Annotated in this window: 39 protein-coding genes; 25 read left to right on the plus strand and 14 right to left on the minus strand. The window is 70.5% G+C overall.

Translation table 11 applies throughout. The features are described 5' to 3' along the window. From GWK61_RS19230 to GWK61_RS19245, 4 genes are all read left to right on the plus strand, one after another. Positions 1 to 1,368, plus strand: a 1,368-nt coding sequence (locus GWK61_RS19230; RefSeq protein ID WP_228562564.1) for an ABC transporter permease subunit, incomplete at its 5' end; no start/stop codon positions are given. After that, a complete protein-coding gene (locus GWK61_RS19235) occupies positions 1,365 to 2,252 on the plus strand; it encodes a carbohydrate ABC transporter permease (RefSeq protein WP_194909939.1) in 888 nt (295 codons plus the stop codon). The genes GWK61_RS19230 and GWK61_RS19235, both read left to right, overlap by 4 nt. Before the next feature lie 40 nt (positions 2,253 to 2,292). Then, positions 2,293 to 3,378 carry an ABC transporter ATP-binding protein gene (locus GWK61_RS19240; RefSeq protein ID WP_194909941.1) on the plus strand — a complete coding sequence of 362 codons (1,086 nt, stop codon included), beginning with the start codon at positions 2,293 to 2,295 and terminating at the stop codon, positions 3,376 to 3,378. 123 nt (positions 3,379 to 3,501) lie between these two features. Further along, entirely contained in the window at positions 3,502 to 4,446 is a 945-nt protein-coding gene (locus tag GWK61_RS19245; protein ID WP_194909942.1) for a hypothetical protein, read from the plus strand. Positions 4,447 to 4,570: 124 nt separating this feature from the next. Here the strand turns inward: GWK61_RS19245 and GWK61_RS19250 are convergent, their stop codons facing one another. The 3 genes from GWK61_RS19250 to GWK61_RS19260 form a co-directional block, all read right to left on the minus strand. Beyond that, positions 4,571 to 5,278, minus strand: coding sequence for an HAD family hydrolase (locus GWK61_RS19250; protein ID WP_194909944.1), 708 nt, complete (start codon positions 5,276 to 5,278; stop codon positions 4,571 to 4,573). Positions 5,279 to 5,491: 213 nt separating this feature from the next. Next, the gene (locus GWK61_RS19255; RefSeq protein WP_194909946.1) at positions 5,492 to 7,390 is read right to left on the minus strand and encodes a glycoside hydrolase family 15 protein; all 1,899 of its coding nucleotides are present in this window, start codon (positions 7,388 to 7,390) and stop codon (positions 5,492 to 5,494) included. A gap of 98 nt (positions 7,391 to 7,488) precedes the next feature. Continuing rightward, the gene (locus tag GWK61_RS19260) at positions 7,489 to 8,742 is read right to left on the minus strand and encodes a L,D-transpeptidase (RefSeq protein WP_194909948.1); all 1,254 of its coding nucleotides are present in this window, start codon (positions 8,740 to 8,742) and stop codon (positions 7,489 to 7,491) included. A 166-nt stretch (positions 8,743 to 8,908) separates the two neighbouring features. Between GWK61_RS19260 and GWK61_RS19265 the strand changes: the two genes are divergently transcribed. The 8 genes from GWK61_RS19265 (at position 8,909) to GWK61_RS19300 (ending at position 19,523) form a co-directional block, all read left to right on the plus strand. Then, on the plus strand, positions 8,909 to 10,342 hold the full coding sequence (locus GWK61_RS19265) for a GlnX family signal transduction membrane protein (RefSeq protein WP_194909950.1): 1,434 nt from the start codon (positions 8,909 to 8,911) through the stop codon (positions 10,340 to 10,342). 10 nt (positions 10,343 to 10,352) lie between these two features. Further along, positions 10,353 to 11,444, plus strand: coding sequence for a glutamate ABC transporter substrate-binding protein (locus tag GWK61_RS19270; RefSeq protein ID WP_194909952.1), 1,092 nt, complete (start codon positions 10,353 to 10,355; stop codon positions 11,442 to 11,444). A 60-nt stretch (positions 11,445 to 11,504) separates the two neighbouring features. Beyond that, the gene (locus tag GWK61_RS19275; RefSeq protein ID WP_194909954.1) at positions 11,505 to 12,740 is read left to right on the plus strand and encodes a hypothetical protein; all 1,236 of its coding nucleotides are present in this window, start codon (positions 11,505 to 11,507) and stop codon (positions 12,738 to 12,740) included. Positions 12,741 to 12,850: 110 nt separating this feature from the next. Beyond that, the gene (locus GWK61_RS59615; RefSeq protein WP_194909961.1) at positions 12,851 to 15,145 is read left to right on the plus strand and encodes a serine/threonine-protein kinase; all 2,295 of its coding nucleotides are present in this window, start codon (positions 12,851 to 12,853) and stop codon (positions 15,143 to 15,145) included. Continuing rightward, entirely contained in the window at positions 15,142 to 16,374 is a 1,233-nt protein-coding gene (locus tag GWK61_RS19285; protein ID WP_194909963.1) for a PP2C family protein-serine/threonine phosphatase, read from the plus strand. The genes GWK61_RS59615 and GWK61_RS19285 overlap by 4 nt, the downstream gene beginning before the upstream one ends. After that, positions 16,371 to 17,708 carry a vWA domain-containing protein gene (locus tag GWK61_RS19290; protein WP_194909964.1) on the plus strand — a complete coding sequence of 446 codons (1,338 nt, stop codon included), beginning with the start codon at positions 16,371 to 16,373 and terminating at the stop codon, positions 17,706 to 17,708. Before GWK61_RS19285 ends, GWK61_RS19290 begins: the two co-directional genes overlap by 4 nt. 84 nt (positions 17,709 to 17,792) lie before the next feature. Continuing rightward, a complete protein-coding gene (locus GWK61_RS19295) occupies positions 17,793 to 18,842 on the plus strand; it encodes an FHA domain-containing protein (protein ID WP_194909966.1) in 1,050 nt (349 codons plus the stop codon). A gap of 123 nt (positions 18,843 to 18,965) precedes the next feature. Further along, entirely contained in the window at positions 18,966 to 19,523 is a 558-nt protein-coding gene (locus GWK61_RS19300) for a COG4315 family predicted lipoprotein (RefSeq protein WP_194909969.1), read from the plus strand. A 194-nt stretch (positions 19,524 to 19,717) separates the two neighbouring features. Here GWK61_RS19300 and GWK61_RS19305 read toward each other — a convergent pair whose 3' ends face one another. From GWK61_RS19305 to GWK61_RS19315, 3 genes are all read right to left on the minus strand, one after another. Continuing rightward, positions 19,718 to 21,625 (minus strand): phosphodiester glycosidase family protein, encoded by a 1,908-nt coding sequence (locus GWK61_RS19305; protein WP_194909980.1) that lies wholly within the window; start codon positions 21,623 to 21,625, stop codon positions 19,718 to 19,720. Between the two features lie 150 nt (positions 21,626 to 21,775). Then, positions 21,776 to 22,684: a GlxA family transcriptional regulator gene (locus tag GWK61_RS19310; RefSeq protein ID WP_194910010.1), complete on the minus strand. Its 909-nt coding sequence runs from the start codon at positions 22,682 to 22,684 to the stop codon at positions 21,776 to 21,778. Positions 22,685 to 22,688: 4 nt separating this feature from the next. Beyond that, positions 22,689 to 23,315, minus strand: coding sequence for an isochorismatase family protein (locus GWK61_RS19315; protein ID WP_194909982.1), 627 nt, complete (start codon positions 23,313 to 23,315; stop codon positions 22,689 to 22,691). 323 nt (positions 23,316 to 23,638) lie between these two features. Here GWK61_RS19315 and GWK61_RS19320 point away from each other — a divergent pair, with 323 nt between their 5' ends. The 5 genes from GWK61_RS19320 to GWK61_RS56600 all read left to right on the plus strand — a co-directional run bounded on the left by GWK61_RS19320 (position 23,639) and on the right by GWK61_RS56600 (position 27,265). Then, a complete protein-coding gene (locus tag GWK61_RS19320) occupies positions 23,639 to 24,925 on the plus strand; it encodes an extracellular solute-binding protein (protein ID WP_194909984.1) in 1,287 nt (428 codons plus the stop codon). A gap of 22 nt (positions 24,926 to 24,947) precedes the next feature. Next, positions 24,948 to 25,886, plus strand: a complete 939-nt coding sequence (locus GWK61_RS19325) for a carbohydrate ABC transporter permease (protein WP_194909986.1) — start codon at positions 24,948 to 24,950, stop codon at positions 25,884 to 25,886. Beyond that, positions 25,883 to 26,776: a carbohydrate ABC transporter permease gene (locus GWK61_RS19330; protein ID WP_194909988.1), complete on the plus strand. Its 894-nt coding sequence runs from the start codon at positions 25,883 to 25,885 to the stop codon at positions 26,774 to 26,776. Before GWK61_RS19325 ends, GWK61_RS19330 begins: the two co-directional genes overlap by 4 nt. A gap of 136 nt (positions 26,777 to 26,912) precedes the next feature. After that, complete coding sequence (locus GWK61_RS56595) at positions 26,913 to 27,107, plus strand: hypothetical protein (RefSeq protein ID WP_228562565.1); 195 nt, start codon at positions 26,913 to 26,915, stop codon at positions 27,105 to 27,107. After that, positions 27,104 to 27,265 (plus strand): zinc-binding dehydrogenase, encoded by a 162-nt coding sequence (locus GWK61_RS56600; protein WP_323747641.1) that lies wholly within the window; start codon positions 27,104 to 27,106, stop codon positions 27,263 to 27,265. The genes GWK61_RS56595 and GWK61_RS56600 overlap by 4 nt, the downstream gene beginning before the upstream one ends. Positions 27,266 to 27,974: 709 nt before the next feature. Here the strand turns inward: GWK61_RS56600 and GWK61_RS19340 are convergent. From GWK61_RS19340 to GWK61_RS19355, 4 genes are all read right to left on the minus strand, one after another. Beyond that, the gene (locus GWK61_RS19340) at positions 27,975 to 28,955 is read right to left on the minus strand and encodes an acyl-ACP desaturase (RefSeq protein ID WP_228562566.1); all 981 of its coding nucleotides are present in this window, start codon (positions 28,953 to 28,955) and stop codon (positions 27,975 to 27,977) included. Positions 28,956 to 29,148: 193 nt separating this feature from the next. After that, positions 29,149 to 30,771: an acyl-CoA synthetase gene (locus GWK61_RS19345; protein WP_194909990.1), complete on the minus strand. Its 1,623-nt coding sequence runs from the start codon at positions 30,769 to 30,771 to the stop codon at positions 29,149 to 29,151. 13 nt (positions 30,772 to 30,784) lie between these two features. After that, positions 30,785 to 31,906, minus strand: a complete 1,122-nt coding sequence (locus GWK61_RS19350) for an acyl-CoA dehydrogenase family protein (RefSeq protein WP_194909992.1) — start codon at positions 31,904 to 31,906, stop codon at positions 30,785 to 30,787. Between the two features lie 9 nt (positions 31,907 to 31,915). Continuing rightward, the gene (locus tag GWK61_RS19355) at positions 31,916 to 33,106 is read right to left on the minus strand and encodes an acyl-CoA dehydrogenase family protein (protein ID WP_194909993.1); all 1,191 of its coding nucleotides are present in this window, start codon (positions 33,104 to 33,106) and stop codon (positions 31,916 to 31,918) included. Positions 33,107 to 33,304: 198 nt separating this feature from the next. Between GWK61_RS19355 and GWK61_RS19360 the strand changes: the two genes are divergently transcribed. After that, positions 33,305 to 33,859: a DUF5336 domain-containing protein gene (locus GWK61_RS19360; RefSeq protein WP_194909994.1), complete on the plus strand. Its 555-nt coding sequence runs from the start codon at positions 33,305 to 33,307 to the stop codon at positions 33,857 to 33,859. 15 nt (positions 33,860 to 33,874) lie between these two features. On the opposite strand, the gene GWK61_RS19365 is transcribed toward GWK61_RS19360, so the two are convergent. Next, on the minus strand, positions 33,875 to 34,330 hold the full coding sequence (locus GWK61_RS19365) for a pyridoxamine 5'-phosphate oxidase family protein (RefSeq protein ID WP_194909995.1): 456 nt from the start codon (positions 34,328 to 34,330) through the stop codon (positions 33,875 to 33,877). A gap of 27 nt (positions 34,331 to 34,357) precedes the next feature. Here GWK61_RS19365 and GWK61_RS19370 point away from each other — a divergent pair, with 27 nt between their 5' ends. Continuing rightward, positions 34,358 to 35,335, plus strand: a complete 978-nt coding sequence (locus GWK61_RS19370; RefSeq protein ID WP_194909996.1) for an oxygenase MpaB family protein — start codon at positions 34,358 to 34,360, stop codon at positions 35,333 to 35,335. Positions 35,336 to 35,418: 83 nt separating this feature from the next. On the opposite strand, the gene GWK61_RS19375 is transcribed toward GWK61_RS19370, so the two are convergent. Further along, the gene (locus GWK61_RS19375; RefSeq protein ID WP_194909997.1) at positions 35,419 to 36,423 is read right to left on the minus strand and encodes a sigma-70 family RNA polymerase sigma factor; all 1,005 of its coding nucleotides are present in this window, start codon (positions 36,421 to 36,423) and stop codon (positions 35,419 to 35,421) included. 142 nt (positions 36,424 to 36,565) lie between these two features. Between GWK61_RS19375 and GWK61_RS19380 the strand changes: the two genes are divergently transcribed. Next, positions 36,566 to 37,288 carry an SDR family NAD(P)-dependent oxidoreductase gene (locus tag GWK61_RS19380; protein WP_194909998.1) on the plus strand — a complete coding sequence of 241 codons (723 nt, stop codon included), beginning with the start codon at positions 36,566 to 36,568 and terminating at the stop codon, positions 37,286 to 37,288. Between the two features lie 170 nt (positions 37,289 to 37,458). On the opposite strand, the gene GWK61_RS19385 is transcribed toward GWK61_RS19380, so the two are convergent. Together GWK61_RS19385 and GWK61_RS19390 are read right to left on the minus strand one after the other, a co-directional pair. Beyond that, entirely contained in the window at positions 37,459 to 38,343 is an 885-nt protein-coding gene (locus GWK61_RS19385) for a TIGR03619 family F420-dependent LLM class oxidoreductase (protein WP_194909999.1), read from the minus strand. Positions 38,344 to 38,499: 156 nt separating this feature from the next. Further along, a complete protein-coding gene (locus tag GWK61_RS19390) occupies positions 38,500 to 40,104 on the minus strand; it encodes a Rieske 2Fe-2S domain-containing protein (protein WP_194910000.1) in 1,605 nt (534 codons plus the stop codon). 105 nt (positions 40,105 to 40,209) lie between these two features. Here GWK61_RS19390 and GWK61_RS19395 point away from each other — a divergent pair, with 105 nt between their 5' ends. The 5 genes from GWK61_RS19395 to GWK61_RS19415 all read left to right on the plus strand — a co-directional run. Then, positions 40,210 to 41,283: an LLM class F420-dependent oxidoreductase gene (locus tag GWK61_RS19395; protein WP_194910001.1), complete on the plus strand. Its 1,074-nt coding sequence runs from the start codon at positions 40,210 to 40,212 to the stop codon at positions 41,281 to 41,283. Positions 41,284 to 41,408: 125 nt separating this feature from the next. Continuing rightward, positions 41,409 to 42,965, plus strand: coding sequence for an acyl-CoA carboxylase subunit beta (locus tag GWK61_RS19400; RefSeq protein WP_228562568.1), 1,557 nt, complete (start codon positions 41,409 to 41,411; stop codon positions 42,963 to 42,965). Positions 42,966 to 42,979: 14 nt separating this feature from the next. Further along, positions 42,980 to 44,137: an acyl-CoA dehydrogenase family protein gene (locus GWK61_RS19405; protein WP_194910003.1), complete on the plus strand. Its 1,158-nt coding sequence runs from the start codon at positions 42,980 to 42,982 to the stop codon at positions 44,135 to 44,137. Positions 44,138 to 44,410: 273 nt separating this feature from the next. Next, complete coding sequence (locus GWK61_RS19410; RefSeq protein WP_194910005.1) at positions 44,411 to 45,538, plus strand: FAD-dependent monooxygenase; 1,128 nt, start codon at positions 44,411 to 44,413, stop codon at positions 45,536 to 45,538. A 162-nt stretch (positions 45,539 to 45,700) separates the two neighbouring features. Next, on the plus strand, positions 45,701 to 46,662 hold a 962-nt coding region (locus tag GWK61_RS19415; protein ID WP_194910006.1), incomplete at its 3' end, for an AfsR/SARP family transcriptional regulator.

Below are 46,662 nucleotides of genomic sequence, written 5' to 3' on the forward strand. Positions count from 1 at the left end.
CCCCAGAACCCCTCCCACCCGGGGCCGCGCACGCCGCACCCCCTGGCCGGCCACGGTCGCAGCCCTCTGCGAATCCCGGTCCGAGTCCGCTTCGGCTTCCTGATCCCGGCCGCGATCGTGCTGGCCGCGATCATCATCTGGCCGGCCGTCGACTCGGTCTGGCTGAGCCTGCACAACGCCGACGGCTCCAAGTGGGTCGGGCTGCACAACTACCACACGCTGTTCACCGACTCCGCGACGCTCACCGCGCTGAAGAACAACGTCATCTGGGTGGTCTGCGCACCGACCGTGGCCTGCGCGCTGGGCCTGATGTTCGCCCTGATGGCCGAGAAGATCCGCTGGTCGACCGCGTTCAAGGCGGTCATCTTCATGCCGATGGCGATCTCGTTCCTGGCGGCCGGCGTGATCTTCGAGCTGGTCTACCAGCAGGACCCGAACCAGGGCGTGGCCAACGCCGTGGCGGTGGGCGTGCACGACACCTTCGCGCCGTCCTCGAAGTACCCCGGCGCGCACCCGCGGCCGACTTCCGCCAAGCCGGGCACGGCCGGGTCGTTCACCTCGGTGCAGACCTTCCAGGCCGGCACCGTCGCGCCGCTGCCGCTGGTCGGGATCCAGGCCGCGGGCCTGCCGGGCAAGGCGGCGCAGGCCGCGGCGCCCGCCGCCGAGCCGGCCCCGGACCAGATCGAGGGCACCGTCTGGCTGGACCTCATCTACGGCGGCGGCGGGACGCCGAACCACATCGACGCCGGGAAGAAGGGCATGCCCGGGGTCTCGGTCAAGGCGGTCGACGCCGCGACCGGGAAGACCGCCGGATCGGCCTCGGCCCACAACGACGGCACCTTCACCATCAAGGGCCTGAAACCCGGCGGCACCTATCGGCTGGAGCTGCCGGGCAGCAACTTCGCGGAGCCGTATCGAGGGATCCAGTGGCTGGGCCCGTCTCTGGTGACACCGGCGATCATCGCCTCGTATCTGTGGATCTGGGCCGGGTTCGCGATGGTGTTGATCGCCGCCGGACTGGCCTCGATACCCCGGGAGCTGCAGGAAGCCGCACGGGTCGACGGAGCCAACGACAGACAGGTGTTCTGGCGCATCACGGTGCCGCTGCTGGCGCCGGTGCTGTTGGTGGTGATGGTCACCCAGATCATCAATGTCCTGAAAGTCTTCGACCTGGTCTACGTCATCGCGCCGGGCTCCACGCTGCCCAACGCGAACGTGCTCGCCGTGCAGATGTGGAACGTGTCCTTCGGCGGCGGTGCGGACCAGGGTCTGGGCAGCGCGATCGGGGTGTTCCTGTACGTGCTGGTGCTGCCGGCCATGTACTTCAACATCCGTCGGCTGCGTAACGAGAGGAAGGAGGGGCGATGAGCGTCACGCGTCCCGTCGCAGTGCCCGGCCAGGTCCCGGTCGGCACCCGCATCGCCAAGCGCCTCAGCGGCGGTGCGGTGTACCTCATCGTGCTGGCCGTCGGCGTCGTCTGGCTGATCCCGACGCTGGGGCTGTTCATCAGCTCCCTGCGCAAGGCCTCCGACATCAGCAGCAGCGGCTGGTGGACGGTGTTCACGCACCCGGCGCAGATCACCTTCAAGGACTACACGAACCTGTTCGCCAACAAGGGCATCATCCAGTCGCTGTGGAACACGGTGATGATCACCGTGCCGGCCACGGTGCTGGTGGTGTTCCTCGGCGCGCTGGCCGCGTACGCCTTCGCCTGGATCGACTTCCGCGGCCGGGACTGGCTGTTCGTGGTGGTGGTGGGGCTGATGGTGGTGCCGATCCAGGTGGCGCTGCTGCCGGTGGCCGCGCTGTACCGCAACCTCCACCTGTTCGGCACGATCCTCGGCGTGGTGATGTTCCACGTCGGGTTCGGCCTGCCGTTCGCCATCTACCTCCTGCGCAACTTCTTCGCGGCGATCCCGCGCGAGCTGCTGGAGGCCACCCGCATGGAGGGCGGCAGCGAGTGGACGATCTTCCGCAAGGTGATCGTGCCGCTGGGCCTGCCGGCCATCGCCTCGCTGGCCATCTTCCAGTTCCTGTGGGTGTGGAACGACCTGCTGGTGGCGCTGGTCTTCTCGAACGCGAAGACGCAGCCGCTGACCGTGGCGCTGCAGTCCAACATGCGCCAGTTCGGCAGCAACATCGACATCCTGGCGCCGGGCGCGTTCCTGTCGCTGTCGGTACCGCTCGTCGTGTTCTTCGCTTTCCAGAGATACTTCGTCCAAGGACTCATGGCCGGCTCGGTCAAGGGCTAGCGACACCAGGCGACGAAAGAAAATAGGAGAGCGCGCGACCGTGGCGGACGTCCGTTTCCTCGACGCCACGAGGGTGTTCCACGGGGCGTGGCGGCCCGCCGTCGACGGCGTCAGCATGGACGTCCGCGACGGCGAGCTCCTCGTCCTCACCGGCCCCTCCGGCAGCGGCAAGAGCACTCTGCTGCGCATGCTCGCGGGGCTGGAGCCGATGGACCGCGGCAGCGTGCTGATCGGTGGCAAGGACATCGGGCGCACCGCGCCGGACAAGCGCGGCGTCTCGATGATCTTCCAGGGCTTCGCGCTGTTCCCGAACCAGACCATCCGCGAGAACATCGCGCTGCCGCTGACGATGCGCAAGAACTCGGTGAAGTCGGCGGCGGCGCGGGTGCAGCAGGTCGCGGAGCTCTGCGGCGTCGCGGACCACCTGAACAGCAAACCGGACTCGGTGGGCTACGACGTCCGCCAGCGCACGACCATGGCCCGCGCGATCGTCCGCCGTCCGGACGTGGTCTGCCTGGACGAGCCGCTGGCCGGATCGGGCGTCCCGCTGATGATGCGCGGCCGGTCGCCGATCGCGGCCTTGCAGCGCGAGCTGGGGATCACCACGCTGTACGCGACGTGCAGCTCGGTGGACGCCTGGTCGATCGCGGACCGGATCGCGGTCCTGGACAGCGGCCGGGTGCAGCAGGTGGGCACGCCGACGGAGGTCTTCAGCAGGCCGGCGACCATCGCAGTGGCCCAGTTCCTCGGCGAGCCGGGCATGAACCTGGTGACGGCGGTCGCCGCCGACGGCGTGGCGCGGCTCGGCGGCCTCGCGGTGGGGCTGAGCTCGGCGCAGGCCTCGGCGCTGACCGGCAGCCGGGTGGTGATCGGGATCCGGCCGGAGGACCTGTCGATCGGGGCCGAGGCGGACGGTGTCCGCGCGACCGCGGTGCTGGTCCGGGACACCGGCCGCGACTACCTCGTGACGGCTCGGACGGTGGTCGACGGCGAGGAGAGCGATCTCGTGATCCGGCACGGCGGAGGACCGGTGCCGGCGAAGGGCGAGAGCGTGGTTCTCGGGGTGCGGTCCGGGGCGGCGCTGCACTTGTTCGATGCGGGGAGCGGGGCTCGGTTGCCGGATTGAGGGGGCGCGCGAGGGCCGGTAGTTGTCGGCTCGGTGGGCCGACTCAACAGATAAGCGCCCTGTCTTGATCACCGTTCGGTAACACCCGCAACGCCGCACGAACCGCAGCCCGTTCTAACCTGCGTGACCGCACCCCGCCTCCTGCTTCGTCGGGCCGTGTACCAGCGCGGCATGCTCGGGGCGGCGGTGGCGGTGGTGCGAGCCGTCCCATTGCTGTGGTCGGTGCCGATCACGGCGGCCCGGCGGCGGCGCGGGACGCTGTCCTTCGTCGCCGCCGCGCTGGCCGGACGCCGGGTCCGGGTGCCGGCCGCGCCGCTGGCGGGTCTGGTGGTGGCCACCGCCGCTGCGACGTTCGCCGCGCGCGTCGAGGCGATCCCCGATCCCGCGACGATCGTGCTCGACCACGGCGCCGAGGTGTCGCTGCCGGCCGGGATCGCCGCCGAGGCCGCCGCCGCGGATCTGCCGACCGCGTCGGTGATCGCCGGTGAATACGGGCCCGGATACGTCGTGCTGCCCGCCGACCGGATGGGCGCCAAGGCGCTGCAGCCGGACGCGGTGTGGATCACCGGACACCCGGATGTCAAAGCCCTGTGTTCGTCGCCCGGGGTCCGGCCCTCCTTCCCGTTCGGCTCCTACGCGCAGGTTTCGGCCGCCGGATACGCCGACGGCCGCACCTCCGCCGCGCACGCCGTGCTGCGCATGGCCGAGCTGCTGACGGTCGGATTCGGTGTGCTGTGCCTCGTGCAGACGACGGCCGGGAGCCGGAGGGCGGCCCATGACAGTGCTCTGCTGCTTCGAGTCCTAGGTCTTTCTGAAACAGGGGGCCGGCTGCTGGGTCCCGCCGTTACGCTGCCGCTGTCGATCCTGGCGGCCGCCGGGGGTCTGGCGACCGGGGCGGCGCTCGCGCCGCTGCTCGGCGACCAGGTTCCGGGCGCGCCGAACGACGGGTGGCTGGTACCCGTCATCGGCGTGGTCGCCCTGTGCGTGGTCGGCGGGGTCGGGCTGGAGGCCGCACCGCGGCCCCGGCAACAGGTCTCGGTGCGCCTGCGGGCTGCCGAGTTCGAATGACAGATCTTCCGGGGGGAAGGAGCAGCGATGCTGCGGCTGTGAGACAGAGCCTTGCGATGATTCTTCGATGACGGCCGGGCCCCGGCGCCGCGATCGGCGTGGATCGCGGCGCCAGGGCCCGGGGTCAGACTTCGTCGGCGAGCATCCCCGGCAGTTGGTCCAGGCCGGTGAGATAGAAGTCCGTCTTGGCCACCAGATCGGGGTCGTCCCCGTGGACGGTGCCCCAGGGGCCGCGGCGGATGAAGGCGGTGCGCAGTCCCGCGCCCCAGGCCGGGCGCAGGTCGTTGTCGAGGCGGTCGCCGACGTACAGGACGCTTCCGGCGCCGCGCAGCGGGCCGCGTCCCTCGGCGCGCGAGACGGTGTCGCAGACTTCGACGACCTTGGCGAAGAACGCGGGATCGGGTTTCTCCAGGTCGCCCCACATGCCGGAGGTGGTCACCAGGTGCACCGGCAGGTCGAGCGACTCCAGGATGCGGTGGGACGCCGTGGTCTGGTTCGCGGCTATCAGGACCAGATAGCCGGCCTCCTTCAGGGCGGCCAGGGTGGGGCGCGCGTCCGGGTACAGATCGCGCTCGCCGTAGCCCTCGGGGCGGCCCGCGAGGGTCCGCGCCCGGCGCTCGGCGGCGAGGTCGAAGCCCGGCCGGAAGTACTCGAAGGCCTCCAGGTGCGGCCGGCCCGCGGCGATGACGGCGCCGAAGACGGCCGAGAAGGTGTGGCGCGGGACGCCCAGCCAGTCGGCCCAGTTGTGGTACTCGATGCTCTCGTCCACGAGCGTCTCCCCGACGTCGAAGACGACCGCGTCGATGGTGCGTGACATGCCCGGGATGTGCATGCTCAGGCTTCCTCTCACGGGACGCTGCGTCAGCGTCAGACAGCTCCCCATTCCAAGCAGTGCCCGAGGGACGGCGATGGCAGTGACGATCGCGATTGTAGAGAAAGTCTTTGAGTTAGGTGGCTCCGCTATCGGAAAGTCATGCCAACGGGTTACGGCGTAGGGGTGGCGTGAACGGGTTTCCGGGGACCGGATGCCCGTGCTTCGCCGGGCCTAACGTGCCGCGACGGCATCGGCGGCGCCGGCACGATCGACACCGACCCGGTCGGCCGCCGCGCGATCGGCGGCGGCGTCCAGGGCGGCGTCCAGAGCCAGCGCCACCCAGATCACCCCGAGATGCGTGAACGCCTGCGGGTAGTTCCCCAACTGCTGGCCGTCCGGCGTCAGCTCCTCGGCGAACAGGCCGGTGGGCCCGGCGTGGTCGAGGAAGTCCTGGAACAGCTTCTGCGCCTGCTCGACCGCGCCGCTGCGGGCCAGTGCCGTGTAGTAGAGCATCGTGCACAGGTCGAAGCTCGCCTCGTCGCCCTCCATGCCGTCGCTGAACTCGCCGAGGTGGTAGCGGTGGCACAGGCCGTCGTGGACCAGGCCGCGCTCGATCGCGGACAGCGTGGTGCGCCAGCGCTCGTCGTCGGCGGACGTGAAGCCGACGACCGGCATGAACAGGATCGAGGCGTCCAGCGCGCCGTCGCCGTAGCTCTGCACGTAAGCCTGCTGAGTCTCGTCCCAGCCCCGGGTGCGGATCTCGCCGGCGATCGAGTGCGCCATCACGGCCCACATGCCGGCGTTCTCATGCGTCGGCGCGATGCGCAGGCCGTACTCGAAGGCGGCCCAGCACATCAGCCGGCTGTAGGTGAAGTCGCGCCGGCCGCCGCGGGTCTCCCAGATGCCCTCGTCCGGCCGGGCCCAGTGCTCGACCAGCCAGTCCAGCAGCTTGCCGACCGCGGCCTGCCCCTCGGGGCCGTGCAGGTGGTCGGTGTCGGCCAGCGAGTAGAGGAGCTCGCCGTAGATGTCGAGCTGGAGCTGCTCGACCGCGCCGTTGCCGATGCGGACCGGCGAGGAGCCGCGGTAGCCCTCCCAGTGCGGCAGCTCCTCCTCGACGAGGTCCGTGGTGCCGTCCACGCGGTACATGATGTCCAGCGGTTCGCCCAGCGGGTTCGGGCCCTCGGCCAGGCGGTCGGTGACCCAGCGCGCGAAGGCCTCGGCCTCTTCCTGGAAACCGAGGTCGGACAGTGCGCGGGCGGAGAAGGAGCCGTCGCGGACCCAGGTGTAGCGGTAGTCCCAGTTGCGCGCGCCGCCGATCTCCTCCGGCAGCGCGGTCGTGGCCGCCGCCAGGAAGGCGCCGGTCGGCGCGTACGTCAGCAGCTTGAGGGTGATCGCCGAGCGGTGCACGGTGTCGGCCCAGCGGCCGCGGTAGGTGCTGCGCGCGAGCCAGCCGTGCCAGAAGATGAGCGCCTCCTCCAGGGCGCGCTCCACATCGGCCGCGACGTCGGGCTGCCAGTCGTCCGGCTCGTCGAGGTCGGTGGCCAGTACGAACGCCGCGGCCTCGCCGGGGCCGAGCAGGACCTCGGCGACCGCGGCGCCGGAGTCGTCGGCGAGGGCCAGCGGCGCCGACGACAGCAGGCTCACCGTGCGGTCCAGGCTGGAGAAGACCACGGCCTGCGTGGCGCCGCGCTGCAGCAGCCGGACCCGGTCGCCGACGGAGCGCGCGTAGTCGAAGCGCGGCAGGCAGTTCACGGAGAACTGGACGTCCCCGGCCACCGCGCGCACGATCCGGTACAGGACCGTCTCGGCCGGGGTCTGCGCGTCCCGGGCCTCGTCCGGCACCATGAAGTCGACGACCTCGCCGACGCTGCCGTCGGCGGTCTCGAACCGCGTCACCAGCACCGCGCTGCGCGGCACGTAGGACTGGCTCGACGTCGCGCCCTCGACCCAGATCCGGAACGCCCCGCCCCGCTCGCGGTCCAGCACCGCGCCGAACACGCTCGGCGCGTCGAACCGTCCCGGACAGAACCAGTCCACGGTGCCGTCGCCGGCCACCAGCGCGCAAGTCCGCAGGTCACCGATCAGACCGTGGTCGTCGATCGCGGGGTAGGGGAGCGTGGTCGAGGTCATGCGCAGACCCTACATTCCCGCGCGCCCCGCCTTGGACACGTTCCACGGCGGGGCTCGGAGCGGTGGTTTTCAGGGCAGGGACCGCAGTGCCGGCGAGCTCAGTGCGGCAGCGCGCTCCCGGCGATCCACTGGCTCCAGCTCAGGTTCCAGTCGCCGAAGCCGTTGTCGGCACGCACGGTGTCCTTGGAGTTCACGACCGTCACCGGGTCGCCGGGGATCACCTGGGTGAAGAACCACTGCGCGTCCGAGGTCGACATGCCGATGCAGCCGTGGCTGCCGTTGACGTTGCCGAACTTGCCGACGTTCCAGGGCGCGGCGTGCACGAACGTCCCCGAGGGCGTCAGCCGCACGTCCCAGTACACGTCCGGGATGTCGTACGCGTTCACCCCGAAGATGCCGACGGTCGAGGAGTTCATGCTGATGTCCTGGTCCTTCTCCAGGACCACCATCGTGCCGTTCCAGGTCTCGAAGCCGGGCTTGCCGGAGCTGGTGAGCAGCGTCGTGGTCTTGCCGCCGGTGGTCACCGTCATCCGATGCGTGTTGGCGTCCATCGTCGCGGTCAGGGCCCGGCCGACGGTGAAGGTGACGTCCCGGTTCTGCCTGCCGTACAGGCTGCCGCTCTTCACGCCGTCCAGGCGCATGTGCAGCGTCACCTTGGTCCCCGGCGCCCAGTACCACGGCGGGCGGTAGTCCACGCGCTGCGAGCCGAACCAGTGCCAGGAGCCTGCGACCGGCGGGCTGGTGGTCACCGTCAGCTGCTTCTCCACCGCGGCCCGGTCTGTGATCGGCTTGTCGAACGTTATGGACACCGGCTGCGCGATGCCGTACGTCGTGTTGGGGTCCGGTGTGTAAGTGCCCGCATAGGTGTTGTCCGGGGTGCCGGTCGTGAACTGCGAGGTCGTGGTCTGCTGCTTGCCGTCCTCGCCGACCGCGACCGCGGTGACCTTGTAGGTGTGGCCGATCCCGACCGGGTTCGCCGACGTCCACGAGGCGCCCGAGGAGTCCAGGGTGCCGTCCACGGCGTTGCCGCCGGACAGCTGCGCGGTGACCGACGTCAGCTTCCCGTTGGCAACACTCACCGAGATCTGCGACGAGGGGTCCACGTCGGAGGAGTTCGCCGCGGGTTTGATCACCACGAGTGCCGGGGAGGTGTTGGCCGGGGCCGAGCTCGACGGGGCGCTCGACCCAGAGCTCTGTGACGGGCTACTGCCCGAAGCCGCTGATGACGAGGGCGACGATCCGTTCGCCACCGGAGCCACCGTCGCCGTCTTCGCCGAGTTCCCGCCCCCGCCACAAGCGGCGGTCAGCCCTGCGACGGCCACCGCGACGGCCAGCTTGTGCAGTCTGCGCATAATCGCCTCCCGTGCTCGATCCTATAACTGGCTGATACCAATGGCACCGCAGCCTGCTGGTGAACCGTTAGGTTTTCCTTAACCGGAGCAGATGCACAGGAGAAGGCAAAGCAGGGGCTCGTCGGGCGGGCTCGAAACACGCTACAGATCCAAAGGGGGCTCCTGGATGACGATCGCCACACCTCATGCGCCGACCCAGGTCCTGGCCACACAGGCGGGCCCGGCACCGGCCGGGCCGGGCGGGCCGAACGGGCCGAACGGACCGGCCAAGACGGCGGGGCAGCGCACGGATCGCAGACTGGGGCGGATCCGCACCGCGCTGGCCGCCGGGGCGCTGGTGTTCGGTGCGGTCGGGATCATCGGGGTCCAGGTGCGCGCCGACGGGGCCGACGACGCCAAGTCGCACAGCGGCGTCATGATCCAGCAGGCTGAAGTGCTCTACCACAGCCTCTCGGACGCCGACGCCACCTCGACCACCATGTACCTGCACGTCGGCGAGGCGCCGGTCGACTTGCTGAACACGTACAACACGGACCTGCAGAAGGCGCAGGGCGCGCTGCTGACGGCGACCGCCGAGGCCGGCGGCGACACCGCGGCGATGAAGGCGCTCAACGAGATCGCCACGCAGCTGCCGCAGTACGTCAAGCTGAACGCCACCGCGGCGGCGAACAACCTGCTCGGCTACCCGGTCGGATTCCGGTACCTGCTTCAGGCCTCGAACCTGATGCAGGGCACCGCCGGCCCGGCGGGCAGCCCGCCGACCGGGATCCTGCCGTGGGCCCAGGCGCTCACCGACACCGAGGCGAAGAACCTGGCCTCGGCGGAGAGCACGGCCACGCAGTTCCCGGTACTGATGATCGCGGCCGGCGTCCTGATGCTGGCGGCTCTCGTGCTGGTGCAGACGCGCGAGTCGCGGCGGACGAACCGGCTGTTCAACGTCGGCCTGCTCGGCGCCACGGCCGCGCTGGTGGTGTCCTTCGCCTGGGCCGGGGTCGACATGACGGTGCAGAACAGCCATGAGAACGACGCCAGGACCCGCGGCTCGGATCAGGTGAGCGCGCTGGCCACGGCCCGCATCCTGTCCCTGCAGGCGCGCACCGACGAGATGCTGACGCTGGTCGGCCGGGGCACCGCGGACGACAAGGAGACCGACTACGCGGGCGTGACCGCCGCGGACGGCTCGCACGTCCCGGGCACCGAGGAGGCGCTGGCCACCGAGCTGCAGAACGCCTCCCGGCTCGCGACCGACGAGGACGGCCGGAAGCTGGCGGGCCTCGCGGCGTCCGACGAGAGCGCCTGGCACACCCAGCACCAGGCCCTGCGGGCCTCGGACGCGCAGAACCAGTACCAGAAGGCGGTGGACTCTGCGCTGGGCCAGCACGACTTCGTCGCGCCGAAGCCCAGCGCCGCGGCGTCGTTCACCGCGCTCCAGGGCGACCTGGACCAGGCCATCAAGCACGCCGAGGCCTCCTTCCAGGCCGAGGCCTCCGACGGCGCGGGCGCGCTGGCCGGACTGGAGATCGGGCTCGGGGTACTGGCTTTGGCGATGGCGGCGGCGGTGGTCCGGGGGCTGGGCCGCCGGATCGCGGAATACCACTGAGGGGGCGGGGATGACCGGGACGGACGGAAAGCGGACCATCAGGGTCCGGACATGGGCGGCCGCGGCGGCCGTCGCGGCGGTCGGACTCACGGCCGCGTGCAGCACTTCGTCGAGCAAGGGTGCCTCGGGCAGCGTCATGGTGCCCCGGGCCGGGCAGGGCATCGGCCCGGGCGGCGTCCCCAGCGCCGCGCCGTTCACGCCGAAGCCCTGCGGGCCGGAGGCCACCGCCGCGACCGTGAACCCGCTGCCGGGCCCGAACGACCAGGTGGCGCCGGGCGGCACCCTGGACAAGATCCGCAAGCGCGGGTTCCTGATCGCCGGCATCGACCTGAACACCGAGCTGTTCGGCTACGACCCGAAGCACGACAACAACCCTCAGGGCTTCGACGTCGACATCGCCCGGGCGATGGCGCGCGCCATCTTCGGCTCCGACGGCCACATCCAGTTCCGCGTGGTCACCCTCGGGGACCCCAAGACCGGTGAGTACGCGCAGCTGCACGCCGGCAACGTCGACCTGGTCGTGCAGACCACGACGATCACCTGCGCGCGGATGCAGAGCCCGACGCCGATGAACTTCTCCAACCCCTACTACACCGCGGAGCTGAAGCTCCTGATGCCGCTCGGCGACGACGGCAAGGCCCAGTCCGCGTCCCTGGCCGGCCTGAAGGGTGTCAAGACCGCCGACGGCTCCCAGGTGAAGGTGTGCGCGACGCTCAAGTCCACGTCGGCGGCCCAGATCGAGCAGGTGCTGGGCAAGGCGGGTACTTTCGCCGCCCCGAACGCCCTGGACTGCCTCGCAGACCTGCAACAAGGTCTGGTCGGCGCGATCTACACCGACGACGCCCTCCTGCGGGGCATGGAGAGCCAGGATCCACACGTCAAGATGACCACCGCTCCGCCCGAGGAAGAACAGCCATACGGCATCGTCACGAACCATCCGGACAGCGGCACGAACGATCTGACCCCGTTCGTGAACGCCGCCCTGGCGAACCTGATCCAGGACTCCGGTCCGAACGGCTGGCGCTCACTGTTTGCAAATGATTTGGGTTCCCATCCCACATCCCTCCCGCAGATTCCCCAGCACTATCCTCTGGGTAGCTGAGCTGATGGGACGGGCAGGGGATTCCAGTCAGACGGGCATGGGGGGAGCAAGAGCACGACCGTGACGACCATGTGGACCCGGCAGGCGATCGACGCCGCGATCGACCGCCGCGCCCAGGAGCGCTCGGGGGTGTCGGCGGGCCTGCTGGAACTGGACGACCACCCGGGCCGGCGGCTGCTGGACGGCGCCCAGCTGACCGGCGCCACGGCGCAGGCCTGGGCGCAGGCCTCGGCCGAGCTGGCCGGGCTGTGGACCGTGTTCGAGGCGTACCAGCAGGTGCTGGACCGGGTCGTGTTGATGCGCGGCGGCCCCAAGACCCGGCTGGGCGACCGGGAGCTGGCGGCCATGGCCGATCTGCTCACCGGCCGCTCGGTGGCCCTGCCCCGGCAGGCCGTGCCGTTCGAGCGGCGCGGGCTGCTGGATCCGGCCAGCACCCAGGACCTGCTCACCCTGGACGAGGCCGTGGAGTCCATGACCCGGACCTACGACCTGGTCAAGAAGGTCGCGGTCGACGCCGAGAACGCGTGGAACCGGCTGCTGGAGCCGCTGGACGAGCTCCAGGCCAAGGCCCGCGCCGCGCGCGCCGCCGCCGACCGGGTGGGAGTCAGCGCCGATCCGGTCTTCCACCGGCTGGCCGGGATCGAGGCCCAGACCTCGGACCTGCGGCGCCGGGCGCTGTCCGACCCGCTCGGCACCGCGGCCGGCGGCGGGGCCGCCACCCCGGCCCGGGTGGCGCGCCTGCTCGCCGACCTGGCCGGCGTGCAGACCGAACTGGAGCAGGCGCTGGCCGCCCGCGAGGAGTTCGACCAGCGGCTGGCCGGGGTGCAGGACGTCATCGTGCTGATCGCCCGGGCCGAGGCCGAGGCCGAACGGATCCGCGGCGAGGTGCGGGAGAAGATCGCCAGGGCGAAGCTGCCGCCGGCCTCGGAGGCTGCCGAGCACCTGCGCACCAAGGTCGCCGACCTCCAGCGGGAACGTTCCGGACAGTCCTGGACGTTGCTCGGCCGGAACCTGTCGGCACTGGAGAAGAACAGCCGCGTGATCCTGGAGAACGCGCAGAAGCGGGTCGGGCAGATCCGGGCTCCGCTGGACCGCCGGGACGAACTGCGGGGGCTGCTGGAGGCCTACCGGGCGCGCGCCGCCCGGCACGGGATCTCCGAGAGCCCGGCGCTGGCCGCCGCGCACGCGCTGGCGCGGGACCTGCTGTGGTCCGCGCCGTGCGACCTGGCCGGTGCCGAGGCCGCGGTCCGCCACTACCAGGCAGCGGTCGGCGCCGCGCTGCCGAGCATGTCATAGGTCTGGTGTCCACTGATGACGAGAGCTGATCGGGCTGAGGCGGGGGACCAGGCCCACCGAGGATTCACACAGGGCTCCACAAGGGTTTTACAGGGGAGAGGGAAAGACCAGTGACCGCCTGTCTTGAGCCGGGCTGCGACGGGACCATCGACGCCGACGGCTACTGCGACACCTGCGGCACCGCCGCCGCTCCGGCGGCGGCGCAGCAGGGCACGCCGCGCGTCGGAGCCGGACACGCCTCGACGCGCACCGCGACCGCGACGTCCTCGCGCACCAGCGCCACGCGCTCCACCGGCACCTCGGCCTCCAGCCGCAACTCCACCTCGGTGTCCAGCCGCACCCGCGGCTCCCGGGGCGGCAGCACCGGCCGGTCGCGCCGCGGCAACCTGGGCGCCGGGCTGATCGAGGTGCCGCCGGTCCCGTCCAAGGACCCGATGACCGAGATCATGGTCAACCCGCAGGTGCCGGAGGGGAAGCGGTACTGCTCCAACTGCTCGGCGCCGGTCGGCCGGGGCCGGGACGGGAACCCGGGCCGCACCGAGGGCTTCTGCCGCAAGTGCCGGACCGCGTTCTCCTTCGAGCCCAAGCTGAAGGCCGGCGACAAGGTCGGGCAGTACGCGGTGCTCGGCTGCATCGCGCACGGCGGCCTGGGCTGGATCTACCTGGCCAAGGACGAGAACGTCTCGGAGCGCTGGGTGGTGCTCAAGGGCCTGCTGGACTCCGGGGACGCCGACGCGATGGCCGCCGCGGCCGCCGAGCGCCGGTTCCTGGCCGAGGTGAACCACCCCTCGATCGTGCAGATCCTGAACTTCGTGCAGCACCCGGACGCCGTCACCGGCGCGCCGGTCGGGTACATCGTCATGGAGTACGTCGGCGGCAGCTCGCTGAAGCAGATCCGCTCCGACTACCGCGACCCGGCCGGGCAGACCGGCCCGCTGCCGGTGGCGCAGGCCATCGCCTACGCGATCGAGATCCTGCCGGCCTTCGGCTACCTGCACAGCCTGGGCCTGGTCTACAACGACTTCAAGCCGGACAACATCATCCAGTCCGAGGAGCAGCTCAAGCTCATCGACATGGGCGGCGTGATCCGGATGGACGACGAGGACTCCGCGATCTACGGCACCAAGGGGTACCAGGCCCCGGAGATCGCCGACGAGGGGCCGTCGGTCGAGTCCGACCTGTACACCGTCGGCCGCACCCTGGCCGTGCTGACCAGCCTGGACTCCCGGGCCTACCAGACCACCTATCTGGACGGCCTGCCCGCGCCGAGCGACGTGCCGCTGTTCGCCCGGCACGAGTCGTTCTACAAGCTGCTGCAGCGGGCCACGGACCGGGACCCGGAGATGCGGTTCGGGTCCGCCTACCAGATGGCCCAGCAGCTGACCGCGGTGCTGCGTGAGGTGCTGTCGCTGGAGGAGGACAAGCCGCACCCCGGCGCCTCGGTGATGTTCGGACCCGAGGTGCGGGTGCCGAGCACCACCGCGGAGATCCCGGGGGTGCTCGAGGTGGTGCGGGCGCTGCCGGTCCCGCTGGTGGACCGCGACGACCCCGGTGCGCAGTTCCTGGTCGGTCTGGGCGCCGCGGACCTGGTCGAGCAGCGCTTCGCCCTGGAGAACTCACCGCTGCTGGCCGACTCCCAGGAGATCCAGCTGCGGCTGGTGCTGGTGGCCACGGCCGCGGTCGACTTCAGCACGGCGATCCGGCTCCTGGACGAGTTCGAGAACGCCAACGGCGGCGACTGGCGCACCTTCTGGTACCGCGGCCTGATCCTGCTGGCCTCCGGCATGCTCGCCGACGCCGCGCGGATGTTCACCGCGGTCTACGACGCGCTGCCCGGCGAGCCGGCGCCGAAGCTGGCGCTGGCTGCCTGCGCGGAGCACCTGAACGACTCCGCGACCGCGAGCCGCTACTACGACATGGTCTGGCGCACCGACCCCGGGTACGTCAGCGCCGCGTTCGGTCTGGCCCGCGCGCTGCTGCGCACCGGGCAGCGGGACGCGGCGGTGCGTGCCTTCGGCGCCGTGCCGCAGACCTCGACCCACCACACCGCCGCCGCCGAGGCCGCGCTGCGGGCCCTGCTGGTGGACCGCGACCGGGACCTGTCCGGCGCCGACCTGGCCGACATCGACGCCCGCTACGCGTGGCTGGCCACCCGGCTGGACTCCGAGCACGCGAACTGGCTGGCGCTGGACGTGTTCACCACCGCGGGCGCGCGGCTGACCGTGCAGAAGCCGAACGACCTGCGCCCCGGCCAGAAGCTGATCGACCGCGAGGTCGACGAGCGCTCGCTGCGCCTGGGCATGGAGCACGTCTACCGCTCGCTGGCCCGGCTGTCCACCGACCGCGGCAAGCGGATCGAGCTGGTCGACCAGGCCAACGCGGTGCGGCCCAGGACCCTGATATGACCGTCGAGACCACTGGGGCCGCCGGGGCCGCCGTGATCACCATGACCGCCGAGGCCGGACAGGAGGCGGATCATCAGATGCCGCTACAGCTGACGTGTCCGAACTGCGGGGCCACCGACCTGGTGATGGAGCAGGGCGCCCGGTTCTGCGAGGCCTGCGGCTACGGGGTCGACGAGCCGGTCACCGGCGAGGAGGAGCCCTCGGAGTTCCAGGATCCCAAGCCGTGCGTGTCCTGCGGCGGCACCGAGATCGACGCCGAGGGCTACTGCACCGACTGCGGGGACCTGCAGCCGCGCCGGCGCGACCGGATGGAGGTGAACCTCGGCGTGGTGGCCGGGATCAGCGACCGGGGCCTGCGCCACCACCGCAACGAGGACTCGATGGCGCTGCGCCCGGCGGTCGGGCTGGACGGCCGGAACCTGGTCGTCGCCGTGGTCTGCGACGGGGTGTCCACCTCGGAGCGGCCCGACGAGGCCTCGGCCGCGGCCGTCGCGGCGGCGGCGAAGCTGCTGCTGACCGCGATCGCGGCCGGGACCCCGGAGCCGGTCGCCGAGCGCGTGCCGGAACCTGCGCCGGCGCACGTCGATCCGGTCGAGACCGCGGTGATGCAGCTCCAGCCCGAGATCGAGACGGAGCCCGACGGCGTCGCCGGCGCCGCCGGGGCGGCCGGCGCACCGGTCGCCATCGGCCCCGCCGACCTGGGCCTGATCTCCCGGCACGCGGTCGCCGACGCCGACCGCGCGGTCTCCGACCTGGCCCGCGACGCCGACCACGGCAACCCGCCGGCCTGCACCTACGTCTCGGCGATCGTCGGCGAGGAGGTCACCGTGGCCTGGCTCGGCGACAGCCGGGCCTACTGGCTCGACGAGCGCGGCACCTCCCGCGCGCTGACCCGGGACGACGCCGCCGAGGGCTCGCACGCCATCGAGGCCTGGCTCGGCGCCGACTCCGGCGCCCCCGAACCGCACCTGGCGCGCTTCACCCCGGACGGCCCCGGCGTCGTCCTGGTGTGCAGCGACGGCCTGTGGAACTACGTGGAGAAGGCCGCGGACCTGGCCGCCCTCGCCCTGCCCGCAGCCCTGACGGACCCGTTCGACGCGGCCGCCCGGCTCGTCCGGAAGGCCCTCGACTCCGGGGGCCACGACAACATCACCGCCGTGCTCGTCCCCTATCCCGTTCAGGCGCCCGCGGAGGGTGCCGGCCAGACAGGAGCAAGTCAGCAGCCATGAGCCAGTACCCAGACTTCGCTTTCGAGATCAACCAGAACGAGTACCTGGCCGCCGGGGTGCGCGAGGTGCACGCGGTGGTGACGCTCACCGCGACCGCCGCGGTCGGCGGCGCGCCGGGCCCGGCGGCGGGCGGCGTCCCGGCTTCGATCGCCAGGGGCTCGAACAACGACAACGTCGAGGTCATCATCATCGACTGCTCGGGGTCCATGGACTACCCGCGCACCAAGATGATGGCCGCCAAGGAGGCCACCAAGGTCGCCATCGACACCCTGACCGACGGCGCCTTCTTCGCGGTGGTCGCCGGCACCGAGGGCGCGCGCGTGGTGTACCCGACCGGCGGGCAGCTGCTGCGGGCCGACTACCAGAGCCGCGCGGCGGCCAAGGAGGCCGTCGGGCGCCTGCACGCCAACGGCGGCACCGCGATGGGCCGCTGGCTGGCCCAGGCCGGCCGGATCTTCGACACCCACCCGCACGCGATCAAGCACGCGATCCTGCTCACCGACGGCAAGGACGAGTCGGAGACCCCGGCCGACCTGGCGCGCGCGATCCAGGCGAGCATCGGTAACTTCACCGCCGACTGCCGCGGCATCGGCGAGGACTGGGAGCCCAAGGAGCTGCGCAAGATCGCCGAGGCGCTGCTGGGCACCGTGGGCATCGTCCGCGACCCGGCCCGGCTGGCCGAGGACTTCCGCGAGATGACCGTGAACTCCATGGGCAAGGAGGTCGCCGACGTCGCGCTGCGGCTGTGGGCCCCCAAGGGCGCCGCGATCCGCTACGTCAAGCAGGTCAGCCCGAACCTGGCCGACCTGACGGGGATGCGCGTGCCCGGCGACAACCCGCTGACCGGCGACTACCCGACCGGCGCCTGGGGCGCGGAGAACCGCGAGTACCACATCTGCGTCGAGGTCGAGCCGGGCAACATCGGCCAGGAGAAGCTGGCCGGCCGGGTGCAGCTGGTGGCCAAGGACGCCGGCGGCGCCACGATGCTGGGCGAGGGCAAGATCCGCGCGGTGTGGACCGAGGACACCGACCTGTCCACGCGCATCAACGGCCGGGTCGCGCACTACACCGGCCAGGCCGAGATGGCCGCGGCCATCCAGGAGGGCCTGGACGCCCAGGCCGCCGGCGACCTGGACACCGCCACCGCGCGCCTGGGCCGGGCCATGGACCTGGCGGTGGAGTCCGGGCACGAGGACACCGTCAAGATGCTGCGCAAGGTCACCGAGGTCGACCCGGCCACCTCCAAGGTGCGGGCCAAGGCCAAGGTGGACAAGGGCGACGCGATGGAGCTCGACGTGGTCTCCACGAAGACCGTGCGGGCCAAGCGGAACTGACACCTGCGGGGGGTAGGCAATGAGCATGGCGAGGGTGCGGAATCCGCGGCGGGCTGCCGCGGCCGGCGTTGAGGCGGGTGGACGATGATGGCCACGTGTCCGGACGGACACCAGTCGGTCGCGACCGACTACTGCGACGAGTGCGGCCTGTCGATGGGCGCGCCGCTGGCGGCGCCCGGGAACTCGGCCCCGGCCGGCGGGCCGGCGGGCCACGGCTCGCCGTCCGCGCCGTCCTACGGCGCGGCCGGCGAGCCGTGCCCGAAGTGCCTGATGCCCCGGCAGGACGGCGACACGTTCTGCGAGGGCTGCGGGTTCCCGTTCGACGAGGAACAGAACAGCGACACGATCGACGAGCCAGAGCTGGACATCGAGGCCGAGCTGCGCAAGGCCGAGAAGGCCCAGCGGGCGGCCGAGGAGGCGGCTCGCGAGGCGGCGGCGCGGACCGGCGGGCAGGGTGGGCAGGGCGGCCAGATCGGCCAGATCGGTCAGGGTGGCCCGAGCGGCCCGGTCGTGCAGGGCTTCGCGAACGGCGTGAATCAGGGCACGCTGACCGATCCGGGCAGCGGCAGCGGGCGGACCGGTTCGACCGGACAGGTCGGTCAGGGTAGCCAAGGCGGCCAGAACGGTCAGGGCAGCCAGGGCGGCCCGGCGAATCAGGGCTCGCAGGTCGGTCCGGACTCCGATCCGCTGGCCCAGACCGTCACCTCCGACCCGGGCGGCGCCGTGACCGCGGTCCAGTGGATCGCCATCGCCAGCGCCGACCGCGCGTACTACGACGCGGTGGTCGCCGAGGGCGAGATCGACGCCAACGCCTACCCGTTCCCGCCGTACTGCCCGGACCGCCAGTTCGAGCTCAAGGGCGACACGGTGCGCATCGGCCGCTCGGGCAAGCGCGGGAACGTCGACATCGACCTCACCGGCCCGCCCACCGACCCCGGCGTCTCGCACCTGCACGCGGTGTTCCAGCACCGCCCCGACGGCGGCTGGCAGGTGGTGGACCTGGGGTCGATGAACGGCACGGTGCTCAACGACGACACCGCCCCGATCCCGGCGAACCAGGCCTTCCCGGTCGAGGCCGGGTATCGCATCCATGTCGGGGTGTGGACGACGCTGACGCTGATCCAGCTCGCCTGACAGCTCGCCTGACAGCGGCGCCCGCGACGAGCGGGAGGGAACCCGGCCGAACCGCGACGGCCCCCGGTACGTGCCATCAGTGGAGGTCAAAGGCCTCCGCGGAGCCGAAAGGTGGCACGAAAGATGTCCAAGCCGGGATTCCCTCCCACCGCCCGGGTCGCCGGGGCCCTGTCGGCGGTGGCGCTGCTCGCGCTGGCGGCGGCCTGTTCCTCCTCCTCGGGAAAGAGCAGCAGTCCGTCGTCGAGCACCTCCGGCACCTCCGGCACCACGGTGAACAGCGGTTCTGCCGCAGTCAACGGGACGCAGACCACGGTGCTCACCGCACCGGACGGCCACACGCTCTACTACTTCACCCCGGACACCGCCGGCGGCAAGCCGACGTGCACCGGCGGTTGCGCCGCGACCTGGCCGGCGCTGACCGCGGCCAGTCCGACCGAGGCCACCACCGCTAAGGGCACGCTGACCGTGGTGAGCGGCCAGGTGGTCTACAACGGTCACCCGCTGTACGAGTTCACCGGTGACAGCGCCGCCGGACAGGCGAACGGCGAGGGCAGCGGCGGCACGTGGTACGCCGCCACCCCCGCCCTGGCGACCGGGGCCGGCCCGGGCACCGCGATGCCGTCCAGCCCGTCCGGTCCCGCCACTTCCGGTGGCAGTGGCGGCGGCGGTTACCACTACTGAGCTGTCAGTGTGCTGTCGGTGCTGTCACTTGTCGCGCTTACGGACGGTGTCCACCCACAGTGCGGCCCCTCCGGCCCCCGCGAGCACGATCAGGATGATGCCGAAAACGGTCCCGTTCATGAAAAACAGCGCTCCCCTCTCGCTACCCGAACCACGGTAGCGAGAGGGGAGTCAGAGAGCGAGCGAGCTTTCGGTTAACGACTGTATACGGCCACGAAATCGCGTTCCTCGGTGGAGAAATAGCGCTGCCCGGTCCGGGCGAACTCCAGCAGTTTCGTCGAGGTCGGATTCCCCGTGCTGTTCGGGTTCGCGGCGTAGGTCATGTAGGACACCCACTCCTGGTTGATGTCCAGCTCCATGCCGCGCACCGCGCCGGCCCGCTGCAACAGCTCGGCGAGCGTGCGCACGGACAGGGCCGGGCCGATCGCGTAGACCACGTTGCCGTCGGCGGTGACGCCGATCCCGGAGCGCCACACGAAGTAGGCGTTCTTCACCGTCACGCCCCACAGCTTCTTGTCGTCGCTGTCCACGCTCGGGTTGACCTGGCCGTTGTCCACCAGCAGCTGCAGGTTCTGCCGGACGCCGACCACGTTCGGGTCCATCTGCAGGCCGGGGCCGGAGTTCCAGGACCCGACGTTCATCGTGCCGTCCTTGTAGAACACCTCGGAGGCCTGGCCGGGCACCAGCGTGCCGAAGGTCTTGCCGTTGAGGTAGAAGCCGCCGTGCGCGTCGTTCGGGTTCATCAGGAACGCGCCGTTCCAGGTCGCGATCAGGTTCTTGAGCTGGTCGCCGGCCAGGTGGTCGGTCTGGTTGTAGCCGGCCGTGCCGGGCTGCTGGGAGCCGGGGTGCAGGACGAAGCTGGCGTGCTTCTGGTCCATCCACGACACCGCCGACAGGTACTCCAGGTGCTGGGGGTCCGAGCGCAGCTTCGCGGTCTGGATCACCGGGACGCCGTTGACCACGACCGCGGGGGACCAGTCGCCCTCGCCGGGCGCCGGGTTCGGCACGAACGGCTTCATCGGGGGCAGCACGTGCTCGTTCTTGGCCAGCGTCGGCGTCGCCGAGGGCGGGGCCAGATCGGCCAGCTGCTGCGGGGACAGCGTGCCGCCGGTCTTGGGCTTGTTGTTCTGGTACTGCTGGTTCTCCATCCAGGTCACGGCCCAGCCCATGGCGTGCCCGCGGGCCCACTCGGCCACCCGCGCCTGGTTGCTCATGTTGCCCGGGGCGCTCAGCGCGCCGTAGAGCGAGTAGCTGGTCATGAACGCGAACACGGCCAGCACCGCCGCGATGCTGCGGAAGACTATCTTTCGGCGGCGGCGCTGGGCCGGGGAGAGCCGGTCCTTGCGGCGGCTGCCCGCACGGCGGCGGCCGCGGCCGCCGTGCTCGGCGTCCAGGGCGTCCAGGGCGTCCGGGCCGTCCGGGCCGTGGTGCTCGGGATCCTCGCCGCCGTCGTAGCCGGCGAAGCCCTCCTGGAAGCTGGAGGAGAACTCGTCCTGGTCCGGGCCCTGGGAGTAGCCGTTGGCCTGCGGTCGCGGGCCAGGGACTCCGGCCGGCCGCAGATCCTCAGGGTTTTGAGGGACCCGGCGCCGAGTGCCGCGCGGGACGTGGGTTTCCTCGGCGGTCCGCATCTCCTGCGTCGCGCGGTCCACGCGCTGGAAGCTCGGGCTCTGCTGGTAGCTCGGCGGCTGCTGCGCGTAGCCGGCCTGCGGACGCCCCGCCTGGGGCGGATAGCCGGACTGCTGGTAGCCGCCCTGCTGGTAGTCCTGGCGCGGCTGCTGGCTCGGATCGCGGGGGTCACGCGGGGCGCGGGGATCGCGCTGCTGACTCGGGTCGCGCGGATCGCGCTGCTGACCGGCTCGCGGATCACGGCCCTGCGGGCGCTGTGGGTACTGGGGAGCTTGAGGGGCCTGAGGAGCCTGAGGGTTGGAGTGGTCGTCCCACGGCGTCCGCGGCTCCGCTGCGGGCCCCTGGCGCGGGTCCTGCGGGGGCCGGGGCCGCGGTACATCACGGCTGCGGGGCGGTCCCTGCGGCCGGTCCGGCCGCGGAGGAACCCCGCGTCCCGGATAGCCGTCGCCGGTCCTTCCCGTCGGTGCCGGTGTCATCCACGATCCTCTCAGTCCGGTCCCCGATCCAGCCTCAGAGTATGGCCATTCATTGATGGGTACCGCCAGCTTGCCAACTTTTCCCTGCGCTCCTCAGACGCGTAGCAACCCCGGGGCGGTTGCGGAGCAAGAGGGCGAAAGAGACGTGGCCTACATCACTCGCGAACGGAGCCGGCGCAGCATCCGGGCATCGGCGAAACCGACCGCGCGGGCCGCCGCTTCCACCGTCGCCCCATGTCCGATCAGGTGTTCGGCCCGTTCCACGCGCAGGGTTTGCTGGTAACGCAGCGGCGTCATCCCGGTGCTCTCGACGAACTGCCGGGTCAGCGTGCGCTCGCTGACACCGCCGGCGCGGGCCAGATCGACCAGGCGCAAAGGTTCGGCAAAATCCGTGTCGATCCGGTCCTGCGCGCGGTGCACCGCGTCGCGCAGATGCCAGCGGTGCCGCAGCATCGCACTGTCCTGAGACTCCTCGCCGGAGCGCCGCGCGTAGACCACCATGTCCCGGGCGACGCGCGCCGCCGCGGCCGGGCCGTGCCGCTCGGCGACCAGGTGCAGCGCGAGGTCGATGCCGCTGGCGATGCCGGCGGAGGTCACCACCCGGTCGTCGGCGACGTAGACCACGTCGCGCTCGACGCGGGCCCGGGGGTAGCGCGCGGCGAGTTCGTCCTGCAGATCGTGGTGCGTGGTGCAGCGCCGGTCGGTCAGCAGCCCGGCCTGGCCCAGCACGTCGGCCCCGGAGCACACGCTGGCCACGGTGCCGCCGGCGCGGTGGTGCTCGACCAGCCGGGCCAGCAGCTCGCGGCCCGGGCGCGGGCTGCCCTTGAGCGTGGGCGAGCGCCAGCCCGGGACCAGCACGAGGTCCTCCGGGCCGGCGCCGGGCCAGTCGGTCTCGGCGCGCAGCCGGACGCCCTGCGCGCTCACGATGTCTTCCTGCTCGGCGTAGTACCGCAGCTCGTACGGGAAACCGAGATCATCGGCGGTGGAGAACACCTGGGCCGGACCGGACAGGTCCAGCAGGTGCAGGCGCGGGATGAGCAGGAAGACGACCTTCACAATCCGGTCAGCCTACCCGGCCGGCCGCCAGGGCGCCCGCGCCGACGACCCCGACGACCTCGTCGACCGTCGCGACGGTCGCGAAGCGGTTGGCGAGGGCGAAGACGGTGCGCTCCACGACCGCCGCGGCCGGCAGCGTGCGCGGGTCGGCCAGCAGCTGCTCGGGGCTCAGGTCCTCCGGCGCGTCCGGGTGCGGGATCGGGTTGGTCGCGCATCCGTCGACCACGAACGTCACCCGGTAGCCCAGGTCGGAGCCCAGGCGCGCGGTGGTCTCGCAGCACTGCTCGGTGCGGATGCCGCAGATCGCCAGCTCGCCGACGCCCTGCTCGGTGAGCAGCTGCTGCAGGTTGGTGGTGGTGAACGCGTTGTGCGAGGTCTTGCGGATCTGGGGCTCGCCGGCGGCCGGCGCGCGCAGGCCGTCGAGGTAGCGGACGTGGCCGGACTCCGGGTCGAAGACGCCGCCGCTGCCGGGCTCCTGGTGCAGGACCCAGACGACGAGGTCGCCGTTCTCGCGGGCGTGGTCGACCAGGCGGTTGACGTCGTCCGCGATGTCGGGGTTGTCGATGAGCGCCCACAGGGGGCGGGAACGGAAGGACTCCTGGACGTCGATCACGATGAGGGCTCGCTGTGTCATGTCCTCTACGATCGCCGTCCGGCCGGTCGTGCGGCAGACCTGTTCCGGCCCGGATGCGGAACGATCCGGTCAGGGCGGCCGGAGCGGCCGGGATCCTGATCAACATCTGCGGCTCAACAGTGGTTCATCGTGAAGTCGCTTTCAAGGCCTTGATTACGCCCGATTTGATCACGGTTTGTGGGCATTTTGAGGTGACGGTTCGATAACTGGTCTATACCTGAGGGCCGTCTGGTCTATACCGCTGGGCCAAACGTGATTAGCGTGTCCCAGCGTCACGACCTGTAGTCCCCAACCCTCACCCTTCCTACAAAGGTGGATCCCAGGTGAAGCGTCTCGCCACTCTCGCCGCGACCGGTCTGGTCGCGTCTCTCGCCCTGTCGGCGTGCTCGTCCAGCAAGTCCTCGTCGTCCGGCTCGAACACCGGCAGCTCCTCCAAGCCGGTCACCATCACGCTGCTCGCGCCGAACTACGGCAGCACCCCGACCGACGACACCAAGCTGTACTGGCAGAACATCATCAACGCCTTCCAGGCCAAGTACCCGAACGTCAAGGTCGACCTGCAGATGGCGACCTGGGACAACCTGGCCACCAAGCTGACCACGGCGGTCCAGAACAACGACGCCCCGGACCTGTTCGAGGGTGGCGGCTACGCCGACGTCGCGGCGCAGGGCCTGCTGTACAAGGCCTCGGACATCGTCTCCACACAGACCGTGTCGAACCTGATCCCGCACGTGGCCCAGCTCGGCCAGACCAAGGGCCAGGACGGCAACTCGGCCCAGTACGGCATCCCGTTCACCACCTCGACCCGTGCGCTGTTCTACAACACCGCGCTGTTCCAGCAGGCCGGCATCACCTCGCCGCCGCAGACCTGGGCCGACGTGGCCGCCGACGCCGCGAAGATCAAGGGGATCGGCAAGACCGGCTTCGGCCTGCCGCTGGGCTCGGAGGAGGCGCAGGCCGAGACCTACCTGTGGTTCCTGGGCAACGGCGGCGCCTACAAGGACGCCTCGGGCGCGTGGGCGATCAACTCCCCGCAGAACGTGCAGACCTTCCAGTGGCTGACCGACAACCTGGTCAAGCCCGGTCTGACCGAGTCGGACCCGGCCACCAAGTCCCGCACCGACCTGTGGAAGGACTTCGCGGCCGGCAACACGGGCATGATCAACGGCTCCCCGTCGCTGCTCCCGATCCTCAAGGAGGGGACCATCGGCAGCAACTGGAAGGCCGCCGCGATCCCCGGCAAGTCCGGCCCGGTCTCCTCCCCGCTCGGCGTCGCCGACTTCATCGAGGCCTTCAACACGCACCCGGACCACAAGACGGCGATCGGCCAGTTCCTGGACTTCGCGTTGCAGAAGCAGTACCAGGAGCAGTTCGACAACGAGTACGACCTGCTCCCGGCCACCCAGGACGCGGCGACCGACCTGTCGACGCAGAACCCGGCCCTGAAGCCGTTCATCGACGCGCTGCCCTCGGCCGCCTGGTACCCGAGCTCGGACCCGAACTGGGACCCGGCCTCGCAGAAGGTCAAGGACATCGTCGGCAAGGCCGTGACCTCCGACCCGAAGGGCGTCCTGGACCAGATCCAGGCCGTCGCGACGGCGAAGAACTAAGGCAGTACGGGACGTCCCAGCGATGACGACGCACACAGAGCGGGGCCGGCCAGCCCGGTCCCGCCCCTCCTCCGCCAGGTCGGTCCTCTCCGGCCTGGCCCCGCTGGCCTGGATCGGCCCGGCGATCGCGCTGATCGCCTTCGCCGTGCTGTGGCCGGTGGTGAAGATGGTCCAGTCCTCGACCACCCACTGGTCGCGCTACGGCGTGAACCTGGGCTCCAACGGGACGGACAACTACAACAAGCTGTTCAAGGAACAGGACCTGAACGGTGTGCTGGAGCGCACCGGGATCTGGGTGGTGGTGGTCGTCACCGCCACGATGGTGATCTCGCTGGGTGTCGCGCAGCTGTTCAACAAGAAGTTCCCGGGACGCACCGTCGCGCGCTGGGCACTGATCGCGCCGTGGGCCGCCTCGGTGATGATGACCTCGATCATCTTCAAGTGGATGCTGTACCCCGGCTACGGGTTCATCAACATCATCCTGAACGACCTGGGCCTGGTGGACCGCAACAGCGCCACCGCCGACTGGCTGGGGCACTCCACCTCCGGGTTCATCTGGGAGATGGCGGTCGCGGTCTTCGTGTCGATCCCGTTCGCCAGCTACACGGTGATCGCCGGCCTGCAGACCGTCCCGGCCGAGGTCTACGAGGCGGCCAAGGTCGACGGCGCGTCCAAGGTGCGCACGTATTTCTCGGTCACGCTGCCGCTGCTGCGGCCGGCGCTGCTGGTGGCCACGGTCATCAACGTGATGAACGTGTTCAACAGCTTCCCGATCATCTGGGAGATGACGCACGGCGGACCGGGCTACGACACCGCGACGACCACGGTCTTCATGTGGATCCTGAAGCGCCAGAACATCGGCGAGTCCGCGGCCCTGTCGGTGGTGAACTTCGCGCTGGTGATCGTGATCGTCTTCGCCTTCCTGAAGGTGAGCAAGTGGAACAGTGAGGTCGACGCATGACCGCAGTCACGACCTCGTCTGCGACCACCCGCGCCGACCGCGTGCCGGGCGCGCCGAAGCCGCCGCGCGGCCTGCCCGGCGTGCGGAAGATCGCGCTGATCGGCGGCGCGTACCTGATCGCGCTGATCTTCATCACCCCCTACATCGAGATGTTCCTGACCGCGCTGCGGCCGGTCAACGAGACCTCCGACCCGACGATCATCCCCAAGCACCTGCAGTGGTCGAACTTCACCACGGTGTTCTCCGGGACCTCCAGCTTCGGCACCAACATGCGCATCACCCTGGAGGTCGCCTTCGGCGCGACCCTGCTGGTGCTGCTCGTGGCGCTGCCGGCGGCGTACTACACGGCCCGCAAGAAGTTCCGCGGCCGCAAGACGTTCCTGCTGCTGGTGCTGGTCACGCAGATGTTCCAGCCCACCGCGATGGTGGTCGGCATCTACGGCGAGATGCGCGACCTGGGCGGGATCAACTCGGTCTGGGCGCTGGTGGTCGTGGACGCGGGCTTCAACCTGGCGTTCGCGGTGTGGATCCTGTCGGCCTACTTCGCGGCCATCCCGGTCGAACTGGAGCAGGCCGCGATGATCGACGGGGCCACGCGCTTCGGGGCGTTCCGGCGGGTGACGATCCCGCTGGCGATGCCGGGGATCGTCACGGCGCTGATCTTCACGTTCATCGCGGCGTGGAACGAGTTCATCGTGGCCCTGACACTGACGACGAGTCCGGACAAGGCCCCGTTCTCGGTGGCGGTCGACAACTACATCGGGCAGTACACCGTCGACTACGGACACCTGTTCGCGAGCACGTTGATCGCGACGATCCCGGTGATCGTGCTGTTCGGACTCATCGAGCGCAGGGTCGTCGACGGTCTGACCGCGGGGTCGATCAAGTAGCGGCTTCCGACTCCGCTTTCCGCTTTGCGGCGGGAGCCCGCCGACGCGTCCTGAGCTGCGTCGGCGGGCTTTCTGGTGTGCGGGGGAATCTACGGCGGTCGCGGCGGCCTTCTTGGTGGGGAAGGAGGAAGCCTGGATGCTTGGTGTGGATGTAGCTTTCGAGCAGTTCGCTTCGTTCGCGCGCCGGTGGGCCCCGGGGATGACGGACGCCGAGCTGGAGCCGGCGCGGCGCTTCCGGGTGGCCGAGGCCGGCAAGGGCGAGTACCTGGCGCGGATCGGGGACTCGGACTCGCGGTCGAGCTTCATCCTGAGAGGGCTGGTGCGTTCGTGAACGAAGCAACCGGGAACTTGGCAGAACTCTCCCGCCTCGCCGACATCGGCACGCTCACCCCACGCATCGCGGCGACACTGCCCCTGGCCTCCGCCGCAGAGGCACACCGCCGCATGCAGCGGGGTGGCGCGCTCGGGAAGCTGGTGCTGCTGCCCTGACGCGCTGATGCGGGGCGAGCCTGCGCCTGCTCCGGCTGCGGGTCCTGGTGCGGGCATGTCGCCGGTCGCCTGCCCTGGCTTCGCCGGCCCCAAGTAACGCCGTGATGATCTGCGGGTGCTGATTCCGCAGATCATCACGGTCGAAACCGGTCCCCGACAGGCCGGGGGGCAACCGGCCGGCGACCTTCTACCAGGAGGGCGGGTCCGGCGGCGGCGCGCTCGCGGAGGGCAGGAACGCGGGCTACGCCGGGGCCGGGCCGCTTACTAGATGTATCGGCAGATCGCCCGGAGGACTTTAGGGTTCTGTCTCACTTTTTTTCGGCGCACAGCACCGCGCGACTCTTACATCAATAAACTGATTTGCCGGGTGCGCGTGACACGCTCGCCGGCGGCACCGGCAGCGGCATCGGCAGCGCGTACGGGGCCACCCGCCAGCGCCTGCCGCAGAGCTGACAGGCGCCGCTCGGCCGCGCTACTAACTAACTAACTACTTCTCGCGCCGCGCCGCCTGCTTCGCAAAGGCAATATCGGCGCTGGCCCCGGCAGCGCGTCCAGACCGCCCTCCAGCGCCCGCCTGCTTCTCGCACCGCGCCGCCTGCTTCGCCACGGCAGTATCGGTAGCGCGTCCGGACCGCCCCGCCGGCCATCCCGCCAGCACTCGCCGAGCTTGCGGACCGGCCTGCTTCTCGCGCAGCCCCGCCCCGCCCTACTACTTCTCGCGCCGCGCCGCCTGCTTCGCCAGCAGCGCCTCGCGCCGCTCGCAGAAGCGCGTCGCGGCGGTGTCGAGGCCGTCGAGGAACTCTACCAGCTCGGTGCGGGCGATCTCGCCCTCGGCGCCGAGGTCGTCGCGCTCCAGGGCGCGGGTCTGGCGGAGGATGGGCATCAGGACCTCGTCGTGGTGGATGCGGAGGTCGTAGATGCCGGCCTTGGCGATCATCACGGACTTGCGGCCGAAGTCCTGCAGGCCCGAGCCGGGCATCTGGAACTGCTGGACCACGTTCGCCACGGCGCGCATGGTCTGGTCCGGGTCGAGCTCGAAGGCCGCGCCGAGCAGGTTGCGGTAGAAGACCATGTGCAGGTTCTCGTCCTGCGCGACGCGGGCCAGCAGGCGCTCGCAGTCCGGGTCCTGGGACACCTTGCCGGTGTTGCGGTGCGCGATGCGGGTCGCCAGTTCCTGGAAGCTCACGTAGGCGACCGAGTGCACGGCGTCGTAGCTGTCCGGCTGGGCGTAGCCGTTCGACATGTGCGTCATGCGATCGCGCTCCAGCGCCACCGGGTCGACGGCGCGGGTGGTCACCAGGTAGTCGCGGATCGCGATGCCGTGCCGGCCCTCCTCGGCGGTCCAGCGGTGCACCCAGGTGCCCCAGGCGCCGTCCTGGCCGAACTGCACCGCGATCGCGCGGTGGTAGCTGGGCAGGTTGTCCTCGGTCATCAGGTTCAGGATCAGGCTGGTGCGCGCGATCTCCGGGATCCGGGACTGGTCAGGGCTCCAGGCCTTGCCCCCCAGGACGCCGTCGAAGTTCTCGCCCTCGCTCCACGGGACGTACTCGTGTGGGAACCACTCCTTGGCCGTGGACAGATGCCGGTTCAGGTTGGTCTCCACCACCTGCTCCAGCTCGCTGAGCAGGGCCGCCTCTGACATGGCGTTCGTCGGGCGGGCGCTCTGCCGGGGCAGGTCGGTGACGGTCATGGGGAGGGCTCCTACACGCTCAGGCCTGGGGAAGCGGCCTTGGGGGACCGACCTACGGACCCGAAACTTACGGGTTCGTAGGTTACGTTAGCGTAAGTAGCGTAAGTCACCGGGTCGGCAAAGGTCCAGTGGTGGGAGCCGACGGAGGCGTCAACTGAATTCCGGCGCAAGAGCTTTTCGTATGACCCGCGTCTCATTTTCCGTCGCGGGCCGCTTCGGTGACCAGCTCTTTCGCCCAAGGGTAGTCGGGTTTGCCGCTGGGTGAACGGCGGATATGCGACACCCGCACCAGCAGGCGGGGCACCTTGTAACCGGAAAGTCTGCCACGGCAGAACTCCTCCAGCTCGCCGTCCGTCGGGGCGTCGTCCCCCTCCGATCGCGGCTGGATGACGGCGGCCACCCGGCTCCCGAACCGCTCGTCCGGCGCCCCGGCGACGATCGCGTCGAAGACCCCCGGGTGCGACTTCAGCACCGCCTCGACCTCCTCGGGGAACACCTTCTCCCCGCCGGTGTTGATGCACTGCGACCCGCGTCCGAGCACCGAGACGGAACCGTCCGCCTCCAGCGTCCCCATGTCCCCGAGCAGGACCCACCGGCGGCCGTCGTGCTCGAAGAACGTCTCGGCGGTCTTCGCGGGGTCGTTGTAGTACCCCAGCGGCACGTTGCCGTGCTGCGCCACCCGCCCGACCCGGCCGTCGCCCGGCGTGGCCGGCCGGTGCTCCTCGTCCAGGAACACCGTGGTGCGCTCGTTGACGGTGAAGCGCATCCCGCCGGCCGGACCGCTGCCCGGGGCGGCATCGCCGTTGAAGCCGCTCTCCGTGGAGCCGAAGTTGTCGCGGATCAGCACGTTCGGCAGCTGCGCCTGGAGCTGTTCGCGCACCGCCTCGGACAGGATCGCGCCGGCCGAGCTGAGCACGAACAGGCTGCTGACGTCGGTCCCGGCCAGCGGCCCGGCCAGCGCCTCGGCCAGGGGACGGCCCATCGCGTCGCCGACCATGGAGATGACGTTCGCCTTCTCCTGCTCGACGGTGCGCAGCACCTCGTGCGCGTCGAACTTCCGGTTCAGGACCACCTTCTGGCCCATGTTGAAGCTGATGAAGGTGGCGAGCTGCGCGGCGCCGTGCATGAGCGGGGCTATAGGGAACGTCGCCATCTGGCCCGCCGCAGGGTCGATACCGTCGGCGATCTCCGACGGGTCCTTCATGGGTTCGCCGTAAGGGCGTCCCCCCGCCATGCCCGCATAGAAGATGTCCTCATGGCGCCACATGACGCCCTTGGGCATCCCTGTGGTTCCGCCGGTATAGATGATGTAGAGGTCGTCTGCAGAGCGTTCTCCATGGGGGAGTAGTCCGTCGCGCTCTTCGGACTCCTCACGTATGGCGTCCTCATAAGTGACAGAGGGCAGATCCTCTATAGCGCCGCCGACGGAGACGATCGTCTTGAGCTTCGGGGAGTCGCCAGCGACCTCCCGCACCCGATCGCCGAACTCCGCGTCCACTACTACGGCGACCAGATCGGCGTCCTTGTAGAGGTAGCGGAGTTCGTCGGCCACATAGCGGTAGTTGATGTTGATCGGTACCGCACGGATCTTCAGGCAGCCCAACACGGCCACCACGTACTCCGACCCGTTGTACATGTGCATTCCGACGTGGTCGCCCACCCCGACGCCCCGCGCCAGCAGGAAGTGCGCCACCCGGTTCGCCTCGCGGTCCAGGTCCCGGTACGTCCATCGCCGCACGCCGGGGATGACCAGGGCCTCCTTCTCCGGGATCTTGTCGACGACGCTCTCGAACAGGTCCGCGAGGTTGAACTGCATGGGGAGGGGTCCTTTACTCTGCCAGGTGTGCGCCGATGCGGAGGAGCTGCCGGGTGGCGGTGCCGAGGGTTTGCTCGATCTGCTGTCCCCGGACGAAGTAGCGGTGCAGCGGGTAGTCCGTGTCCACGCCGATGCCGCCGTGCAGATGCTGCGCGGCGTGTAGGACGCGGGAGCCGGCGTCTCCTGCGTGGAACTTCGCTATAGCGACGTCTGCAGAGGCCTCTCCAGGGGTGGAAGCGTTGCCTCCACGCGCGGCGTCGTCCATGAGCCACGCGGCGTGCAGCATGCACAGGCGGAGGGCTTCGGCACTGATGAAGGCGTCGGCGGCGCGCTGGGCCACGGCCTGGAAGGAAGCGATCGGCTCGCCGAACTGCTTGCGGGTGCTGGTGTAGCGCGCGGTCATGGCGACTGCTTCCGTACACACGCCAGAGGCCTCTGCGGCGTAGGCGATAGTGCCCAGATCCCGGAGCCAGTCGAGAGCCTCTGCGCCGCGCGCCAGAAGCGCCTCTTGAGGAACAGTTACGGCGTCTAGTTCCAGCTCTGCGTAGGGCTGCCGTCCGGTGGCCAATAGCGGCGTCACCTTAAGGGCGGAGCGCGGGACGACGAACAGCGCGGGCGCGTCGTCGAGGGCTGCCGGGATGAGGACGACGTCGGCCACGTCCCCGTACGGGACCATGGTCTTGGCCCCGTCCAGTACAAAGGTGTCGCCGTCGCTACGGCGCGCAGTTGTGGTGAGGGAGTCGGGTTCTCCAGGCTCTTCCAAAGCGGCGGTCGCCAGCTTGGCTCCGGAGGCGACGTCGGCGAGCAGGTCCTCGTGGCCGCCGAAGCGCGCCAGGGGAAGGGCTCCGAGGGCGATCGCCGCCACGACGGGGACGTAGGCCGTGTGCTTTCCGGCGGTTTCCGCGAGGAGTGCCAGGCCCATGATGCCCAGGTCGCCGTCGGCGGGGAGCAGCGCGGTGACGGCTCCGGCGGCGGTGAGTGCGTGCCAGGTTTGCGCGTCGTGCACGGAGCCGATCCCGCTGCCGCGCGCGTCCTTCTCCAGCTCGGCCAAGCGCTCGTGGCCGCAGTGGTCGGCGAGGATCCGGTCGACGAGGTCGATCAGGGCCCGCTGTTCCTCGGTCAGCTCGAAATCCATGGCGGGCTCCTAGTGGCGGGGGATGCGGGGCATGTTGAGCCCGAACAGGGCGATCAGGTCGCGCTGGATCTCGTTGGTGCCGCCGCCGAAGGTGAGGATCGGGACGCCGCGATAGGCGCGTTCGACGCGGCCGGCGAGCAGGGCGCCGGGGGACTCCTTCTTCAGCGCGCCGGCCGCGCCGAGGACTTCCAGGAGCAGGCCGTACGCCTCGCAGTAGAGCTCGGTGCCCCAGACCTTGGTCGCGGAGGCGTCGGCGACGTCCAGTTCCGCGGAGGCGGCGACCTTCCAGTTGAACAGGCGCAGCGCGGCGAGCTTGGCCTGGATGCGGGCCAGGTGGACGCGGACCCACTCGCGGTCGATGACGCGGGTGCCGTCGGCGAGCTTGGTCTGCCGGGCCCACTCCACGACCTCGGTGAAGGGGCGCTCCAGGGATCCGGAGGAGCACAGCGCGACGCGCTCGTGGTTGAGCTGCGTGGTGATGACGCGCCAGCCCTCGCCGGGCTCGCCGATGACGTTCTCCGCCGGGACGCGCAGGTCGGTGTAGTAGGTGGCGTAGGTGGAGGCCTCGCCGATGGTGTGGATCGGGGTGTAGCTGAAGCCCGGGTCCGAGGTCGGGACCATCAGGATCGAGATGCCCTTGTGCTTCTTGCCGGTGCGCTCGGGCGCCCCGGGGTCGGTGCGGCAGGCGAGCCAGACGTAGTCGGCGTGGTCGGAGAGCGAGGTGAAGATCTTCTGGCCGTTGACGACGTAGTGCTTCCCGTCGGGCTCCAGGACGGCGCGCGTCTTCAGGCTGGCCAGGTCGGTCCCGGAGTCCGGCTCGGAGTAGCCGATCGCGAACATGCACTCGCCGGCGAGGATCCGCGGAAGGATCTCCGTCTTCTGCTTGTCGGTGCCGAAGCGCATGATGGCCGGCCCCACGGCGTTGATGGTGAGGAACGGCACCGGCGCGCCCGCGCGCTGGGCCTCGTCGAAGAACACGAACTGCTCGACGGGCGTGAACCCCTGGCCGCCGTACTCCTCGGGCCACCCGACGCCCAGCCACCCGTCCCGGCCCATCCGCCGCACCGCCTCCCGGCTGCGCGGCCCGCCGAACTCGCCGCCGGACATCTCCTCGGCGACCTCGGGGGTGACCAGCTCGGTGAAGTAGGAGCGGAGTGTGTCGCGCAGCTGCGCCTGCGCCTCGGTGTACGCGATCCGCATGAGGTGAATTAGAACGTGTTACATGTGCGATGGCAAGAGTTTCTGATGGATCATCAGATCCGCACACCGGGTCGCCCGAACGGCGCCCGGAGCGGGCGATCATGCGGCCGGGCTGGTCGGCTGAGGAGTCCGAGCACGCGGCGGGCGGGCCGCCGAGCTGCGAGTTGACCTGTGAGCCGACCTGGGAACGGAGCGCCGATGAGCATGCCGAGTGGGGCCAGCGGGGGCGGCGGGGAGTCGGTGCCGGAGCCGCAATCGCCGCCGCATCAGCCTGCGCAATCGCCGCCACTGCACGCGCCAGGCCAGCCGCCCCACCAGCCGCCACCTCATGTGCCAGGCCAGCCGCCGTACCAGCCCCCGCGAGCCGCCGTCACCGTCCCGCTCGGCAAGATGCTCTACCTCTGCGTCGCGGCGCTCGGGGTGATCAACCTGTTCCTCGGCTACGTCAGTGCGGGCGACGGCGACTCCATGAACCTCTACAAGGTCGGCGTCGCCATCTACGCGCTCGCGCCGACCATGTTCTTCCTGGCCGGATTGGTGGCGGTGCGGGAGTTCCTGCCGCGGGAGCGGGCGCCGGGGGCGTTGCCGGCGATGATCACTACGGCCATCTTCGTCACCTTGGTGCTCTCCGCGATCAGCTCCGACGGGGCCGGTGACCTGCAGACGCTGTTCCTCGTCTTCGGGGCCGTGCAGTTCGTGCTCGCCTGGCTGGCTTACGTGTTCGACGTCCGCATCATCGGCGCGCGCCGGTAGCCGCCACCTCAAGCTTCACATCTTCGAGTGGTCCCACGACGCCGTCCGCTTCGCCCTCACCCGTGCCACCACGCGCTTGGCCGCCTGCTGCTCCACGAAAGGCCGCATGGCCTCGGCGTCGGCGCCGAAGACCTCGGGGTAGCGCGCCGTGAGGTCCATGCCGAAGGCGACGACCCGGTCGAAGTCCTCGATCAGCTCCACCTCGCCGTAGACCGTGACGCCGCGCAGCTCGTCGTAGGCGATCCCGTCCTCCAGCAGGCACGTGATCCGCGGATCCCGCCGCAGGTTCACCGCCTTCTGCGACTTCCCGTACGTCCAGAACGCCAGGTCGCCGTCCAGCAGCGCGTAGTACATCGTCACCAGGTGCGGGGTGCCGTCGGCGTTCGCCGAGGCGATCTGGAGCTTGCGTGCGGCGGCGAAAAAGGTTTCGATCTCATCATCGGACATCCGGATGCGGTCCCGCTGGCTCATGGGGAAAAGTAGAACAGGTTTCGATTGATGACGGCAAGGCTCACCGCCCCCACCGCGTTGCCCAACCCGGCCCACGGGCTGAAGGCGTTCGTCCGGCGCGAGGTGAACACCAGCGTCCACGGCTCGCGCGGCCTGCGGCTGCAGGAGCGCTACGCCAACCCGCCCGGCGACCCGGGGCTGTTCGGGCCGGGCTCGGTGACCTGGCGCGTGCACTCGGACGCGCCGGGCATGCTGATGGGCGGTTTCGCCTCGCTGATGCTCCAGTCGCTGCATCCGCTGGCGATGGCCGGCGTCGACCAGCACTCCGACTTCCGCACCGACGCGATCGCGCGGCTCAACCGGACCGCCGCATACGTGATGTCCACGAGCTTCGGCTCCACCGAAGCGGCCGAGGCGGCGGTCGCGCACGTCCGCGACCGCGTCCATCCCCACATCAACGGGACCGCCCCCGACGGCCGCCCCTACAGTGCCGCCGACCCGCACCTGCTCACCTGGGTCCACGTCGCCGAAGTCCGCTGCTTCCTGGCCGGCTACGAGCGCTTCGGCGCGCCGCCGCTGACCGACTCCGAACGCGACCGCTACTACCGCGAGGTCGCAGTACCGGCGCGCATGCTCGGCGCGAAGGACGTGCCGGAGTCGGCGTCCGAGGTGGCGCAGTACCTGCACGCCATGCGACCCGAGTTGCAGGCCACCGAGGCAGCGATCGAGGGCATCCACTTCATCCGGACCTACGGCGAAACGCCGGGGGAGCGCGCGGCGGTCCGGCTTCTGATGAACGGCGCCGCCGCGCTGCTCCCGGACTGGGCCCGCGAGCCGCTGCGACTCGGCCGGCCCGACGCCGTACGCATCCTGGTCGACCGTCCGCTCGCGCAGGCCGCCGGGCGCTTCATCCGGTGGGCGTTGCAGCCCTCGGAGATCGTCGGGACCGCCTACGAGCGGATGGGCCTGACGCCACCCCGGCAGCACCTGGGGTGGCGGTCGGCGCCGGGCACGTCGCGCGACTAGCGACTAGCGACTAGCGACTAGCGACTAGCGACAGGCGATTGGCAACTAGCGATTGGCGATTAGCGACTAGCAGTCACTGCGAATCAACCGTCCCCCAAAACCCGCGGCAGCCCGAACGAAGCCGCGATCCCGGCCTCGAAGTGCGTCAGCTCGTCGATCCGGTCCCCGGAGTACCGCGCCACCAGGATCCCGACGCAGTGCAGCTGGTCGGTCATCCGGTCCCGAGCGTACTCGCCCCACGCCGGCTGGCCGTTGGCGCGCGTCGGCACCAGCCGGCAGATCGAGCGCCGGTGCGCGTCGATGGCGGTGAAGAAGTCGCGGACGGTCCCGAGCCCGTGGTACTCGAAGGGCATCGGGGGCATCCGCACCCAGACGTCGTCGGTCATCAGCGCGAGCAGCGCGTCCACGTCGTGCGACGTGAACGCCGCGACGAACCGCTCGGTCAGCTCCCGCTCCTCCTCGCTCCCGGGGACCGGCCCCGGACGCTCCGGCCCCCGCGCCGTCGCGTCCAGGGTCGCCCGCGCACGCTTCAGAGCACTGGTCACCGCGCTCTCGGTCAGCCCCAACAGGTCCGCGGCCTCGGCGGCGCGGTACCCGAGCACGTCCCGCAGCAGCAACACAGCACGCTGATTCGGCGGCAGCAGCTGCAACGCGGTCAGGAACGCCAGGGAGATCGCCTCGGCCGACTCGTACCGCGCCTCCGGCCCCGGCTCCCCGTCGGGCAGCCGGTCGAGCAGCAGGTCCGGGTACGGCTGGAGCCACAGCACCTCGTTGCGTCCCGAAGGTTCCGGGACCGGCTCGGCGAACCCGGCCGTGGGCTGCGGCCGCCGCCCGGCCGAGCGCAGGGCGTTGAGACAGCGGTTCGTCGCGATGCGGTGCAGCCAGGTCCGCAGCGAGGCGCGCTCCTCGTACCCGGCCAGCCCGAGCCAGGCCGCCAGCAGCACCTCCTGAAGCGTGTCCTCGGCGTCCTGGAAGGACCCGAGCATGCGGTAGCACAGCAGGTGCAGCTCACCCCGGTACGGCCCGACCAGTTCGGCGAACGCGTCGCGGTCGCCGGAGCGGGCGCGGTGCAGCAGATCGGCGGACATCACCATCCTCGCCACCTCCTCTCACCCTGATCCGACACCGTGCGGCCCGGAAAGTGGGCGCTCCGCCGGCACCCAGTTTTCCGCCGGCCCCGTGTCAGTGCAGGTGTCAACGAAAGAACGACTCCGATCGGAGTGAGACACCATGACCACGAACGCCTTCCTCACCGACAAGACCGTGCTGGTCACCGGCGCCAACCGCGGCCTGGGCCGGGCCCTGGTCGACGCCGCACTGGACCACGGCGCCAAGCGCGTCTACGCCGGGTCGCGCCGGCCCTTCACCCACCCGGACGGCCGCGTCGTCCCGCTGGCGCTGGACGTCACCGACGCCGAGCAGATCAAGCTCGCGGCCAAGACGGTCGAGGAGCTGGACGTGCTGATCAACAACGCCGGCGTCGCCTCCTACGCCGAGATCGGCGATCGCGCCGAGCTGGAGCGGATGCTCGCGGTGAACCTCTACGGGTCGTACGACGTCTCGCACGCCCTGCGGCACCAGCTCACCGCCTCCCGCGGCACCCTGGTGAACGTGCTGTCCACCAGCTCGGTCGCGGCGGTCCCGGTGCTGCCCGGCTACTCGATCTCGAAGGCGGCGGCCTACTCGCTGACGCAGGTGCTGCGGGCCGTGCTGGCGCCGAAGGGGGTGCGGGTGCACGCGGTGCTGGCCGGGCCGCTCGACACCGAGATGTCGAAGGACCTGGACATCCCCAAGACCGCGCCCGAGGCGGTCGCGGCCCAGATCATGGCCGCGGTGGCCGACGGGGTCGAGGACATCTTCCCGGACGCGGGCGCCGCGACGCTGGCCGCGGGGTGGTTCGACGCGCCGGTCACGGCGATGCAGCGGGAGCTGGCCGGGATGATCGCGGCCTGAGCGCGAGCCCGAACCCGAGCCTGAGCCTGAGCCCGAGACCGAAGCTGAGCCCGAGCAGCGACACCGGCCCGCAAGCCTGAGCCTGAGTCGCGAGACGCGCCGGCAATGACCGCGCCGCCACCCCCGGACCTTCACACCGAGGGCGGCGGCGCCACACGTCTTCCCCGCAGCTAAGCGCCCGACGCCGCCGAGAAAGCGTCCCAAGCCGCAGCCACCACGGCCAAGTCCCGCCAAGCCTCCTCCGGCCGCTCCAGCTCCGCCGGATCCCCGTGGTACGGATCCAGCACCACGACCTCCGACCCCAGCGCGCGCAGCCGGTCCAGGTCGTCGAGCACCTGCTCCAGGCTGCCGATCCCGGCCTGCCGCTCCGGATCCGTGACCGGCTCGGCGGTCAGCCGCAGCTTGATCCGCGGCGCCAGCGTCGGCACCGCGCGCCCGGCCTCGTCGGCGAACGCCTTCAGCCGCCCGACCGCGTCCGTGATCCAGTCCATCGTGAAGCCCAGCGGGTGCCAGCCGTTGCCGGACACCACCGCGCGCCGGATGCCCGCGTCGCTGTTGCCGCCGATCCACACCGGCGGTCCGGGCAGTTCCTCGGGCGCCAGCGCCGGCATCACGCCCTCGACGCCGCCGCCCCAGATCTGGTGCATCTCGTCCAGGTGCTCGTCGGTGAGCGTGCCGCGCCGGTTGAACGGCACGTCCAGGGCCGCGAACTCCTGCCGCGCCCAGCCGACGCCGACGCCGAGCACGAACCGCCCCCGCGACAGCCGGTGCAGGCTGGCGGCCATCTGCGCGGTCAGCGCGGGCTGCCGGTACGGCATGATCAGCACCGTCGTGCCCAGCCGGATGCGCGAGGTGCGGCCGGCGAGCCAGGCCAGCGTCGTGAAGGGGTCGTGGAACGGTCCCGGGTAGGTCTTCGCGACGTCCTCCGTGACCAGCACGTGGTCCGACATCATCAGCAGATCGAAGCCGAGGCCCTCGGCGACGTGCGCCCAGCGCTCCAGCACGTCCACCGAAGTGGCGGGCCCGAAATTCGGGACGTTGACCCCCAGCCGCACGGGCGTTTTCCTTCCGCTCGCCTTCGGTCCGCACTCGGGACCAGACATGCAAACTACCGCGCAGGCGGCCACTGTTCCCGGTGCGGTGTCTGCGTTCTCCAGAAGCGGCTGGATTCAGCTGGAGATCGGTGCCGAAGCCGAGGTCGGAATCTGTACCTATCCCAGAATCTTCGGCAGCTCGCCGTCCTCGGCGGTCAGCGGCCGGGACACCAGCTTGCGGTCGTCGCTGGTCAGGCAGCGCCCGGAGGCCAGGTCGAACTGCCAGCCGTGCATCGAGCAGGTCAGCACGCCGTCCGCGACCGTGCCGAAGCGTGTCAGGTCGGCCTTCAGGTGCGGGCAGTGCCGCTGCACCGCGTAGCCCTCGGCCTGGGCCAGGTCGGTGACGTCGCTGGACTCGGCGTAGTACCCCTCGACGTACGTCATGTGCTCTTCGGAGAGCGACTTGAAGAACGTGTAGATGTACTCGTTGTAAGGGCCCTTGCGAGAGGCCTGGAACCGGCAGGACAGGAACAGCTCGTTCACCCAGTCCGGGGTCCGGGTCCGCACCAGGTGCTCGATCAGCGGCCGCTCGGTGCGGAACTTGTAGCGGCACTCCGCCTCGCCGTCCCACGTCCCGATCGTGCGGGTGAGGAAGTCGAAGACGATCCGGTCGTCCACCTCACCGCTCGCCGGGTCCACGGTCTCCAGCAGGATCCGGCCGTTCAGCCCCGCGCAGGTGTGGTCGGCCCACTCCAGCAGCGGCTCGATCCACTCCTTGAGCTGGCCGACCAGGTCCGACTTGTCCTGCGGCAGACCCGCGTGCATCGCGTCGATCTGCGGCTGCGCGCGCTTCTGGTAGTTCGTCAGGTAGGTGCGGCGGTCGCCGTAGATCTCGTCGATCTGCGCCTGCGGGACCTGCTCGATCTCGCACTTGCCGTCGGCGCCGAGGACCACGGTGGTGCCGGGGACGAACAGGTGGCCGTTGTCGTGGCCCTGCTCGCGCATGAACTCCAGGAACGCCAGCTGGCTGGGGAAGACGTTGGCGGGGTCGTCGTCGAAGTCGTTGATGGCGAACAGGCCGTCGCGCTCGTCCAGGAAGCAGGGCGGTCCGGCGAAGGGGAAGACCTGCTTCGCGCCGTACTGCTCGACGTAGCGCAGCGCGCGGGCCATGCCGTTCTCGCGCTTGCGGCGGCCGACCGTGGCCTTCATGCGGTCCGGGAAGTCGTAGACCATCGGGTACCAGATGGCGCCGGAGTACTGCAGGAAGTGCGCGTCGTACGGACCGAACGCCGCGATCGGGCCGTCCTCGACCGGCCGGGCGTCGTTCTGGTTGAAGATGCGGACTTCGCCGTCGTCGATGGCGATACCGCTGTCGCCGAGCGGGCCGTCGGTCGGGGTGATCAGCGCGTCGATGAGGATCTTCAGGCCGCCGGGGAGTTCGGTGATCTCGCGGTTGCGGGTCTGCACGAAGTTCCGGAAGCCCAGCTTCTCCAGCTCGTCGCGCAGGTCCGGGACCTGGTAGTCGGGCAGCAGGACCGTCGTGTCCTTCGACATGGTGGCGGACAGCCAGTGCGGGTCGAAGTGGTCGTGGTGCAGGTGCGAGACGAACAGGTACTCGGCCGTCCGGATCCCGGCCGGGTCGGCCTGGGAGCCGAAGGCGGAGTTGTCCGGGAAGGGGAACCAGGAAGCGAAGTACGCCGGGGTGAACCACGGGTCGCAGACGATCCGGCCGGCGGCGGTCTCCACCAGCATTCCGGCGTGACCGATCGACGTGATGCGCATCGATCCAACGTATCGCACCGCGAGACCCCCGAACGGTACTCTGCCACCGGGGCGGATCATAGGCGGTCGGCTCGAGCGGTCTATAGCGGGCTACACCAGGGGGCAGTGAGTCAAGTGATCGTGGACGGGGTTCTTCTCGGCAACCGCACGGACAGCGACCCGGCGCTGACCGTACGGCTGGCCGGCCTCGCCGACGAGCTCGGCTACCAGGAGATCTGGCTGGGGGAGTCGACCGGGCACGACGCCTTCGCGCTGGCGGTGGCGGTCGCCGCGGCCGCCGGGGAGCTGCCGTCGGCCGGTCCGGATCCCGATTCCAAGGCCCGGCCGCCCGGCGCGAACCCGGCCACCGCCGGTGAGTTCCACCGCAAGAATCCGGTCCGGCCGCGCGCCTCGCTCACGCTCGGGCCGTTGCCCGCGGCCGTCCGGGACCCGGTCACCGCGGCCCGGGGCGCCGCCAGCGTCGCCGCGCTCACCGGCCGGGACATCGGCCTGGCGCTGACCGCCTCCACCGGTTTGGTGGTCGTGGACTGGCACGGCCGGCAGCGTACCGATCCGGCCACCGCGCTGGCCGAGAGCCTGTCGGTGCTGGGCCCGCTGACGCGCGGCGAGCCGGTCAGCTTCCAGGGTGTGTCGGTCCGCTCCCGCGGCTTCCGCTCCCGGCTGGAGCCCTCCCGCGCCTCGCTGACCGTGCTGGCCTTCGGGCTGGAGGCCTGCGAGGTCGCCGTCGGCCGCGCCGACCGGGTGGCCGTCCCGCTGGCCACGGTCGAGCACGCCGCGCGGATCAAGGCGCGCCTGGCGCTGACCTCGGACCGGATGAACCGGGCGGTGCCCCGTTTGGCCGTCTTCCTGCCGACCGTCGTCGACCCCGACGCCGAGTCCCTGGACTGGATCCGGCGCTCCCTGCTGCCCTACCTGGACGCCGACGGCTTCGGCCGGATGTTCGCCGAGGCCGGGCACGGCGAGCTGATCGACCTGGCGCGCGGCGGCGCCCACGAGCGGTCGCTGCTCGCGGCCATGCCGCTTGACGTGCTGCGTTCCATCGCCGCGATCGGCGACCTGAACCAGGTGTGCTCGGCGTTCGAGGATTATCGGCAGGCCGGGGTCGACGAGATCGTGATGCTTCCGGAGTCGTATGACGCAGGTGTGATCGAGCACACCATCCGGGCACTAGCGAAGTAGGCCCACCCGTCGCCCCCCACCGCCCCTAGTTTCGAGGCGCTACGCGCCGCAGTCTTTTTTGGCAGAATCTTTGGTGCGGCGTGTCTTTGCACACGTGACAAATCGCAACAAAGGAGTTGCCACATATGACGGAACCAGGCGTGCCACCGCACACCCCTCCGCACCACGACCTGCCCGAGCTGACCGCGGAGATCCTGCGCGGCGGGGCGGAGAAGTACCACGCGGCCAACGAGAAGCGGGGCAAGCTGTTCGCCCGCGAGCGGGTCGCGCTGCTGGTCGACGAGGGGTCGTTCGTCGAGGACGGCCGGTTCGCCAACGCCGTGGCCGGCGACCTGCCCGCCGACGGCGTGGTCACCGGGACCGCGCGGATCGCCGGCCGGCCGGTGTGCCTGATGGCCAACGACTCGACCGTGAAGGCCGGGTCCTGGGGCGCGCGCACCGTCGAGAAGATCATCCGGATCATCGAGACCGCGTACCGCACCGGCGTGCCGATGGTCTATCTGGTGGACTCCGCCGGCGCGCGCATCACCGACCAGGTGGACCTGTTCCCGGGCCGGCGCGGCGCGGGCAGGATCTTCCACACCCAGGTCCGGGCCTCCGGCTCGATCCCGCAGGTCTGCGCGCTGTTCGGGCCCTCGGCGGCCGGCGGGGCGTACATCCCGGCGTTCTGCGACGTGGTGGTCATGGTCGAGGGCAACGCCTCGATGTACCTGGGCAGCGACCGGATGGTCGAGATGGTGACCGGGGAGAAGACCACGCTGGAGGAGATGGGCGGCGCGCGGGTGCACTGCGCCGAGTCCGGCGTCGGGCACTTCCTGGTGAAGACCGAGCAGGACGCGCTGGAGACCGTCAAGCAGTACCTGTCCTACCTGCCTTCGAACTGGCAGCAGGACGCGCCTTCGGCCGAGGCCGTGGACTCCCCGGCGAACATCGACCTCGCCGCGCTGGTCCCGGTCAGCGAACGCCAGGCGTTCGACATGCGGCGCTTCATCAAGGGCCTGGTCGACGCCGACTCGTTCTTCGAGATTCATGCCCTGTGGGCCAGGGAACTGACGGTCGGCTTCGCGCGGCTGGACGGCAAGCCGGTCGGCGTCGTGGCGAACAACCCGATGTTCAAGGGCGGCGTGCTGTTCGTCGACTCCGCCGACAAGGCCACGCGGTTCATCCAGCTCTGCGACGCGTTCAACGTGCCGCTGCTGTTCCTGTCCGACGTGCCGGGCTTCATGGTCGGCACGGCCGTGGAGAAGCAGGGCATCATCCGGCACGGCGCCAAGATGATCACCGCGGTCTCCGAGGCCACCGTGCCGAAGATCTGCGTCGTGGTCCGCAAGGCCTACGGCGCCGGCCTCTATGCCATGGCCGGGCCCGGATTCGAGCCGGACGCCACGATCGCGCTGCCCACCGCGAAGATCGCGGTGATGGGCGCCGAGGCCGCGGTGAACGCCGTCTACGCGAACAAGATCGCGGCCATCGAGGACGCCGCCGAGCGCGACGCCTTCGTCGCCGACAAGCGTGCCGAGTACGAGACCGACATCGACTTCGTACGCCTGGCCAGCGAGCTGGTGATCGACGACATCGTCGAGCCGGCCGCCCTGCGGTCCTCGCTCGTGGCGCGCTACCGCGCGGCCGAGGGCAAGGACCGCTTCTTCTCTCGCCGCCGTCACGGCGTCACCCCGGTCTGAGCGGAGGAACTCCCATGGATCACCGTCTGAGTGAAGAGTACGAAGCACTGCGCGTCACCGTCGAGGAGTTCGCCCACGACGTCGTGGCCCCCAAGATCGGCGCGTTCTACGAGCGCGAGGAGTTCCCCTACGAGATCGTGGCCCAGATGGGCCGCATGGGCCTGTTCGGCCTGCCGTTCCCCGAGGAGTACGGCGGCATGGGCGGCGACTACTTCGCCCTGTGCCTGGCCCTGGAGGAGCTGGCGCGCGTCGACTCCTCAGTGGCCATCACGCTGGAGGCCGGCGTGTCCCTCGGCGCGATGCCGGTGTACCGCTTCGGGACCGAGGAGCAGAAGCAGGAGTGGCTGCCCAGGCTCTGTAGCGGCGAGATGCTCGGCGCGTTCGGCCTCACCGAGCCCGGCGGCGGCTCCGACGCCGGCGGCACCCGCACCACCGCGGTGCTGGAGGGCGACGAGTGGGTGATCAACGGCACGAAGTGCTTCATCACCAACTCCGGCACCGACATCACGGGCCTGATCACGGTCACCGCGGTCACCGGCGTCAAGGACAACGGGGCGAAGGAGATCAGCACGATCATCGTCCCGTCCGGCACCCCCGGCCTGACGGTGGCCCCGAAGTACAGCAAGGTCGGCTGGAGCGCCTCGGACACACGCGAGCTGTCGTTCGTGGACGTCCGCGTCCCGTCGGCGAACCTGCTCGGTGAACGAGGCCGCGGCTACGCGAACTTCCTGCGCACCCTGGACGAAGGCCGCATCGCCATCGCCGCACTGTCCACCGGCCTGTCCCAGGGCTGCGTCGACGAATCGGTGAAGTACGCCCACGAGCGCGAAGCCTTCGGCCGCCCGATCGGTGCCAACCAGGCGATCCAGTTCAAGCTCGCGGACATGCGCCTGCGCGCCCACACCTCACGTCTGGCGTACTACGACGCCGCGAGCCGCATGCTGGTCGGCGAGCCGTTCAAGGCCGAGGCGGCGATGGCAAAGCTGTACTGCTCCGAGGCGGCGGTCACGAACGCGCGCGAGGCCACGCAGATCCACGGCGGCTACGGGTTCATGAACGAGTTCCCGGTCGCGCGGATGTGGCGGGACTCGAAGATCCTGGAGATCGGCGAGGGGACCTCGGAAGTCCAGCGGATGCTGATCGCGCGGGACATGGGGCTGCCCAACGCCTGATCTCTGATGCCTGCGGGCGATTACAGAGTTTGAGAGGCGGTCTTCGGCCGTTGCCGGCTAGTAGCCGGCAACGGTTTGGGGACCGCCTTCGTGCTTCCCCGTCGAGACCGCGACACGTATACGTAACCTGATTCGCCGTCGCCGAAGATTTCGTTCCCTGATTCGCTGGCTATGCTGGACCGCGCCGAGAACGACCGTAAGTGCGGGTTGCGCGTCTTGCCTCCTACACCCGGATTCGCCGGGCGCGGCCTGCTCGAGCTTGAGGGGACTCGTATGGCGTCCGAGCTGGTGGGCCGGGTTTTGATCGTCGGGGCGGGGATCGCGGGGATGGCGGCGGCGATCTCGTTGCGGCGGGTCGGGGCCGACGTCGACTTGATCGACGTCGATCCGGACTGGAAGGTCAGCGGGGCCGGGTTGACCATCACCGGGCCGACGTTGCGGGCGTTCGGGCAGCTCGGTGTTTACGACGAGGTCGCCGCGCAGGGTTACGTCGGCGAGGGCATCCGGGTCTGCGGTGTCGACGGGGAGCCGTTGCGCGACGTCCCCACGGCGATGCCGCCCGGTTCCGGGGTCTGCGGTTCCGGCGGTATCGCGCGGCCGGTGTTGCACGGGATCCTGTCCGCGCGGGTGCTGGCCGCCGGCGTCAAGCCGCGGCTCGGGGTCGCCGTCGAGCGCCTCGACCAGGACCAGGACGGGGTCGACGTCACCTTCGACGACGGTTCCACCGGCCGCTACGCCATGGTCGTCGGTGCCGACGGCATCAGCTCGCGCACCCGCGCGCAGATCCTGCCCGACGCGCCCGGCCCCGCGTACACCGGGCAGAGCGTGTTCCGCATCATCGTGGCGCGGCCGGCGTGGGTGCATCAGCGGCACTACTTCCTCGGCGGGGTCGCGAAGGTCGGGTGGACGCCGATCTCGGACACGCAGATGTACCTGTTCGCCGTCGAGCGCACGCCGCGCCGGATGCGCGAACCCGCCGAACTGCGGCGCGGCCTGGTCGATCTGCTCACGCCCTATGGCGGCCAGGTGCGGCGGATCCGGGAGTCGATCGACGAGGGCACCGCGATCGTCTACCGCCCGCTGGAGTCCTTCCACCTGCCCAGCCCCTGGCACGTCGGCCGGGTCATCGTGATCGGCGACGCCGCGCACCCGACCACGCCGCAGCTGGCCTCCGGGGCCGGGATGGCGGTGGAGGACGCGCTGGTGCTCGCCGAGGAGTTCGCCGCGCGCGACAGCGTCGCCGACGTCTTCGCGGCGTTCACCGCGCGGCGCGGCGAGCGGTGCCGGTTCGTCGTCGAGAGCTCGATCGAGATCGGGCGGCTGGAGCAGGAGCAGGCACCGCCGCAGGAGCAGACGGCGGTCGTGGAGCGCGCGCTGGCCAAACTCGTCGAGCCCATTTGAGGCGTGCTGGTCTCAGTGGACTGACTCAGGGTCATGACATAGTCGGTGTGTCAGGGGGAGAGTTAAGGGAATTTTGAGCAGTCGTTCCTAGATTCGAACCGATGCTGACCGTGTGCGGAGTGTGACGGCCGGCGATGAGAACGACGAGAATCGGGAGGCTCGATGTCGACCGGCGCGTCAGCCGTCGAACGCTCGCAACCGGTGCGGTTCCGCGCGTTGGGCCCCATCGAGGCGACCGTCGCCGACCGCCCGGTGGACCTCGGGGCGCCCAAACAGCGGGCGCTGGCCGCGCTGCTCGTGAGCCGCGTCGGCCAGCCGGTGGCGGTGGACCTGATCCTGGACACGCTCTGGGCCGACCACCCGCCGGCCTCGCCGATGGCCTCGCTCCAGGCCTACGTCGCCAACCTGCGACGCCTGCTGGAGCCGGACCGGCCGCCGCGCGCGCCGGCCACCGTCCTGCGCACCTCGGCCCGGGGCTACCTGCTCGACGGCGGCGTCGTCGACGTCGACGTCAGCCGCTTCACCGAGCACGCCACGGCCGGCTGGCAGGCCTGGGACCGCGACGACCCGAAGCGCGCGCTGCGGGAGTTCGAGGCCGCGCTGGCCCTGTGGCGCGGCCAGGCGTACGAGGACGTGGCCGGCGCGCTCGGCGTCGCCCCGGACGTGGCACGCCTGGAAGAACTGCAACTGGCGGTCTTCGAGATGCGCTGCGCGGCGCTGTTGGCGGTCGGAGCCCACGCGCGCGCCGTGGCCGAACTGGGCGCTTTCATGAAGGCGCATCCCCTGCGCGAGTACGGATGCGAACTCCTGAGCCGCGCGCTGTACCGGTCGGGACGCCAAGCTGAAGCGCTCGACGTGTTGCGGACCATCGAGGCCCAGCTCACCGAGGAACTGGGCCTGGACCCCAGCCCGAACCTGCAACAGCTCAAGGTCGAGATCCTGAATCAGGCCCCGACATTGGACTGGCGGCCGACTGCCGCCGAACCGATCCCGCCGGCGCCTGCGGTGCCAACGCCTGTGACGCAAGCGCCTGCGGCCCAAACGTCTACGACGCAAACGCTTGCGACGCAGGATCCTGTGACACCACCACCGGTCGAGCCGGTGCCCGAGCCCCTGCTTGCCGA

Source organism: Catenulispora rubra (assembly GCF_015356825.1).
Taxonomy (GTDB): domain Bacteria; phylum Actinomycetota; class Actinomycetes; order Streptomycetales; family Catenulisporaceae; genus Catenulispora; species Catenulispora rubra.

Bases quoted from the DNA above. Each gene is read 5' to 3' on its own strand.
- GWK61_RS19330 (WP_194909988.1), top strand. From the start codon at position 25,883: ATGACCGCAGTCACGACCTCGTCTGCGACCACCCGCGCCGACCGCGTG.
- GWK61_RS19295 (WP_194909966.1), top strand. From the start codon at position 17,793: ATGATGGCCACGTGTCCGGACGGACACCAGTCGGTCGCGACCGACTAC.
- GWK61_RS19300 (WP_194909969.1), top strand. From the start codon at position 18,966: ATGTCCAAGCCGGGATTCCCTCCCACCGCCCGGGTCGCCGGGGCCCTG.
- GWK61_RS19355 (WP_194909993.1), bottom strand. From the start codon at position 33,106: ATGCGGATCGCGTACACCGAGGCGCAGGCGCAGCTGCGCGACACACTC.
- GWK61_RS19375 (WP_194909997.1), bottom strand. From the start codon at position 36,423: ATGTCCGCCGATCTGCTGCACCGCGCCCGCTCCGGCGACCGCGACGCG.
- GWK61_RS19360 (WP_194909994.1), top strand. From the start codon at position 33,305: ATGAGCATGCCGAGTGGGGCCAGCGGGGGCGGCGGGGAGTCGGTGCCG.
- GWK61_RS19405 (WP_194910003.1), top strand. From the start codon at position 42,980: ATGGATCACCGTCTGAGTGAAGAGTACGAAGCACTGCGCGTCACCGTC.
- GWK61_RS19265 (WP_194909950.1), top strand. From the start codon at position 8,909: ATGACGATCGCCACACCTCATGCGCCGACCCAGGTCCTGGCCACACAG.
- GWK61_RS19400 (WP_228562568.1), top strand. From the start codon at position 41,409: ATGACGGAACCAGGCGTGCCACCGCACACCCCTCCGCACCACGACCTG.
- GWK61_RS19370 (WP_194909996.1), top strand. From the start codon at position 34,358: ATGACGGCAAGGCTCACCGCCCCCACCGCGTTGCCCAACCCGGCCCAC.
- GWK61_RS19340 (WP_228562566.1), bottom strand. From the start codon at position 28,955: ATGACCGTCACCGACCTGCCCCGGCAGAGCGCCCGCCCGACGAACGCC.
- GWK61_RS19390 (WP_194910000.1), bottom strand. From the start codon at position 40,104: ATGCGCATCACGTCGATCGGTCACGCCGGAATGCTGGTGGAGACCGCC.
- GWK61_RS19410 (WP_194910005.1), top strand. From the start codon at position 44,411: ATGGCGTCCGAGCTGGTGGGCCGGGTTTTGATCGTCGGGGCGGGGATC.
- GWK61_RS56595 (WP_228562565.1), top strand. From the start codon at position 26,913: ATGCTTGGTGTGGATGTAGCTTTCGAGCAGTTCGCTTCGTTCGCGCGC.
- GWK61_RS19305 (WP_194909980.1), bottom strand. From the start codon at position 21,625: ATGACACCGGCACCGACGGGAAGGACCGGCGACGGCTATCCGGGACGC.
- GWK61_RS19315 (WP_194909982.1), bottom strand. From the start codon at position 23,315: ATGACACAGCGAGCCCTCATCGTGATCGACGTCCAGGAGTCCTTCCGT.
- GWK61_RS19235 (WP_194909939.1), top strand. From the start codon at position 1,365: ATGAGCGTCACGCGTCCCGTCGCAGTGCCCGGCCAGGTCCCGGTCGGC.
- GWK61_RS19350 (WP_194909992.1), bottom strand. From the start codon at position 31,906: ATGGATTTCGAGCTGACCGAGGAACAGCGGGCCCTGATCGACCTCGTC.
- GWK61_RS19325 (WP_194909986.1), top strand. From the start codon at position 24,948: ATGACGACGCACACAGAGCGGGGCCGGCCAGCCCGGTCCCGCCCCTCC.
- GWK61_RS19380 (WP_194909998.1), top strand. From the start codon at position 36,566: ATGACCACGAACGCCTTCCTCACCGACAAGACCGTGCTGGTCACCGGC.
- GWK61_RS19255 (WP_194909946.1), bottom strand. From the start codon at position 7,390: ATGACCTCGACCACGCTCCCCTACCCCGCGATCGACGACCACGGTCTG.
- GWK61_RS19290 (WP_194909964.1), top strand. From the start codon at position 16,371: ATGAGCCAGTACCCAGACTTCGCTTTCGAGATCAACCAGAACGAGTAC.
- GWK61_RS19365 (WP_194909995.1), bottom strand. From the start codon at position 34,330: ATGAGCCAGCGGGACCGCATCCGGATGTCCGATGATGAGATCGAAACC.
- GWK61_RS19345 (WP_194909990.1), bottom strand. From the start codon at position 30,771: ATGCAGTTCAACCTCGCGGACCTGTTCGAGAGCGTCGTCGACAAGATC.
- GWK61_RS19285 (WP_194909963.1), top strand. From the start codon at position 15,142: ATGACCGTCGAGACCACTGGGGCCGCCGGGGCCGCCGTGATCACCATG.
- GWK61_RS19260 (WP_194909948.1), bottom strand. From the start codon at position 8,742: ATGCGCAGACTGCACAAGCTGGCCGTCGCGGTGGCCGTCGCAGGGCTG.
- GWK61_RS19270 (WP_194909952.1), top strand. From the start codon at position 10,353: ATGACCGGGACGGACGGAAAGCGGACCATCAGGGTCCGGACATGGGCG.
- GWK61_RS19250 (WP_194909944.1), bottom strand. From the start codon at position 5,278: ATGCACATCCCGGGCATGTCACGCACCATCGACGCGGTCGTCTTCGAC.